Source organism: Gallaecimonas pentaromativorans (assembly GCF_003751625.1).
Lineage (GTDB): Bacteria > Pseudomonadota > Gammaproteobacteria > Enterobacterales > Gallaecimonadaceae > Gallaecimonas > Gallaecimonas pentaromativorans.
Map to the genome: position 1 here is coordinate 1 of NZ_RJUL01000002.1, position 55,411 is coordinate 55,411.

The following is a 55,411-nucleotide window of genomic DNA, read 5'->3' on the forward strand; positions in this document are numbered from 1 at the left end:
GCAGCGGTGTTAGACGATGACGCGGTAATGGCCCGTTGGGAGCTGCTGTTTGCTTTGCCACTGCTCGTCAATCGCTATCGGGCCGGTAAGTTAACTTGTGAGGCTGAGCGGACTGTGGCGCAGTTACATATCGATACGTTGCGGCAGCGGCTCTGTGACCTGTCCTGGTTTATGCGCTGCTTGAACGAGCATATTGCCCGCAAGGCCAATGAAGAAGACAAGTGTAAGGGCCGGTTTTGGGAAGCACGGTTTAAATCCCAAGCCATTTTGGATGAAGCCGGGTTATTGGCTTGTATGGCCTATGTGGACCTCAATCCCCTTCGCGCCAAGATAGTGGATACCCCGGAAGCCTCAGCCGATGTGTCACTCTCAGCAAGGCTTAATACTGAAGACGACACTAAGCCCGCACTATTGCCCTTTGTCACCCAGTTTAAAGACAGCCCAAAAGGCATTCCCTTTGCGCTGGCCGATTACCTGGCATTGGTGGATTGGACAGGCCGGGCACAACGAGAAGACAAGCGCGGCTTCATCACCCCAGACACCCCTGCCATTTTGGAACGCTTAGGCCTCGATGCCGACAGCTTTCTTATCGCCCTTGGCCAACACCAGCTTTCCCGTGGCTCGGTAATTGGCCATAAGCAAGCCCAAAGTGCCTACGCCAAAGCTCACCACCGACGGCACGTGGTCGGCCCACCGATAAAAGCCGCTTAATGCCCTCATAGCCCCGCGCTCACAGACCTTCGGCCCCCGCTGACAATCTCGCTCGCCTCTAATTTGCGTTTTTAACGATGAAACGCGGTATCAGCGCGAAGCAAACACCCTCAAGGCTGATTAATACCGCACTGTCGATGCAATGCGAAAACTGGACTTTGGTTACTCAGAAGATGGATGTCCTTTATTTTTTCGCGAAAACTGGACTTTTAGTTACTCAGAAGATGGATGTCCTTTATTTTTGCACCCGCTGACAATCTCGCTCGCCTCTAATTTGCGTTTTTAACGACAAAACGCGGTATCAGCGCAAAGAAAACACCCTCAAGGTTGATTAATACCGCACTGTCGATGCATCGCGAAAACTGGACTTTTAGTTACTCAGAAGATGGATGTCCTTTATTTTTTTTAGCCAACAACCTAAATTCAAGGTTTATAATCACTTTTTTTGAAATCAAGTTTTTTTATTATTTCCATCATTATTTCATGGGTATTTACAGGGTACGGATCTACACCGACTTTGGAAAAATCTCTGGCAGCAAACAGTCTACCAGCTATTTCAATCTTTATTTTGTGCTGCTCATCTTCTGGTAATGAAGCAATGTAAGGCGCTATTGCCTTTAGATCTAATGAAGTTTGCTGATGCGCATATTGCTGCTCTCTATGTTTTGCAGATTCTCTTGCAAGGTAAGCAGCTGGAATTGATAAAATAAAAGCTAACACTATTCTAAATGTCGATTTTTGCCAGCTAAAATCAGAACTTGTTGTTTCCCAAAACGAATAAGCAACCACAGACACAATTAAAGCCATACACCCTAACGAAGCATATCTTAACCAGTTGGCCATAGATTTTTCATCACTGGCACTTTTCTCGAAATCACCTGCTATTGCCCTACCTGACACATGACCTAATATATCATCAATTTGTGCTCTCTTGATTTCAAGCTCTGCTAAAGAGCTTTGATACAATTCAGACACCTTGCTTAATTCACTCTTTACGTCAGCTTCAAGGTTTTTCGAAAGATTGTTTATATTTTCGATTCTTACTTCGTTCTCGTTTAAAGATTTTTTAACTCTCTGATCATGCCTCTCATACTCATCTGCTAATACTTTTAAATTCCTTTTAATTGATTGAAAATTATGTAGATCAACTGAGCTTTTATCATCATCACTTTTTTCGATTGGTTTATATTCCAGCGGGCTGTCTTCTACCATACTTCGAAATTTATTCGAGGATTCAAGAAGCTCTTTACCAAGGTTTTTAATTTCATCTCCCGCTTCTTTAATTTTTGGAATAGCTTGGCCTATAGATTGACCATAGACAGCTACCATTTTTGCCGTCTGCGCAATCTTCTCTATATCATCAGACTCTGTAGCCTTAGCGTAATCCGCCAAACTTCGGTCGAAGCTTCCTATACCATCTCGAATAGACTTTGATACAGGGCTATCAGCTAATAAATCCTTAAGTTTCCGCACTAAACCATTAATTTGTATAGATGCCTCATCCCACGCTAAAAGTAAATTTTCCATTGTTTCCTCAGATTCGGAAGTTGAAGATTGGCTAACGCCGCCAACACGCGCAGCTTTGTAGTGAAGGCGTAGCCATAACGGAAAAGCTGTCGCCGTGATTGGCCTTGTTAAGTTTCATTGTAGCTTGAAAGGTTTCCAGTCAGATTCTGGTATATCTGCACCACCGATGGGTGGGGTCAAATCCTTTGTGGCCAGCTTAAGTTTGGCCTCAGTTGTGAAGATATGGAAATTTAGCCGAAGCATTCTACTTTCTTTCGCGAGCTTGTGCAGGTAAAGGTCTGGTACCGGAAACGTTAATAGTTTTACCTCACCAGGCTTCAGGACAGCAGGAACCTGTTCTGATTCAAGAACAGGGAATAAGTCGCTTTCTATTTCGGGGGAACTCAGAATTTCGATTTCTCTAAGGACAAGCTCTCTGTTCCCCGTATTTGAAATTGCGATTTCACAGACTTGAGAATTCTCAAAATTTATAGTTCTGGGATTCCACGCTGCGAGGGTGCCAACAAGCGAAATCCGCCTATGGAAAAGGCTGAAATACAACGAAATAAGTGAGACAACCAGCGCACCTCCCGCAATGATAAGCGTGATTATATCTTTTGCCTCCATCGGGGCCTCCATTGATACTTAACGCTCCGTTAACGGGCGCGCGCGGTTTGCGCGTCCGGGCCAGCGCTGTTTGCTGGCGTATTCGTTAAACGGCTTGTTAGTAGTTCTCACTGACTTCCCTCTTGTTTCACTTTCCCGTTTATTCCCAAACTATAAATGCTCCAGAAAAACTCGAACATGGGAAAAAATACAAAACCAGTAAAGAAAATGACTGTCTCGTAACTTACGCCCAATAGTTGTGAAATATTACTAACGGTTAAAACCGTTATACAAAGGTAAACGATGATGGCAACTGACCATTTTTTAAAGTTTATCTTCTGCATCGCATTATTCCTTTGCTCAAGAAGTGCTACTAACGCCCGCGTAATGGGCTGGTTTGGAGCGCTAGCGGAAAACCAGTCCCAATTGACACGTTTGTTACACGTGCATTACTTCGTGACCCAGAAAATATCATCTTCGTATTCTCCCGCTGCGTTCTTCCATGAAATCTTGACCTGATACTTCAATGGGCTCCCCATGTGCATAGCAGCATATAATTTTACTCTTGAATTTGGCTTCATTTCTGGATGCGGAAACTTTTCAGAGAAATCTCCGGTAAGAGGACTATCATCACAATCTATAAGCTCAAAGTTAACACCATATGCCGTACCTTCACCTGTATTAGAAATATAGAAAAAGGATGATTTCCCAAGTTTTGACAGGGTTACGTTGAACTTAGGCTTGGTTCTACTTTCTCGATCTTCTTCTAATGTTTGAATCTGAAGCCTAGACAACTCAGCCGTAACTCGCTCAAGCTCCAATTGCTCTTTGGCGAGTTTTCTGGTCCTAACCAAAGATACAGTGGATATAATTACTGCCGTGACCGATACAAGCAAAGTAAGCGTTTCATAACCACTCATTTGAGTCGGCCTTTAAACGCTTTTTTAAGCATTTTTTCGATTTCTTTTTTTGCCTCTGGAATTACGACTTCACGGGCTTGTTCGATACCAACTTCTCTTAGGTCTGCCAACATAATCTCGAATCCGCATTCATGGCACTTTACAAAATCATCATCTTTTACATCTTGGGGTTGCTCAAATTCGGTATGCCCACATTCTGGACATTGTATTGATATATGATCAGTTTTAATCACGGTATGACCTCTCCATGTACGTGTAACAGTTTTATTAGCGAGCGCGCTCGCTCTCACTCATCTGACCAGTCGGTATTAAAAGCTTAACCAGCTGATCATCCTCTAGATTTTCGTGTGAAAGCCAAGAATGACTCCACAAAACCGAGCGGTCTCGTTTTTATACATGACAAGCGCTCGTTATCATCACATCGGATGAGAAATAACTTCATCCACTTCAATGTATTAGAACTGGTCAAACCGGGAAAAACGAGCGTTCTTTATCGTCATAAATGGCCTGGGTCTGCTGGCCCAACAGATACACTGTCCATCCATACAGCCATTCGGCCCGGCTGGTGAGGAGCATGGACGGTCCGAATAATCCCGGCGATAAAAGCGCACACCGTCAAAGCAGAAACAGCACAAAACCATTTATTATCAAATGGATATGTGAAAAACAAAGGAAACAGAAGACACGCTACCGCCCGTGGAATCAGGTTATCCAAAGTCCCTTTATCATCCTGAGTTGTTACCCATCCTTGGTCTTGCTGCGCGAAGACAAGCTTCTTGCGTTCGCCTGCTAAAAACGGTTCACAGGACCGTTTTTTAACGCGCTCACTCCACCTCGCACGTCCTGTGTTACTCGGGCTATCCTGCCCTCGCCCTTTGGGCCGTCGTCGTTGCACTCCAACGTTCAAATCTTTTCCCGAAAGATTTGTCGCGTAATGCGGCACGAAAGCTGTGCTTCCGCTTCGAGCATTACCCATCCCTGGTGGCTTGCTGCGTAAAAGTCGCGACAAACAGACGGCGACTGATGGTCAGCCTTTATTCAGCTTCCAGACTAAGCTGATGTTTCTGTTAGGTAAAGAGAAAGAAGGCGCCCTTGGGCGCCTTCTTGGTTAGTTCGCTTTGTGCTTGTCGAACCAGGAGAGCACGTAGACCACTTTTCGCATCAGGTTGGAGGGCCGGGCGGTGAGGCCGTGGCCGGCGCCGGGGATGCGCACCATGGCGGTGTCAACCTTTTGCAGCTTCAGGGCCTGGTAGAACTGCTCGGTCTCGGAGATGGGAGTGCGGTAGTCCGACTCGCCGGTAAGCAGCATGGTGGGGGTTTTAACATTGCCCACCTTTGAGAGCGGCGAGCGCTGCCAGTAGCCCATGGGATCTTCCCAGGGCTTTTTGGCAAACCAGTACTGGCTGAAATAGGGGCTGAAATCGGCGGTGAGGGTGAAGCTCAGCCAGTTGATCACTGGCTTGGCCACCACGGCGGCGCGAAAGCGGTCGGTGCTGCCCACTATCCAGGCGGTCAGTACCCCGCCGCCGGAGCCGCCGGTAACAAAGAGGTTGCGGGTATCGACATTGCCTTTGGCGATGGCGTCGTCCACCACCGACATCAAATCGTCATAGTCGTGGCTGGGGTAGTTATGGTGGATGCGGTTGGCAAAGGCCTCGCCGTAGCTGGTTGAGCCCCGGGGGTTGGCGTACACCACGATGTAACCGGCGTTGGCGTAGAGCTGCATTTCGGCGGCAAAGCGGGCGCCATAATCGGCAAAGGGGCCGCCGTGGATCTCAAGGAGCAGCGGGTATTGCTTGGCCGGGTCAAAGTCTGGCGGCAATACCCGCCAGGTTTGGATGGGCAACTCGTCGACCTTGGATCTCACCCAGTATTCCTGCACCTTGCCCAATTGCTTAAAGGCGAACAGGTCGTCGTTGAGGTGGGTGAGCTGGCGCACCTTGCCGCCTTTGGTGAGTACCGCTACGTCGGCCGGGCGGCTGGTACTGGTGCGGGTGTAAGCCAGGGTGTTACCCGCCACCGAGAAGCTGCCGCTGTCGTAAGGGCGGCCAAGCTCGGTGCCGCCCATGTCGTCAGTGAGGGTGGTGACCTTGCCAGCGAGGCTCACATAAGCGAGCTTGGTGTGGCCTTTGTCGTCAAAGCTGACAAAAAGGCCATCGCCGCTTTTGTCCCAAAAAGCGTCTTTGATGGCGCGGTCAAGGCCGGTTGCCAGCACTTTTTTGCCGCTGCCGTCCTTGTTCATCAGGTACAGGGCGCTGTTTTGGTAGCCGAGCTTTTTGTCGTCAAAGCCGGTGTAGGCAATGCGTTTGCCGTTGGGGGAGACTCGGGGGTTGTTGTCGGGGCCGTTACGGTCGGTAAGCGCGGTAATGTCGCCATTAAGGCCAACCCGGTACAGCTCGGTGTTAATGGGCTGGAACTGCCAGTCTTGGTGGCGGTTGGCGCTCAGCACCAGCGAGCGGCTGTCGGCGTCCCAGCTGTAGCTGCCGCCGTGATTGAAGGGATCTTTGGTGAGCTGGCGCACCGCGCCGCCGTCTGCGCCCATTACAAACAGCTGGGTGATGCTGTCGTCCAGATACCCTGCCCCGTCGGCGCGGTAGTAGACCTTGTCAATCACCTTGGCCGGCTCTGCCCAGTGGGCGCCCTTGGGCATGGCCGGCATCTTGGCAAAAGGCGCCGGGGTGTTGGGCACCGCCATGGTAAAGGCTATCCATTTGCCGTCTGGCGAGAAGCTGATGTTGCCGGGGCTTTGAGTGAGGTTGGTGAGCCGCGCGGTTTGGCCGCTGTCCATCCAGCGCAGATAAAGCTGGTTGGAGCCGTCGTCATTGGCGATATAGAGCAGCTTTTTGCCGTCGGGGGACCACACCGGCGAGCGGGCGTTGTGCGGCCCGGAGGTCAGAGGCCGGTCGCTTTTACCGTCGGTGGCGGCCAGCCAAAGGTTACCCAGGCTCCGATCAGATTTGATATCCATAACGGTGCGCACATAGGCCACCGCCTTGCCGTCCGGCGAAAGTTCGGGATCGGTGGCGTATTGCAGGCTGAAAACATCAATGGGTTCAAAAGGCTCGGCAGCAAGTGCCGGCAAGGCGGCCAGCATGGCCAGGGCGAAGGCGCAGGGTTTCATCGGGTTTCCCAATTTTTTTACATTGGCCTTACCCTAATGCAAAGTGCGCTCGCTGGCTGCGCCCGCCGGTCAAGCCGTTGCCTGGGCGCGGCAAAAGCAGCGTAAGGGGCTGTCGCTACCCGGTGGCGTGACCGGGGCAACCTCTGAAAACCCGATTTTTTCCAACAACTTGGCCGAGGCTACATTGTGCTGGCTGGTAATGGCTTTCACTGTGGCAATGCCCTTTTGCCTGGCCAGGGCCAGCACTGCCAGAGCTGCCTCTTCGCCATAGCCCTTGCCCCAATAAGGGCTGGAAAGGGCATAGCCGAGGTCAGGGCAGTCGAGGTAATCGCGCTGGATAAGGCCGCAAAGGCCGATGGGGGTGGCGTCTTGCAGGCACACCAGATAGAGCCCGAAACCGTGGGCGCGGTAAGAGGCAAGGGGCACCTGCTCGATGTAGTTAAGGGCGCCCTTAATATCGCGTACGCCTCGGTCGCCGATGTTTTCAAGCCAGCCAGGCTCGTTTAACAGCCCCAGCAAAAACGCGGCGTCGGTAGGCGCGACCTCTCGCAAGTAAAGGCGGGCGGTGCTTATCAGCGGCATGCGCGCTTATCCTCCAGCCAGTGGCCGGCGGCCTTGGCCTCGGCTTCGTGGCTGGGCTCGCGCCAGGTTTCCGCAAGGGCCGCCTGGTACCACTGCTCCATGGCGGGTAGCGCCAGCATGCGTGCGGCGTAGTCGGCCAGGGGGCCGCTAAGGGCAATGCCGTAGGTTTGGAAGCGAAACACCACAGGTGCAAAGAAGGCATCGACGGCGCTAAAGGCGCTGCCGCCAAGATAGGGGCCGCCAAAACTATCGAGCCCCTGTTGCCAGAGGGCCTTGATACGCGCGATGTCCGCTTCAAGGGCCGCTGGCATGGCAAAGAGTTTTACCCGTATTCCGCAGTTCATGCCGCAAAGGTTGCGAAGGGCCGAGAACCCCGAGTGCATCTCGCTACAAGCGCTGCGGGCAAAGGCGCGGGCCCGGGCATCGGCCGGCCACACACCGCTGTGGCGCTCGGCCAGATATTCGGTGATGGCCAGGCTGTCCCACACCGTGATGTCGCCGTCCACCAGGCACGGCACTTTGCCGGTGGGCGAGAAATGGCGAAAGGCCTCGAAGCTTGAGCCGTCTTCAAAAGGCACCAGCCGTTCCTCAAAACCAATATCCAACGCCTTGGCCAACAGCCAGGGCCGCAGCGACCAAGAGGAGTAGTTCTTGTTGGCAATATAAAGCTGGTACACGGGGCCTCCTTGCGGCGCGGGTTATTCTTCCAGCCAGGGCATCTCGGGCAGGGTGTCCAGGTGCGCGGCGTAGCGTTTGTGGTTAAAGGGCTGGCCGTTTTCCACTACGTCGATTATCTCCAGCGACAAGGCACAGGCGATGTACTCCACCGCCTCTTCGCGGGCCATGCCTTTCATGGTCAGGCGCAGCAGGGTCTCCTTGACCTTCACCGGCTCGTTGTCGGCCAGTTGGTTCTCAACGATTTCAAGGAGTTCTTCTTGATCAAAGGGGTTATCTTGGGTGCTCATGGCAAACCGGGTTGGTAAATGTCAGCCCTATGATGCTTGATAGCCCCAAAGGGCGCTAGCGGTTGAGGCATTTTTCCAAGAGCGTGGCCACCTGCACCTTTTCGGCTTCGCTAAGGGGGCTAAAAACCGTTTCATGCACCTGCCGGCGGGCTTTGATGCAGGCCTCGGCCAATTGCTGGCCCGAGGCGCTCAAACTTAGGCATTGACGGCGGCCGTCGGCCGGGTCAGCGCTTCGCAGGATATGCCCTTCTGCCAGCAAAGGCCCGAGCATGCGGGTGATGGTGGCTTTGTCGCGGCCGGTGCGCTCGGCCAGGGCCTTGGCGCAGATACCGCTGTGGCTGGCCACCAATTGCAGCAGTTGGGTCTGGGGCGGCGACAAGGCAATGCCCTGCTCGCCAAGGCTGCGGTTAAGGGCCTGGCGCATCTGGTTGCGAAGGGCCGAAAGGGTGAGTTCTAACGAGGGGCTGTTAGGCATGGCAGGAATGCTTTAAACTGGTTGACTTAATCAACTATCACCTTGGTGCGCCGCTCCGTCAAGCACCATCGAGAGGAAAGCGCTTTTGAACAACCCCGCCGACCCCAAACTTCACTTCGGCTTTGCCGTGTTGCTGGCCATGACCATGGCCCTGGGGCCCTTTGCCCTTGACACCTACCTGCCCGCCTTCCCGGCCATGGCTAAGGACCTGGGCACAGAGGTGCACCAAATCGCCCTTAGCATCTCGGTTTATGTGTTTACCCTTGCCATCGGCCAACTGGTGGCCGGGCCGCTGTCTGACCGCTTCGGGCGCCGGGCCGTGATGCTGTGCGGCCTGGTGATTTTTGCCGTGGCAAGCTTTGCCATCACCGGCATTAAAAGCATTGAAATGCTGCTCGCCCTTCGCACCGTGCAGGCCTTTGGCGCCGGCTGGGCCATTGTCTGCGTGCCGGCCTTGGTGCGCGACAGCCTCTCGGGCCGGGAGGCGGCCAAATTCTTCAGTCTGATTGGCCTTATCATGGTGGTGGCGCCAGCCATTGCCCCCAGCTTTGGCAGTCTGCTGCTGGGCTTTGGCTGGGAGAGCATCTTTTTATTCCTGGCCATTTACGGCGCGCTGCTCACAGTATTGATGAAGGGCTTTGTGTTTACCGGCGAGGTGGGCAAGGCCAAGCCTCATGCCCATGTCAGCGTCTGGCAGCGCTACGGCGCGGTATTTGCCGTTAAACCGGCGCTGCGTTACATGGGGCTGCAGGCCTTTGCCTTCTCGGTGATGATGCTCTTTATCACCCACTCCTCCTTTATCTACCAGCAGCACTTTGGGGTAAGCCCCGGGGTTTTTGCGCTGCTGTTTGGCGCCAATATCGTGATGATGCTGGTGATGAACCTGTCTAACCGCAAGCTCCTTAACCACTTTGCGCCGCAGCAAATCTTGCGCTGGAGCCTGAGCCTGCAGGCCCTTGGTATCGTCGCGCTGCTGCTGGTGATGAGCTTTGCCCCCCACCTATGGCTGTTTTTGCCGGCGATGATCGTCACCGTTGGCGCCATGGGGGCCATCACCCCCAACATTCAGGCGAGCTACATGGAGTATTTTGCCGAGCACGGCGGCACGGCGGCGGCAGTGCTGGGGGCCATTCAGTTCTCCATTGCCGGGCTTATCTCGGCAGGCTCGGCGCTGTTGCCGGAAAAGGTCATCGCCGTGGTGCTGGCCCAAGGGGTCTGCTCACTGCTGTGCCTGGCCCTTATCTGGACCAGCAAAAACAGCCATAAGGCGTAAAGAGAAAGCGGCCCTCGGGCCGCTTTTTTACTTTGCCAAAAAGGCCTTTAACACCCCGGCCTGGCTGGGGATGGACACCAGCCCGTCCAGGTGGCCCCAGGGGCCGTCTATTTCCTGATACTGGGTGTCTTTACCCAGTTTTTTCAAGGTTTCAAAGGTGCTGCGGGCCATTTTGGGCACCAGCAATCTGTCGTGGCTGGCCGGCATAAAGAGGGTTTTGGCGGTGACCTTTTTCAGGTTGTCCTCCAAGTTGCCCTCATACCCTGCCAGGTAAATTTGCGAGGCGCGCACCAGGTACAAAATGGCGTTGGCATCTTGGTATTTGGCGCGAAGGGCGGCCTGGCTTGCCAGCGCCTTGACCGAAGCAAAGCCGGCGTCGATGTCCACTTTCGGGGCCTGGTCGGTCGGGGCCGGGTAGCGGCGGTTAAAGCCGTCCGGGTAGCTGGCATCATAGATGATGTAGGCCAGCGCCTTATTCAGGCCCTCCCGCGGCTGGCCGCTGGCGTAGTAATCGCCGTGGTGCCAGGCCGGGTCGGCTTTGATGGGGTCGCTCCAGCGCTCAAGGCCGTACACCGTCCAAGGGTCCATTTGGCCGGCGCCAATCACGCTCACCATCCGCTCCACCTCATCGGGATAGGCCACCGCCCAGTCCAGGGCCTGAAACGAGCCCATGGACGCCCCCACCACCGCATGGAGTTTGTGGATGCCAAGGCTATCGAGCAGCGCCTTTTGCACCCGCACAAAGTCGCGGATGGACACCACCGGAAAGCGCAGCCCGTAAGGCTTGCCAGTGGCTGGGTCGATACTGGCCGGGCCGGTGGTGATGACATTGGGGTCAAAGGCGTTGGCGTTGGCCAGGGTGTCAACGCTCAGCACATAGTACTTGTCTGTGTCGATGGCCTTGCCCGGGCCGATGATGGCGTCCCAGTAGCCGGGGGCCGGATCGCTGTCGTGGTATTTACCGGCGGCATGGGAGGTGCCCGAGAAAAAGTGGGTAATGAGGATAACGTTGGATTTATCGGCATTGAGGGTGCCATAGGCCTCCCACCCCACCGACACCTTTTTCAGCACGGCCCCGGATTGGGTGGTAAAGCTCGCGAGGTCAAAACGCTGCTTTTCAACCAGCGGCAGCGCCTGAATACCCAGGCTTGCCAGCAGCAGCCCAAGGGAGAGAAGCCACTTCATGCCCTGCCCTCCGCGACTGCCAGATTGTTACGTAAATGGATACCGGCGCGCGCTAAAGGCTGCCCCGGCAAAAGGCGGTTTATGCTGCACATTTTTGCTGTTCCTTATTATCTTCCTTGCAAAATCAGTCTGATAGACGCAAGCCCTCTTGGCCATAGTACTAAGGTACAGCGTTAACAATTGACGAATAGGCATAGAGTTAACACCGAAATAACAATAGACACGGAGAGTGTTAACCATGTCAGTACGACAAAAAATGCAGCCCAGTTACAACCTCACACCCATCGCCCTGGCGGTCTGCCTGGGCCTTGCCGCCAGTGCCCCGGCGCTGGCCGCCGACGAACCCGCCGCCAAAAGCGACGAGCCCAGCCTGGAAGTGATTGAAGTTACCGCCCGGCGCACGGCAGAAAACCTGCAATCGGTGCCGGTGGCGGTTACCAGCCTCTCGGCCGAGCAGATGAGCCAGCGCGGGGTGGAAGACTTGGCCGACGTGCAGTGGTATTCCCCCAATACCACCTTGCAAGTGAGCCGCGGCACCAACAGCACCCTGACCGCTTATATCCGCGGCATCGGCCAGCAAGACCCGCTTTGGGGCTTTGAGCCTGGGGTAGGGATATACATTGACGATGTCTATGTGGCGCGGCCCCAAGGGGCGGTGATGGACATTCTCGATGTGCAGCGCATCGAAGTGCTGCGCGGCCCCCAAGGCACCCTCTACGGGCGCAACACCATTGGCGGCGCCGTCAAATACGTCACCAAAAAACTGCACGGCGACCCAGAGCTGCACCTCAAAGGCACGGTGGGCTCTTACAACCAGCGGGACTTTACTGTCTCGGGGCAGATGCCGCTCTCTGACACCTTCTGGGCCGGCATTGCCTACGGCACCTTTAACCGCGACGGCTTCGGTAAATTTAAAAACACCGGCGCCGACAACTACGACAAAGACATTCAGGCTGGCCGGGTGTCTTTTGCCTGGTACCCAAGCGACAACCTCAGCGTTAACTTCATGGCCGACCGCACCTGGGACGACTCCCACGCCAAAGGCGGTTACCGTTTGACGCCCTCCCTGGTGACCGGCCAGCAGCCCTACGGCAGCGTTTATGACTCCGACACCTCCATGCCCACCAAAAACAGCGTGGAAACCGGCGGCGAGGCGCTCACCATCACCTACAACATCAACAACGACTGGACCTTTAAATCCATCACCGCCCACCGCGATGGCGACACCGACACCAATATCGATTTTGACTCCACCGCCCAGCCCTCGCTGGATATTCCGGCGCTCTACGACGACCGCCAGTTCACCCAGGAATTCCAGCTCAATTTTGATAACGGCGGTTGGAAGGCCGTAGGCGGGGTTTATTACCTGGACGGCCAGGCCTGCGGCGTGTTTGAGACGGTGCTTGGCCTGCAAGGGGTAACGGTGGAGAACGGCGGCTGCGTTGACACCAAGAGCTACGCGGCCTACGCCCAGGGCTCCTTCCCGCTCACCAAGGATTTGTCCATGACCCTTGGCGGCCGCTACACCCGTGACAAAAAAGACGCCGACGTGTACCGCTACGTCTACCTGGGCATTCGCTACCCGCACGACCCGGCCACTCCGCCCTTTGCGGTGCAGTCAGATTTTGCCGACAGCGCCACCTTTAGCCGCTTCTCGCCAAGGGTGGGCCTGGAATATCAGCTGACCCAAGATCTGATGGTCTACGGCTCCTACACCAACGGCTTTAAGTCCGGCGGCTTTGACATGCGGGCCAATAAATCGGTCAACCCCGACGCTGACAAACCCTACAGCCCGGAAATCGTCGACACCTACGAGGTTGGCGCCAAGGCCGAGTGGTTTAACCATCGCCTGCGCACCAACATCGCCGCTTTCTATTCCAACTACGACGATATGCAAATCACGGTGCAGCGAGCGGTGAACAACAACACCGACGTGGCCTCCCAGGTGCTGAACGCCGGTAAGTCAGAGATCAAAGGCATGGAGCTGGAGGCGACCCTGGCCGCCACCGACGCCCTGCAATTTACCGCCAACCTCGGCTACGTGGACCCTAAATTCAAGCGGGTTGACTACTTTGACCCCAACGCCGGGCAAGTGGTGGATGTGTCAGATCTCTGGAGCTTTGCCAACACCCCCAAATGGACCGGCAGCCTGCTGGCCCAATACAACCTGGAGGCCTTTGGCGGCGACATGGTGGTGTCGGGGGGCGTCAATTACCGCGACAAAACCCAGATCTTTGAAACCCCGTCCATGCTCGATGCCGGCTCGGTCACCCTGTGGAACGCCTCTGTCGCCTGGTACAAAGGCAACTGGGAAGTGCAGCTCACCGGCCGCAACCTTGGGGATAAAGAATACCGCCTGGCAGGCTACAACTTTGCCGCCCCCCGCGATGCCCAAGGTAACGTGACAGGCCCCGGCCTTGGCGGCGAAGACACCATAGTGGGTTACTACGGCGACCCAAGAACGGTAAGCCTGTCGGTGGGCTACCGCTTCTAAGCTGGCGCCAATAAGCGATAAAAAGGAGGCTGATGCCTCCTTTTTTGTGCCTGTTACTTAGCGCTCAATTGCCCCAGCCAGCGGCCAAAATCGCCACACTCCTCGGCGCTTAGCTGATGGTCCATGTCGTAGCGTTTTAGCTGGTGGCGCACCCCAAGTGCCGTCAGCCAGGTGGTGGCTTTCTCGGCCCAGTCGATGGGCAATTTGCCGTCATAGCGGCCGTGGGCCACAAAGCCTTCAAGGGCCGCCAGGCGCTCAGCGCTGGCAAGCTGCGGCGCCAGCTCCGGCAGGATGCGGCCACTTAAGATGCCAAAGCCACTCACCGCCTCTGGCTCGGTAAGGGCAACACTGGCGCTCATGATGCCGCCCTGGCTAAAACCGGCCACCACGCGGGGCGCCGTGGTATCAAGCTGGCTATCCATAAAGGCCAGCAGCTTTTGGCGACTGGCTTCGGCTTGGTCAAGGTTCGGGTTGGGGCCGGCGGCGGTAAAGCTCACCTGAAACCAGGCAAATTGGCCCTGGCCTTGGGTCAAAGGCCCGCGCACAAACCACAGCGCCCAGTGGGGCGGCAAAAACTCGGCCAAGGCGCGCAGGTTACTTTCATTGCCCCCTACCCCGTGCAGCAGCACCAGTTGGCCACGGCATTGGCCGGCGGCAGGGAGTTTTTGGTAATAAAGGCCGGAGGCCGCATCTTGGCTCAGGGCTGTTAACTGACGCTGATTCATTGAGCCTCTCCAAACAAAAAGCTGTCCATGGCCAGCACGCCATGGGTAATACCGCCTTCCAGCACGCCAAAGGCATCGCCCTGGCGGCGGGCGCCAAGAGCCACCAGCAGCGGCAGGTAATGGTCGTTGGTGGGGTGGGCGCGGCGGGCATCCGGGCTTTGGTTATACAGATCCACCAAGGCGGCATCATCGCCGGTGGCAAGCTTTTCACGCACCCAAGCGGCAAAACGCGCCACATAGGCCTCGTCTTCCAGACTGTGCTGGCGAAACTCGTAAAGGTTATGGGTAAGGCTACCCGAGCCCAGCACCAAGACGTTTTGAGCGCGAAGGGGCGCCAGGGCCTTGCCAAGAGCCAGGGCCGCTGTGGCGTCCATGGGGTACGGCATGGACACCGCCACCACCGGCACATCGGCTTTGGGGTAAAGGTGCATCAAGGGCACCCAGGCGCCGTGGTCCAGGCCGCGGTGAGGGTCTGCAACGACGGGCCAGCCGCCCTTTCCAAGAAGCGCCATCACTTCGCTGGCAAGAGCCGGGTCGCCTTTGGCCGGATACGCCAGTTCGTACAGTGCCGGGGCAAAGCCGCCAAAATCGTGAATGGTCTCAAGGTGAGTGCCGGTGGTCACGGCAACGCCGCCGCGGGTCATCCAATGGGGCGAGACAATCACCACCGCCTTGGGTTTAAGGTTGGCCCCCAGGGCTTGTAAGGCAGGGCCCGCCAGGCCCGGCTCCAACGCAAAGCTGGGCGCGCCGTGAGAAACAAAAAGTGCAGGAGCCATGATCCCCTCCGTTCTACTGATGGCCCATTGTGTTACCGCCAAAACTCGTGATAAACCACTAGCATCCAGATTAACTATCCCACCTAGTGAGACAATAAAATGAACCGGGACCTTGAAATGCGGGTGTTCGTGGCGGTGGTGGATGCCGGTAGCTTTGTGGCGGCTAGCGAGGCGTTGCGCATGTCAAAAGCGGCGGTGTCTCGCCATGTTGATGCCCTGGAGCAGCGCCTGGGGGCAAGGCTATTGCACCGTACCACCCGGCGTTTATCCCTGACCGAAGCGGGCCGACGCTTCTACCCCGGCGCCAAGGCGGTGCTGGCCGACATCGGGGAAGTAGAAGCCATGGTCAGCAGCGATACCCTGGCGCCCCAGGGCCGGGTGCGGGTGAATGTGCCGGTGAGTTTTGGTATCTGTCACTTAGCGCCGCTCTGGGGAGAGTTTTTGGCGGCAGCACCCAAGGTGGAGCTGGACATCAGCCTTGCCGACCGGGTAGTGGATCTGGTGGAAGAAGGCTTTGACTTGGCGGTACGCATTGGCCGACTGCCAAGCTCAAGCCTGGTGAGCCGGCGCCTTGCCAGCACCCGCATGCGCCTTTGCGCCGCGCCTGAATATATTGAGCGCCATGGCGCGCCGGCGGCTATTGAGGCGCTGAGTCAGCACCCGGTGTTCGCTTACAGCCATTGGTCCGAGGGGGACGATTGGCGTTTTGAAGGGCCACAAGGCCCGGTGGCGGTGCGCACCCAAAGCCGGGTCTACACCAACAACGGCGACACCTGCCGCGCCATCGCCCTGGCCGGGGGCGGCATCGTGCTGCAGCCCGATTTTATGGTAGGGAGCGACCTTAAAGCCGGGCGCCTGGTGGAGCTTTTGCCTCAGTACCAGGCCCCTACCCTTGGCATTTATGTGGTGTATCCGAGCCGCAAATTGCTGCCAGCCCGGGTAAAAAGCCTGGTGGCCTTTTTGGTGAAGAAATTTTCGCAGGTGAACTGGGGATAACCCCAAGGCGAGACTGAGTTTCCCAACAGGTAGTTGCCCAACGCCGGCAAGCGCGGTTAACTAGCCGTTAGGAGCGTGGCGCTGGAGAAAACGGATGGGTTTTTACGTACTGCTGGTTTTTATTGCCTGTGGGTTTTATGTCCAGCATCGCGGCCAGGTGCAGCACGCCAAGCTGCGCCGCAAATTTACCGACCATGCCAACCTGTTGGCACCCATTAACTGCCTGTTTTATCTCTTCTCCCGCATCGATAACCGCCCTTACATCGACCCTCAGCAGTTCCCTGAACTGGCGGTACTTTCCAAGCACTGGCAAAGCATTCGTGACGAGGCCCTGGCCCTTAACGCGCAAGCGGGCATCAAAGCCTCGGCAGAGCTTGACGACATCGGCTTTAACTCCTTTTTTAAAACCGGCTGGAAGCGCTATTACCTCAAGTGGTACGGGGCCGATCTGCATTCTGCCCGGCAAAGCTGCCCACAAACCCTGGCGCTGCTGCGCACTCTGCCCTCGGTAAAAGGCGCCATGTTTGCCATGCTGCCACCCGGCGCCAAGCTGGTGCGCCACCGCGACCCTTACGCCGGCTCGCTGCGCTACCACCTGGGGCTGGATGTGCCCGAGTCAAACGACTGCTTTATCGAAGTAGACGGCGAGCGTTACAGCTGGCGTAACGGTGAGGCGGTGATGTTTGACGAGACCTATATCCACCACGCCCAAAACGCATCGGCCCAAAACCGTATCGTGCTGTTTTTAGACGTTGAGCGCCCCCTGACCTGGGCGCCGATACGCTGGCTTAACCGCGCCTTTTCGAGCCTGGTGATGGCCGCCTCCGCCACCAAGAACGTGGAGGGCGACAAAGTCGGCCTGCTTAACCGGCTCTTTGCCGGGATCTACAAGGTGCGCTTGCTGGGTAAAGGGATCAAAGCCTTCAACAAACCCCTTTACTACCTGCTGCAATACGCACTGTACGCCGGGCTGATTTACGCCGTTTTCTTTTAAACCTGCGTTTGGCCAAGACGGCGAATGCTATTTAGCACCTCGCCATAGGCCTCGGCCTGAGTAGGGTCTGCCAGCATCAAGCGCAGGCAAGTGGCGGTGGCGGCCAGCTGCAGGGTGTGCAGCGCGCTTTGGTAATTGGCGGCACTAATCTCATTCAAGGTGGCTTGCATCGCCTCACTGGCGCTTCGCACCGCATAGGAAAAATCCCCGGCACTGCCCAGCACAGCCTGAAGGGTTTGGTTCATAGCATCGGTTATCTGCGAGTTTATGCCCCCAAAGCTCGCCGCCTGGACCTTGGCACTGCCAGCCGCAAAAGCCTCATCTGCCAACGGAGCGCTGGTCGCCGCATTCAGGGAAAACATCATCGTTACCGCTTCGGCAGTAGCCGCCTGGGAGATGACAAATTGCTGGGACTGCGCACTAACGGCGTTTTCAAGGGCCAAGCTGGTGGCATGGGCAATAGTTTGGTAAATCGTGGCCATGGCCATAGCCGGCGCTTCGCCAACGACCTTGGTGTTGGCTTGGGTAACAGCGTCGGTGATCATCGGGTTGACCGTGGTGCTTTGGGACATGATGCGCTCCTTGCTTAGAGGGAAATAACCGGGCGGAAGGATAAGCGTAGCTCGTTGACAGGCTTGCGATTAGCTACGCGATATCAGCATCATGCCATATTCGCCTTACAACATAGTCTTGCATTTCGCCCCGGTAAATTGGCCAGGTTGACGCTGCCAGGCTACTGTCCAAGGCTTGAGAACGGCATGGAATGCGCCGTGGCATTGCCACTCAAGCCCCCTGCTTTACTGCCTCAAATATGGCCCACCACGCCCCATGCCCTTCGCCATCAAGGCGTAACACCCTTCGTTGCCAACATTACCTGAGGCAGCTTCGCGCCGTGGTATCCGGGAGCTTCTCAGCCCGACCTTCCTAAAGGAGTCATGATGCACGCGCTGTCGCTTACCTTAGATTCCATCACCTGCCATGGCACATCCGAAACCCGCGGTGGTGGCGATGATGTCTATATCATCTTTCAGGTTGATGCCGGTTTTCCGATCCGTTACCCGGGCATTGGCAAACATCACTCGATGACCGACAACGATAACAAGAACGCCACCTGGAACATCAACAAGACCCTCCATTTTGAACGCGATCTGCTGATCACCCTCTACGACCAAGACCCTAATTACATCAACGCCTTATCTGAATATCTGGTCAGCCATGACTACCAACCCAACTTCACCTCTGGCGCCATTACCCTGACTAACCCCAACGGCGCGAAATACACGCTCAATGTCACCCGCAACAGCACTGGGCAGGAGGGCTGAGCCATGACCTCCAACCATACCCCCTCCCCCTTCTTGCAAGGGCACTTTGCGGCGCTCCATCAGGCCATGGGCGCCGAGCACGGCGATAAATTGCCGCCGCAAAAACCGGCGGTACTCAAGCAACAGCCGCTCTCAGACCCGGCCCGCGCCCTTTGCCAGGAATATGCGGCGGCTTTGGCGCGGTTTTCGGCATCGGCACAGGCCGAAGCGCTGCGCGAGCGGCTCTCTTGCGCCAAAAGCAATGAAGATTTGGCCCGTAGCCTGTTTGACGCCTTTGCCAGCGACGACTTTGCCAGAACCCGCCAACTGGCAGAGGAATACAGCCTGCGAGACGACTTTGGGTTGCAGTCGCTCACCTTGGGCGCGGATGTTGAAGTCGCCTTTTTGTTCGGTATTCAAGGCAATATCAGCATTGGCCTGCCCATTACCACCCTGCGCGATTTCGACACGGTGGTGCTCTGCGTTAGCGGCATGGTGAGCGGCGGCATTGACGAAACTGCTTTTGTCGGCGTCACTGGCGGTGTTTGGTCGGTCACCCCTGAAGGGTTGTCCGGCTGGTCGGTAACCGGCCAGGCCTATGCCGGTTTTGAAGGTGAAGTGGTGGTGCAAGGCGGTTTGTCTATCTCGCTGTTCCCGCCGGACGTGCTGGGTTGGGGGGTACTGTTAAGCCTCGGCGGCGGTGAAGGGGGCGGCGCAGATGTCGGCATATCCTATGGCGTTGTGTTCCCCTGGGATGCGCCCAGGGTCTACCAGCCAAGGGCACGCAACTACATGATAATCAACAGCATCACCTGTAATAAGGCCTCTGAAATGGGTAAGGATGAGGTGTACCTCATGTTTACCATCGACAACGATCTGGTCTATCGCTACCCCACCCATGGCCAGTTCTCCATGGGTGACAACAGTAGCTGGGGAGTAGGACGCAGTATCTATTTCAACGACAACGTCAAAGTGCAGCTCTTTGACAATGACACTGGCAATAACGACTCCCTTGGCCAGACCACCTACCAGGCCAGCAACTTCCAATCGCAGGTAACGGTATCGGGTTCATCCGGTAAGTACACCCTCGACGCGGTATTAGAGCCGATGTACGTCAACTGGGATAACCCCAAACACATCAACAATGTGGACTCCACTATCCAGTCACCGGCCGCCTGCGTCTTTAACGACGCACTCTATGTATTCTGGCGCGGTGCCACCAACAACCGGATTTACTGCAGCCCCTCCACCGACGGCGAACAATGGCCCGATGGCCACACCATCAACAATGTTGACTCCACCGATCTGTCGCCGGCAGCCGTGGCCTTCCAAGGCCAGTTGTTTGTGTTCTGGCAAGGTGGCAACAAAGGCCTGTATTGGAGCGCTTCAAGTGATGGGAAAACCTGGCCGCCCGGTACCCCTATCCGCCAGGAAACCACCCCCTACACCCCCACCCCCTGTGTCTTTGACAACCGCTTGTACGTTTTCTGGGTCGCCAACGACTCAAGCAAACGGCTGATCTACAGCATCTTCGACCCCGGCACCGGCAGCTGGTCGAACAATGCCCCCGTCAACAGCACCGACGAGGCCATCTCCAGTGTGTCGGCCTGTGTATTCAAAGACGAGCTGTACCTGTTTCACGTTAATACCAGCAACCAGACCCGCTTTACCGCCTCGGCGAGCAACAGCTGGCCCGGTTCGTCCCCCACCGGCGCGACCATCCTAGCCACCCTTGTCAGCGCCTGCACGGCGCAAGGCGGTATCGTGCTTGGCCAGAACGACCCTCAATATTGGCCCATGGGCTATTCACCAGTGCTCTGCACCGTTTCGCGTATCGATAAGTGGGGGGCGTCGGCTGCGGTTGGCAATGTGAAAATGTTGATGCAGTCGGGCCCTGCCTTGGTCACATACCAAAAAACGCCTTATCTCTTTTACGCCGACACCAATGAGCGCTTGCTGTTTTGTAAAGCAAAACCTTGATAGCCAACATAAAAAACCGGCGCTAAAGCGCCGGTTTTTTATGGCCGATGATTGCCTGTCACAGTGCAGGGCTAACCGCCAGGCATTGCCCCGGGGCCCTTAACCCACCACCCGCAAGCCCAGCTCCAGGCCGTCGGTTTCCACGATGTCTTCGCTGGAGATATCGACAATCAGGCTGGAGGACGGCACCGTACCGGACATGGTGGCAGATTCGGTGAAGCGGTACTTCTCGACCATTTTGCCATTGATGTTTTCATAGAAAACGATGTCATAGGTGAATGGCACATCTTTGAGCGTCGCTTCCAGCACCTGAATAGACGCCGTGGTCCTTTTCCGCGCGGGGCAGGGAATATTGACGTTCCACGTGTGCGCGTAGGATTTGCTGTCAGTCTCTTGCACACCATAGGCGTACTGGTAACTGAACTGAAAGGTGAAGGTTTGGGTGGCTGAGATCTCCCCCATTTTAAAGCTGGCTTTGGCACCGATGACGTAGCTGTACCCCATCATTGCATTGACGGTATGGGTGCGGGTAATGGTCTGGGAATGGGTCTCGGAGGTGGTATCCGAGTAGGCTGCGGAGGTACTCTCGTCCGAGTTGTTTTCAAAGGTGATGGAGTTGATCGACTTGAGCGAACCTTTTTTCAGCTGGGCGATAAGGGCCGGCTCATCAACCTCGACATTTTCTATCCGCACGGGATAACCAAAGTCAAAGCGCAACTTATCGATACGACCACCGCTTCGGCCCCGAATTTGGCGAAGCACCAGCCCTCTTTGATTCATCGAAGGTGAAGGGGCTGCCGCCACCACCGAAAAGCTCGGAGGAGATCACCTGGCTGCCGTCTGCCGTTTTGGCGACAAAACGCAATTGGTCCACCCGTTCCCCGGCGCGCCCCTCGATCCGGTAGATGTCATACCCTCTTGGAATGGCAAAAGGCGTTCTTGGCGACCCTTTGCTGCCGCCATGATGTTTGCCGGGAACATCGCCGTAATAGACAAGAATATTGTCTATCTCAGCGCCGGAACGTACTTCAATTTTTGAAATAGCGCCGGATTTAAGTACATGGATATCCTCGGCAAAATCGCTCCCACCGTTAGTGCCAACGGTATGAGTGACCACGCTTTCGAGAATGGCATCTTCAACTGTTTTCGGTTTGTCTGACATGTCGCTCTCCTTTTCATTAAGATTCAGGACCAGATTGCCAGCTCTATAAATAAAAACAGCCTGTGCTTTTCACGATCTATTACTTTCAACCAGAAAAATTTAAAATCAGTTTTTTTGATTTTTACCGAGACAAATAAGCCTCGGCTAATGTAGAAAAAAACACCTCATACCAGATGATGGCGTCGAATTAAAGCCAGGCCAGCACCTGCCCACTCGAAATTAATTAACAGGTTGATTGCTTATAAGCCAATTGACGAAAATAGAATAAAAAACGGCGCTAGTGCGCCGTTTTTTTATATATAGCTTTTTCACATTATCGCCAGAACACCCTTCATGGTCTCTTGAGGCCATTCGCCTTTATCTTCAGGTGCTGTGGCTCGACTTGCCCCCACTTTTTTGCTATGGCAACGATCTTCACTGTGCTATCAAAGGGCGATTGTTCATATGAATAGCCACTACAAAAACCAACAGCCTACTAGAGAAAAGAAAAGTAGCAGCATCAATCCCACTGACCATACGAAACCCGCTTTAACTTTTCCTATCCTCTGTAGGCAGTCATCATCGCAATAATCAAAGCCCTCTTGTTTGAACAAAAAGCTAATTAGCTTTGAAGGTGACATAACACGAGAATCAAGCCCAACATCAGGGCAACCCAGTGCTTGATAGTGCCCAACATGGTGTACTTTCAGATGCGCGATCAAGGCTCTCAACCGGGAAAGGTAGATAAGCGAAGCAACACCAGCACCTATCAGACCAACGAAAAAAGCCAGTATTACGAGAAATTTAATAACAACCATAGTTTCGGTTTACCGATAAAGGCGGCATGACAAGATAAAGGATAAAAATGGCACCCATCTGTTTAATTTATTGGCAGGTGGAGCCGTTATCCACCACCCGATAGGCGGCAAAGGTATTTTTAGAGGGGCGGTCAGCAATTGTTATACCCAGCATCTTGTTGGCATTTTCTTTGGCTCGCTCAGAAATTTGGATTCTTTCCAGCTCAAACCTATTGCTCGCTTCATCAGCCCAATGGCAGCGGCTGTCTTTGCTGGCAGCGGAAGACGCCAGATGTTTTATGGTCTGGGCTATCTCAGCATCGCCTTTAAAGACATCGGCAAAAGCAAACGCCACTTTTCAGCCATGGAACCAGGCTCGGCGCCGTTAAGCAGGTGAAGGTAGGTATCGCGGTAACGGGCCTTATGAGCATCCACAAAGGCCAAGGCATCGTCGTCCAACCCAGATCCTTGCTCATAAACGCCATAAAGGCCGTAGAGTTCCAACTGCTTAAACGGCGCCATAAAGGCGCCTACCGAAGCAATACCAACCAGCACAAGGGCGATGGCCAGTTGCTTTTTCTTCATGGTTTACCTCATCTAACTGGCATTGCCACAATGCAGCGGCGAAAAGTAAAAAAGGACATATATGCCCTCTTTAGATTTCTCAACTCACCAAATGAGTAATAATGCAGAAGAACATAATTATGTCTGATGATAAAACCCAAAATAATAGGAAAAAGAGAAAACACAAAAAACAGCTAAAATTGCAGCAACAGAGATAAGCAACCATCTAATCCCTTGCCGTCTAAATAACAAACCATCCTCTTTATATATTCTTTTTACAAGAAATAAAAATGGAACTACTCTAACTAAGGTTTTATATTCATCCTTGACCCTAAGCATACCGGAATTAATAAAATGGATTGCATGCAAAGCAGAAAAAATAAACAACACTACCAAAACAAACGCAATTATCTTGAGAACCCAAATTACCATCCTACACTCCCAGGACAAACAGGATCATTACACTCGGCATTTATAGCGTACCACTCCCTCCCCTTCATACAGCCCTGCGCAGTGCGCTGCTGGCTTGGAGCGCACGGCCTGCTGCTGCCACAGTAAACGTCCTGTCCCCCCCTAACTCACTGAAATTGTGAGAAACTGAAGATGGGTGTCCCCTGTTATTTGAAGATGGGTATCCTTTATTTTCCTGGTGATAAATGGACCGAGAAAGAGCCTTAATTAATTTACAGAACACCACAGTCACTTGTTAGCTTTCAACATGAATAACCTTCATGTTAGGGATGTTCGAAAATTTGCAGAGATTTGTTAAAGCATCTCGTTTAATTCGAGTTGCCAAGCCTAAAATCATCAGCTTTTCACCTTCTTCTAGTTGGTTTGGCACTAACAATGAATATGAAGTACTGTGTAACAGAGAGCTAGTATAATCGTATATAAAATTGTACATCTCTAATAGCCCAACGCCTTCAGCTTTAACCTTCCAGCTCCGAGTATCTTTAAGTTCTTTCTCAACCCGACTCAGCTGCCCCCTAAAATCGAATAAGCTCGTGGCTTCGCCATCTTCGAGAAGGGACTTCTTCACTTCTAGCCACTCATTGGCTATTTGCTCTTCCCTCTCTTGATGCTGAGAGAGGAATGAATTGATATACGTTTTGTGAAATCCAGCACCGTTAAACTCAGCCATATCTAAGAATATTGAAATTTCCTTATCAAGATCATCATAAAGTTTATCTATGGCAATCTTCGTTTCCATAAACTGATCTGGGCTTGATGCTTGCTGCTCAAGTGCGACCTCCTCAGCTGACAACTTTTCGAGTCTGCGCAAATCTTTCAGTGCGTATTCTTCGAGGCTCTTTGATTTTTCAAGTTGGTGTTTGTAAATCGAGTATCTTAACTTGTACTTAAATGACTCTTCGGCAACAAGAATTCTTGTTGTTATACAGGTTTCAAATAGAAATCTAAGATTCGAGATCATTAAAAGTGTTGAATTATGCTGACTCTCTATTTCATTGAAGCAGCGACTTAGTGAATCTAAGATACTAAGGGTTAACTCTTTTACTAGAGGTTTATTATTAAACAACCCTGCAAGCGTTCTTATTTGCTCAATAGTCTCTTGGTTTCCGTCGACTACCTTTTTTCGCCTTTGCTCAACATATCGATCTAGTCCGGGCGCATAATTAAACACTGTACTTTCCTTGGATAGCTAACGCCCAAATCAGCCGCGCGCTTTTTGCGTCGGCTGGATTTGCTTGTTATACCACTTCATGCTCCGCACCGAACGAAGCAACTCTTTTATCAATTGATTCTTGAGGTTCATTCGGAAACCCACCTGTTTTTGCCATTTTTTCTAAGTCATTCATTTCTGGGATTGGGAAATCGTTTTCAATACAATGTTCTATCAACCAAGCATACAATGACGATACAAGCTTTTCATTTTCATTTGTTGCGTATCGATCTTCGACATCGAGACTTGCCAATATGAATTGCGCTGATATGCGACGCATCATATCTAAGAGATATTGCTCAGAAGTTGGGGCAATATTTTCTAGGACGTGCTCTACAACCAAATAGATATAAAACAGCAAATACGGAAGACGACTATAAAAATAATTCCACTGAGAAGATAAGCCTTTAACCCCTGAAAATATAAAGTTTATATTTAAGTCTTCTGTTTTTATGGAGTGGTGGCTTGTAAATAGATGCATAGCTTTGTTGCATACTCCATCAAAGCTATCATCGGATCTCTTATCATACCGAAGCTGTGCGATATATTTCGCATCGAGAACCCCATTAAAACCAAGTGAGTCTAAAACTTCAGATATTCTTTTTTCGTGCCCATCTATTCCACCTGTAATTTTAGGCTGGAGGCGTGACATATCATTCTCAAGATTACTTACAAAAGCACCTTTATCTAACTGCATTTCTTCAAGAACAAATAAGCTTTCTTGAATTGGCTTTCTAATGAGCATATAAGCAACTGCCATTTTACCTTTATACGCAGATGAAAGTGCCTCATAAATGCAATGCATCATATCTGAAAGAATCGCGGGAAGAACAGTTGCCGATATGATTTTATTTTTATCTTCAATTCTGTCGTTTTTCTTCAGCCAATCAATTATATGCTCTTCATCAGAAATTGATCTTTTTTCTTCTTCACTAAGATTAACCTCTACGGTGAAAGCATTTGCTTTTTCTCCAGACACAATTATCTGAGTCATTATGTCATGCAATATAAAGCATAGATTATGTGCGTTTTGATATTTTTCTGGAATAGCAACCATTACTCAAAGCACCCTGACGTGGTATAACAGTTTTATTAGCGAGCGCGCTCGCTTTCACTCATCTGATCAGTTGCTATTTGTTATGCTAACCAACTGACATCCCTATTTATTCTGCACTCATACAGTTTCTTTGACTCGATGAAACCGAGCGGTCTCGTTTTTATGCGAGACATGCGCTCGTTATCATCACATCGGATGAGTTAAATTATATTACTTTTTAGCAACTTACTACTGGTCGTTCCAGTAAAAGCGAGCCTAGCGCATTGTCACAATAGCCCTGTTGAGATAGGCGCAACAGATACACTGTATATAAAAACAGTAAACATGAGAGCACGCCTTTTAAACGCCCACAACACCAAAACCCATAACGAAGCCACCCGCTCTTTTGCCCGTTAGGTGCAGCGCCTCGCGTGAAGGAATGAGCTGACTAAAGGCAGGGATGCCGGCGGCCAGCTTGGTAAAGAGCGAAAGACGCGTCGGGGCGAAGCTTGCACAGTGAAGCACCGCTTCGCTGCTGCTGAGCGCGAGCACAGGACGTGCGAGCCGGAAGGAGCCACCATGGAAGGCTGATAACGCAATATCTCGCTGAGATAACCGGTAAATAAAGGCGTTTTCAAGCCATTGCGGAGTCATTGAAAACCCACGCTACCGCCCGTAGGTTACAGCCCCCAAATGCTGATATCCCTATCATCGCTGTCCCAAAGAGCTTCCCCGCTCTTTGCAAAACCCCTTTGCTTACATCCACATAAACGCAACTTAAACCACCATAACCATATCGATGCTGCGGGTAAACCGTGAGGCATAAAAAAGACAAAAAGATCCAGGTATGCCTGATCCGGGGCTGATGATGACTTCGACTTGGGGGCTGACGCCGGTAGAATGGCAATACTCAGGCTCAATTGAGCATTTCAGGGAGGATATTCGGTGGTCGAGTTGTTACTGCTTGGGGGATTTGGAGTGGCCATGATTGGCATTGGCTACTGCGGGATCATGGCTTACGCCCGTTCCTTCTTTAATGACCCTAAAGCCACTATGTCGGCGGATCTGTTGATAGCCCTGATAAAAGGCCCAGGCGCTGTGATTGTGGTGATTTGTGCCATCGCCATGTTCAACGGTTTCTGGCTGGTGTTGGCGCCGCTTTGGGTGTTAGCGGTTGAGCTACACGCTTACCTATTCCTTTGACGCTTAATAAAGAAAAACCGCCATCAGGCGGTTTTTCTTTATTCGGGATCGTACCCCAATATCGGCGCCAACCACCTTTCGGCCTGCTCAATAGTCCAGCCCTTACGCCGCGCATAATCTTGCACCTGGTCACGGTCGATATCCGATACCCCAAAGTAGCGGGACTCGGGGTTGGCAAAGTACCAGCCAGAAACCGCCGCAGTGGGGAACATGGCAAAGCTCTCGGTGATGTTAAGGCCGATACGCTGATCGGGTTTTAAGATATCCCACAATAGGCCCTTCTCGGTGTGGTCCGGGCAGGCGGGGTAGCCGGGGGCTGGGCGTATGCCTTTGTAGCGCTCACGGATAAGATCTTCGTTATCAAGGGCTTCATCGGCGGCGTAGCCCCAGAACTCTTTGCGCACCCGCTCGTGCATGCGTTCGGCAAAGGCTTCGGCCAGGCGGTCGGCCAGGGCCTTGAGCATAATGGCCGAATAATCGTCCCCGGCTTTTTCGAACGCCTCTACATAAGGGTCGATGCCGATACCGGCGGTTACCGCAAAGCCGCCCATGTAGTCTTGCACCGTGCCTTTGGGGGCCACGAAGTCTGACAGGGCAAAGTTGTGGTTACCGGCCCGCTCCATCTGCTGGCGAAGGTGGTGCAGGCGCACCGTGCCGTCGTCGGTTTCGATATCGATATCGTCAAAATCGACGCTGTTGGCCGGGAAAAGACCAATCACGGCGCGGGCGGTGAGCCATTTCTCGTTGAGGATTTTTTCGAGCATCGCCTGGGCGTTGTCGAACAGCTCTTGGGCCTCGGCGCCGACGGTGGGGTTTTTGAAGATGTCCGGGTAGCGGCCGTGCAGCTCCCAGGAGCGGAAAAACGGCGTCCAGTCGATACGCGCAATCAAATCTTCAAGGGGGTAGTCGTCAAACACCTGGATGCCCAGCTTGTTGGGTTTAAAGGGCTGGTAGTTGGCCCAGTCGGTGCTGGCGCGGTTTTCGCGGGCAGCGGCCAGGCTCACCAGCGCTTTGCGGCGGCCTTGGCTGAGGCGCTTTTCGCGCATGATGTCGTACTCTTTGTACTCCTGGGCCACCAGGGCGTCGCGGCCGGTACCGATGAGTTTACTGACCACCGGCACGGTGCGCGAGGCATCCGCTACGTACAGAGCGCCGTGCTCGTAGTGGGGGGCGATTTTCACGGCGGTGTGGATTTTCGAGGTGGTGGCGCCACCGATGATCACCGGCAGGCTGATGCCGGCCTTTTTAAAGGCTTTGACGTTGTGGATCATCTCGTCCAGCGACGGGGTAATGAGCCCCGACATGCCAATCACGTCGGCGTTGTGGGTTTTGGCGGCATCGATGATTTTTTCAACCGATACCATCACTCCAAGGTCAATCACCTCAAAGCCGTTACATTGCAGCACCACGCCAACGATGTTCTTGCCGATGTCGTGCACGTCGCCTTTAACGGTGGCCATCACCACCCGGCCGTTGGACTTGCCCTCTTCTTTCTCGGCCTCAATATAAGGGGTGAGGTAGGCCACCGCCTTTTTCATGACCCGCGCCGATTTTACCACCTGGGGCAGGAACATCTTGCCGGCACCAAAGAGGTCCCCTACCACGTTCATGCCGTCCATCAGCGGCCCTTCGATGACATCCAGCGGGCGGGTGGCGGCGGCGCGGGCCAGTTCGGTGTCTTGGTCGATAAAGTCGGTAATGCCTTTAACCAAGGCGTATTCCAGGCGTTTATTGACCGGCAGTTCGCGCCAGGCCTGGGTTTGAGCTTCTTTTTCGGTGCCATCGCCCCGGTAGTCGTCGGCAATGGCCAGCAGCCGCTCGGTGGAATCCTCGCGGCGGTTCATCACCACGTCTTCTACCGCTTCGCGCAGTTTGTCGTCGATATCGTCATAAATGGCCAGTTGGCCGGCGTTGACGATACCCATCGAAAGCCCCGCCTTGATGGCGTGGTAGAGGAACACGGCGTGGATGGCTTCGCGCACCGGGTTGTTGCCGCGGAACGAGAAGCTGACGTTACTAACGCCGCCGGAGATGCGGGCATGAGGAAGCGTGTCGCGAATGGTGCGGCAGGCCTCGATAAAGGCAACGCCGTAGTCGTTGTGTTCTTCAATGCCGGTGGCCACGGCGAAGATGTTGGGGTCGAAGATGATGTCTTCGGGGGGGAAATCCACCTCGTCTACCAGGATGCGGTAGGCGCGGGTGCAAATGTCCACCTTGCGCTGGTAGGTGTCGGCCTGGCCGTCTTCGTCAAAGGCCATTACCACCATGGCGGCGCCGTAGCGGCGAATGAGCTTGGCCTGGGCTTTGAAGTTCTCCACCCCTTCTTTCATGGAGATGGAGTTAACAATGCCTTTGCCTTGAATGCATTTAAGGCCCGCTTCGATGGCGTGCCATTTACTGGAATCAATCATGATCGGCACCCGGCTGATGTCGGGCTCCGAGGCAATGAGGTTCAAAAAGCGCACCATGGCCGCTTCGGCATCGAGCATGCCTTCGTCCATGTTAATGTCGATAATTTGCGCCCCGGCTTCCACCTGCTGGCGCGCCACTTCAAGGGCGGTCTCGTAATCGCCGGATTTAATCAGTTTTAAAAACCGCGCCGAGCCGGTGACGTTGGTACGCTCACCCACGTTCACAAACAGGCTATCGGCAAAGATGTTGCAAGGCTCAAGGCCGGAAAGCCGCGTGGCGACCGGGATGTCCGGCAGCGCCCGGGGTTTGAGGCCCTTGACCGCTTCGGCCATGGCCTTGATGTGGGCAGGGGTGGTGCCGCAGCAGCCGCCCACCAGGTTCAGCCAGCCGTCTTTGGCCCACTGGCCGATAAATTCGACCATTTGCTCGGGGGTTTCGTCGTAGCCGCCGAATTCGTTCGGCAGGCCGGCGTTGGGGTGCACCGACACATAGCATTCGGCAATGCGGGATAGCTCTTCAATATAGGGCGCCAGCTCTTTAGGGCCCAGGGCGCAGTTAAGGCCCATGGACAGCGGCCGCACGTGGCGCAGCGAGTTGTAAAAGGCTTCTGTGGTTTGGCCGGTAAGGGTGCGGCCCGAGGCGTCGGTAATGGTGCCGGAGATCATCACCGGCAGCTTGATGCCCTTGGCGTCCATTAAGGCGTCTACCGCAAAGAGCGCTGCCTTGGCGTTCAAGGTATCGAAGATGGTCTCTACCAAGATAATGTCGGCGCCGCCGTCAATCAGCGCTTCTGTGGACTCGGTGTAGGCCGCGACCAGTTGGTCGAAGCTGACGTTGCGATAGCCGGGATCGTTGACATCGGGGCTGATGGAGCAGGTGCGGTTGGTGGGGCCCAATACCCCGGCAACGAAGCGGGGAATGCCGGTTTCACTTGCCACTTCATCGGCGGCCTGGCGAGCCAGGCGAGCGGCTTCCAGGTTTATCTCTTTGGACAGCGCCTCCATGCCGTAGTCGGCCATGGCGATGGGGGTGGCGTTAAAGCTGTTGGTCTCGATGATATCGGCCCCCGCCAGCAGGTACTGGCGGTGGATGTCTTTGATGACCTTGGGCTGGGTAAGCACCAATAAGTCATTGTTACCCTTGAGATCGCTCGGCCAATCGGCGAACCTGTCGCCGCGAAAGTCGTTCTCCTCCAACTGGCGGTTCTGGATCATGGTGCCCATGCCGCCGTCGATAACGAGGATGCGGTCTTTGAGAGCGGCAAGGAGTTGTTCGGACATCGGACACCATTGGACGTTTATACGTTTGGACGGCCATAATACGCAAATTGGCAAAAAACAGGTAGCCCTAATGTCTCACCAAGCGCGCCAACAGCGACTCAAAGAAAAGGTCGACGCCCGTATCGAGGCCGCCACCATCGAGACCGGCATCTTGCTGGTATTAACCGGCAACGGCAAAGGCAAGTCCACCGCCGCTTTTGGCACAGTGTGCCGGGCTGTGGGCCATGGCCAAACGGCGGCCGTGGCGCAGTTTATAAAAGGTAGCTGGGCCTGCGGCGAGCGCGACCTGTTACAAAGCCACGGCGTACCTTTTGCGGTAATGGCCACCGGCTTTACCTGGGACACCCAAAGCCGCGAGCTGGACATGGCCGCCGCCCAAAAGGTGTGGGAAGAGGCCAAGGCCTGGCTTAAAGAGCCGGCCATTAACCTGGTGGTGCTGGACGAGCTGACCTACATGCTGAGCTATGACTACCTGAATATCGACGAGGTGCTCGATGCCATTGCCAACCGCCCTGCCCTGCAACATGTGGTGGTGACCGGCCGCGGCGCTCACCGCCGCCTGCTGGAGATGGCCGATACGGTGTCAGAAATCCGCCCGGTCAAACACGCCTTTGACGCTGGCATCAAGGCCCAGCTTGGCCTTGATTACTGACAGCAAAAAGCCCCGCAAGAGCGGGGCTTTTTGTTAGTGGTGGTAACCGTCGCCGAGGCGAACCTTACCTCTAAACACGTAGTAGGACCACGCCGTATAGCCGAGGATAACCGGCAAGATCAGCAGCGCCCCCACCAGCGCAAACCCCTGGCTTTGCGGCGGTGAAGAGGCCTGTTCAAGGGTTATGCCGGGCGGAATAACGTGCGGCCAAATGCTGATGATAAGGCCGCTGTATCCCAAAAAGACCAGCACTAGGGTCAGCACAAAGGGCGCCATATGGGGCTTGCCGCTCACCGACCGCACCAAAGCCCAACAGGCAAGCAGGGTTAGTACCGGTACCGGCAGGAAGAAGTACAGGTTCGGCAGGCTAAACCAGCGGGCAAAGACCGCTGGCGATTGCAGCGGTGTCCACAGACTCACCGCCAGCATGAACACCAGCAGCAAGGCCACCAGTTGGCGACTAAGCTGGCACACTTGGGCATAAAGCCGCCCTTCTGTCTTTAGCACCAGCCAGGTGCTGCCCAGCAGGGCATAAGTTACCACCAGCCCCAGGCCGCAAAAGAGGCTAAAGGGGCTGAGCCAGTCAAAAATGCCACCGGCGTAGGCGTTATCCACCACCTTGATGCCCTGCACAAAACTGCCCAGCACCACCCCCTGGCTGAAGGTGGCCAGCAACGAGCCACTGAAGAAGGCTTTGTCCCAAAAGGGCCGGTGGGATTCGTCGGATTTAAAGCGGAACTCAAAGGCTACCCCGCGCCAAATCAGGCCAATCAACATGGCCAGCAGCGGCAAGTAAAGGGCGCTTAAGATCACCGAATAGGCCAGAGGGAAGGCGGCCATCAGGCCTGCACCACCCAGCACCAGCCAGGTTTCGTTGCCGTCCCACACCGGGGCCACGGTGTTCACCATCAAATCCCGTTCCTGGCGGTCTTTTATCAAAGGGAAGAGAATGCCAATGCCAAGATCAAAGCCGTCCATGACGATGTAAAGCATCACCCCAAGGGCGATGATCACCGCCCAGATCACCGGTAAGTCGATACCCATCAGTGTGTCTCCTCGTCGTACAGACCTTCTTCTGCGGCGCTTAACGGCCGTGCCGGGCTATGGTTGGGGTCGGGGTTTACGGGCGATGCCTGCTGTGGGCCCTTGGCTGCCAGGCGCAGCAGGTAATACACCCCGGTGCCAAACACCAGCAGGTAAACCACGATGATGGTGATAAGGGTGCCCGCCATGGCGGCAGCCGCGTGGTTGGATACCGCGTCTTTGGTGCGCATCAGGCCATACACCACCCAGGGTTGGCGGCCAATTTCGGTGGTCATCCACCCCGCCAAAAGCGCAACCAGCCCGCTTGGCCCCATCAGTAGCGCAAAGCGCAAGAAACCGCCGTGGTTGTAGAGCCGGCCTTTTGTTCTTAGCCAAAGCCCCCAAAACGCTAAGGCCAGCATCAACATGCCAAGCAGCACCATCACCCGGAAGGTCCAAAACACCACCGGCACATTGGGCCGGTCTTCCTTGGGGAAGTCTTTGAGGGCCGGAATTTGGCCGCTGAAGCTATGGGTAAGGATCAGGCTGCCAAGATGAGGCACCTCAAGGGCGAAGTGGTTGGTCTCGTCGTCGTTGCTTGGCAGAGCAAACAGCACTAAAGGCACTGCCTCACCTGGGCGGTTTTGCCAGTGCGCCTCAATTGCCGCAAGCTTGGCCGGTTGGTGCTCCAGGGTGTTAATGCCATGGGCATCCCCCACCAACAGCTGTAGCGGCATGGCGCCAAGCAGCATCCACATGGCCATGGACAGCATCTTTTTCACCGCGCCGTTGCCGTTGCCCTTTAGCAGATGCCAGGCCGCCGTTGCCGCCACGAACAGCGCGGTGCTGAGGTAGGCCGCCAGCACCATGTGCGGCAGGCGGTAGAAAAAGGACGGGTTGAAGATGATGCGAAACCAGTCAACCGGTATCACCTTGCCATCTACGACCTCAAAGCCCTGCGGGGTTTGCATCCAGCTGTTGGAAGCGAGGATCCAGGTGGCGGAGATCAAGGTGCCCAGCGCCACCATCAAGGTGGCGAAATAGTGCATGCGCGGGCTAACCCGGTCCCAGCCGAACAGCTGTACGCCAAGAAAACCGGCCTCAAGGAAAAAGGCGGTCAGCACCTCGTAACTGAGCAGCGGTCCGGTCACGGAGCCTGCAAAGGTGGAGAAATAACTCCAGTTGGTGCCGAACTGGTAGGCCATCACGATGCCGGAGACCACACCCATGGCGAAGTTAACGGCAAAGATCTTGGACCAGAAAAAATACAAGTCTTTGTAAACGTGTTCTTTTTTCCAAAGCCATAGGCCTTCCAGCACAGCCAGGAAGGACGCCAGGCCAATGGTGATGGCCGGAAAGATAATGTGAAAAGACACGGTAAACCCGAACTGGAGTCGGGCCAGGTGCAAAGCATCAAAGAAGCCCATAAAAAGCCCCTCCGTGCCGGTAGCAATAACGAAGCAGTGTTTGGATTGTCATGGTATGCCCCTTGGTTTGGCGAGCGGGGCTAGCCTAGGGCGCGCATACAATTGAGAACAGACACTGTTTTTTTAATTTTTATAGGAACAGATTACACTGAAGCCCCAATTTAGCCGGAGCCAAGCCCGTGGCCTTTCGTTACCAGCGCCTGACCAGAGCCTTATTAGACGACATTCAAAAAGGCCGTTGGCAGGCCGGAGACATGCTGCCGTCGGTGCGGCAGCTCATGCAGCGTTTGCAGCTGTCTCGGGCAACAGTGCTGCACGCACTTGGCGAACTGGAAGCCCAAGGCTGGGTGGAAGCGCAGCCAAGGCGCGGTTACTTTGTGAACCCGCGCCCGGCAAAGGCGCCCACCGCTACCCCCTCAAGCCTTGAGGCCGCCCCACGGCTGCTGAGCATTGATGATGTGGTGCATGATGTGATGCTTAAAGGCGCCGCCTTCGATCTGCTGCCCGCCGAGAGCCGCTTTGACGCCAAGCCCCCCGCCATTGAGCTGCTGCACCGGGCCATCAGCCGGGCCATGCGCCATACCAAGGGCGCGCAGCATCAGCATTATGAAGACCCAGCCGGCCTGCCTGAGCTTCGCGACACCCTGGCCCACAGGCTTCGCCAGCAAGGCTGCACGTCGCAGGCCGCCGACATTGTGGTAACCCACGGTTGCCAGCACGCCCTGTTGCTGGCGCTGAAAAGCTGCACCCAGCCTGGGGATGTGGTGGCGGTGGAAAGCCCAGGGTATTTCGGTACCTTGCAGCTACTGCAAGAGCTTGGCCTTAAAGTGCTGGAACTACCTTGCGACCCGGCTACCGGCCTTAACCCCGCCGATGTCGCCAAGGCCCTGACCCAATGGCCAATCACGGCGCTGGTATTAACCCCCAGTTTTGCCACCCCTACCGGCGCCCTTATGCCGCTTGAGGCGCGCCTTGCACTGGCGGCCTTGGCAAAGCAGCACCGGCTGACCCTGATAGAAGATCACATCTACGCCGAGCTTTCGTTCAGCAGCGCCCCCTTGCCGCCAATGCTGGCGCTTGCCCCCGAGCACACCTTGCTGTGCAGCTCGTTTTCAAAGAGTTTGTCGCGGGATTTACGCCTGGGCTATGTAGCAGGCCCCGCCTTTACCAAGCGCCTGGCCCAGCTAAAACAGATAACCTCCCTTGCCAGTAACCGCCTTATCGAGCAGGGCCTGGACGAGTTTATCCGCCGAGGCGATTACGACCGCCACCTACGCCGGGAGCAGCAAAGCCTGCGGGTGCAGCGCAATGCACTGCTCGACTTGCTGGCCCAGCACTTTAGCGATTGCCACCACAGGGTGCCCGATGGCGGCTTGTGCCTTTGGCTGAACCTGGAGCCAGAGCTTGATACCCTGGCGCTTTATCAGCGCGCCCGGCAAGAGGGCATCATGATCACACCTGGGCCCATGTTCACCAGCCAGCAGGGGCTTTACCGCCACTGCCTGCGGCTGAGCTTTGCCCACCCCTGGAGCGGGCCAAGGCGCCAGGCCCTGGCACGGCTTCGTGTTTTGGTTGACGGGCTTAAGCGGGGCGGTAAATCTGAAATTTAAGCGCTTCGCTGATGGTGAAGTAATCGGCCGGGCCGCCGCCGCGAAGGGCTGGCTGGGCGGCGATGGTGTCAAAGACGCCGTCTTTTAAAAGACCCTTGTCGATATGCACCCCTACCACTTCCCCCAACACCAGCCAGGTATTTACCGCATCGCCACTGGCGGTGGTGAGCTGAATGCATTGGCTGAGCTTGCACTCAAAGGCCACTGGGGTCTGTGCCACATGAGGCACGGCAACCACACTTGAGGCCTTGGGGGTCAACCCCGCCAGTTGGAATTCGTCCACCTGCGGGCCAACAGCGGCGCAGGTTTGGTTCATTTTTTCTGCCAGCGGTTTGGTCACCAGGTTCCAGCAAAATTCGCCGGTCTCTTGGATGTTTTTGAGGCTGTCTTTGGCGCCGATGCTGGCAAAGCCGATGATGGGCGGCACGTAGTTAAAGGCGTTAAAAAAACTGTAGGGCGCAAGGTTTAGCACGCCGTCGCCGCTTTGACTGGAGATCCAGCCGATGGGCCGAGGCGCGATGATGCTGTTAAAGGGGTCGTGGGCCAGGCCGTGGCCCAGGGATGGCTGGTAAAAATGCATCTGTGACATAGACATCTCGTTTTACTGAACCGGCGCTTAGAGCAGCCGGGTGCCAAGGGGCACGGGTTTGTCCGGTACGCAAAGGGCGACGGCGCCGTTTTGGTCGTGAAAGCCGGTCACCAGGCACTCGGACATCAAAGGCCCAATCTGCTTTTTCGGAAAATTCACCACCGCCACCACCTGGCGACCCACCAGTTCTTCTGGTGTGTAGTGGTGGGTAATTTGCGCCGAAGATTTTCGCACACCGAGCCCCGGGCCAAAATCCACCTGCAACACATAGGCGGGCTTTCGGGCCTCTTTAAACACCTCGGCGGCGATGACCTGCCCTACCCGCAGCTCCACTTTTAAAAAGTCGTCAAAACCGATGTGTTCCATGGGTGTTGCTCCTTGTGGGTCGGGCCTTGGGCCAGCGCCAGCTCCAGCGCTTTTGTGGCTTTCAATGCTGATTGAAATTTCACTATACGCATCAATAGCTTGGTTTTAAAAGTGAGAGGCCTGCCACCTTTATGAAAATTGATCACAAAGTGAGTGGTTAAATTTCATCCTGTTGCCAGAAATAGGCTATAGCTTGTAGGTGCGTATTTTTCATTCTCAGGGAAGTGGCTTTCATATGGACACCAGCGCCTTTCCTGCCGATACGCCCGGATACCCCCAACATCCCCCAACTTCGTTAAGGAAGCCCCCATGAAGACCTTTAAAGTCGAAGACTTCGTCGACCCCAATCTGGCCAAGGCTCTGGCCGAGTGGAAGGACTTTTACAACCACTCCATGAGCAAGGCCATTGATCTGTCCAGCGCTTATACCCCTGTCAAGGACGCCATGCAGGCAGGAGAATCCTTCATGGACACCCTCAAGCAGGCCAAGTGGCAGCAACCTGACATGGACAGCCTGATGAAGACCCCAAGCGTTGATCCGGCGGCCTATAGCGAGCTTTCCGAGCTGCACACCAGCACCGTCAACAAGCTCTGGGAGCACTACACCCAATCGCTGAAAACCACCCAAAGCTACGGCGAGAAACTGGCCGACATGGCCAAAGAGCCCAAGTCTCCCCAGACCATGATGGCCACCTATTTGAGCTCCACCCTGGACGCCTTCAAGCAATACCAGGACGGCATCAACGCGCAACTCGCCACCCTTGGCGAGATGCAAAGCGCTTACAAAGGCTGGTTTGAGAAAAACTGCCTGGACAAAACCGCCATGGCCCCTGCCAAGGCGCCGGTAAAAGCAGCCGCCAAGAAGGAACCGGCTGCTGCCTGAGCCCCGGCTCCTTTAAAAAGCGCCCCTTGCGGGCGCTTTTTTTGAGGGGAAGGGGTTCCCGCATCCCAAAAGCCCGCGGGCGTTTAGGCTTAAACCGCCCCAATCCAGGGAAGGAGAACCCAGATGAAACGGCTTTTATGTGCACTTGTTTTAACCTTCACTGGCGCCGCGCAAGCCGCCGCGCCTGCCCTGCCCGGCCTTGGCGCCGAGCTTGATAAAACCTCGGTGTCGGGGCTGTCTTCCGGCGCCTTTATGACCTCGCAGTTTTTCGTGGCCTATTCCGACATCATGGTCGGGGCCGGAGTCATTGCCGGTGGCCCATATCTTTGCGCCATGTCCTACCCCAGCAATACCTTTTTGCAAAACGCCACCACCACCTGCATGAACCCGCTGACCGCCAGCACCGCGCCCCCGGCCGAGCATCTGCTCACCCTGGCCAAGGGCTATGCCAGCAAAGGCGAGATTGCCGACCTTGGCAACCTCAAAAACGACCGGCTCTATGTGTTCAGCGGCAAAAGCGACAAAGTGGTCAGCACCCTGGTGGTTAACCAGACCGTGGCCTTTTACAAGGCTGCCGGGGTGCCGGATGATGCCATCCGCTATGATACCTCGGTCAATGCCGGCCACGCCATCGTCACCGATGCCCCCAAAGACACCAGCTGCGATGTCACGGCGCCGCCTTTTATCAACGACTGCGACTTTGAGCAGTCCACCCGCATCATTGAGCAAATTTATCCTGGCAGCAAAGGGCCGGCCGCCACCGAGCCCAAGGCGGTGGCCTTTGACCAACGGGAGTTCATTAAAAGCAGCAACACCAGCATGAGCGACACCGCCTATTACTACGCCCCCAAGGCCTGCCTTGAAGGCAAGCACTGCCCGGTGCACGTGGTGCTCCATGGCTGCTTGCAGGGGGATAAGGTGATAGGGGACAAGTACTACAACGGTACCGGTTATAACCAGATGGCCGACGCCAACGACATCATCATGCTCTACCCCCAGGTGCAGCCGTCACAGCTGTCGCCGTTCAATCCCCAGGGCTGTTGGGATTTTTGGGGCTATTCTTCACCGGATAGCACCACGCCGGATTTTTATTCTCGCAATGCACCGCAGATAAAGGCCATTTACCAGATGGTAGAGCGCCTGGCCTCTGCCCCCACCAATACATCGGAGGTAGGACAATGAGTATGGCAAACGGCGGCTTCATCGAGCCGGGCCTGAGCAAAGCCATTGAACAGTGGCAGGCATATTTCAAAGAAAGCATGGAGAGTTCACTGGGGCTGATGAGCGCCGTGAACCCGCTCAAGGACGCCGCCGAGGTCACGCAGAAGGTGTCCCAGGCCATGGTGGAGAACCTTTCTAGCGGCAAGATTGCGCCGCCGCCGGCAGAAGCCTTAAAGGAGCTGAGCGAGCTGCAAAGCGCCGGGGCTCAGCGGCTTTGGGAAGGTTGCACGCAAACCATTAAAGACAGCCGCAGCGCCACTGAAAAGCTGCTGTCCTTTGACGGTGTGCCCAGCACCCCCCAGGGCCTGCTCACCCACCTGCTGCAAACCAACCTGGCGGCGGTCAAGCAATACCAAGCCGACGCCAGCGCCATGGCCAGCACCATGAGCGAGATGCAGTCGGCCTACAACGCCTGGCTGGATAAGTACTTCCTCAAGGTCCAGTAAAAAAGGCGCCGAAAGGCGCCTTTTTCATCCCTCCACCGGGTTCGCCGGGGTCGGCAACAACAGCTGATAAAACGCCAAATCGAGCCAGCGCCCAAACTTGAAGGCGGCGTGGTTGATGGTGCCGGCGTGCACAAAGCCCAACTTTTCATGCAAGGCGATGCTGCCTTGGTTGTCGGTGTCGATACAGCCCACCAGCAAGTGGTAATCCTGCGCTATGGCCTGCTCGATAAGGGCCTGGAGCAGCACCTTGCCAAGGCCCTTGCCCCGGTGCGCCGGATGCACGTAAATGGCGTGCTCAACGGCATATTTATTGGCCGGACGCGGCCGAAAAGGGCCGTAGCTTGCAAAGCCCATCAAAGTGCCGGCCTCATCAACAGCGCCAATCACCGGATAATGGCCGGCAGCCTTGCCAGCAAACCACTGGTGCATATCGTCCATGGTGCGGGCCTTGTAGTCATAAAGGGCCGTGGAATGGAGGATGGCGTCGTTGAAGATATCAAGAATGGCCTGGCCGTGAGCTGCCAGCTGGCAGGTGATGAGGGTCATGAAGGCGTCCGAGTTGGGCTGTTGGCTAGAGTCTGCCATTATCCGGCCATGGCTGCCCACTCGCTGGCCGCATTTAGGACGCCGTTGATGACATCTCCAAGCCCTGTCACCGTATTTTTCATGGACACCGATCAGTGCTGGTTGCTGACCGGGGTGGATAACCAAAGCCGCCACCCACTCTCCCTTGGCCTTGATACCCTGGCGCCGCCCCTGGCAACGCCTTACCAGTTGGAGCTTGCCATTGAAGCGGCGGAAGCCCAGCTGATGCCCCTGGCCGCCACATTGCCGCCCCAAAGCCTGCTGGTGCTGACCGGCCCCGGCGCCGAATGCCTGGCCGCCCTTGCCCACAGCGCCAGCATTAACCTTGATTGGGTAGAATTGCACTTTGGCGAGCTGGCCCTGGCGGCCGAGCGCCAGCACCCACGCTTTGATGGTGCCACCCGCGCCGCATTGCTGCTGGTAAGGGAACTGATGCATCACCTGGGCTTTGACAGCGCCCAATTGCCGGTCAGCCACGGTTAAAAACAAGGCCCCGGATGGGGCCTTGTAGCGCGTTAGCGGCGTTGGTGCTCCACGTAGTGGGCAAAGTTATCCAAGATGGCCTGCCAGCCTTGCTGCTGCATCTCGGGCGGGTGCTCGTCTTCGGCGTCAAAGGTTTCAGTCACCTTGATGCCGCCGGCTACCGGCTCGAACAGCACGGTGACACAGCGGCCGTTGTCCATCACGTATTCCAGGCACTGGTGCTCCACCACTTTGGTGAAGGTGCCTTCAAAATCAAACCCCATCGAGCCGTCTTTGGCCTCCATGCGGCTTAAGAAGCGGCCGCCAAGGCGCACGTCCTGGGTGCTGCGGGTGGTATGCCAGTCATCAGAGGCGGCATTCCAATGCACAATGTGTTCCGGGGTTATCCAGCACTGCCACACCGATGCCAGATCGCTCTTTACCAGGGTTTGGACCTGCAACTGCATTGATTGCCTCCTTTCTTGCGGTGTTTTACCACTATAGGGCACCTAACCTGCCACCACGCAGTTGCGCCCTTGTTTTTTCGCCTTGTACAGGGCCTTGTCTGCAGCCTTGATGATCTGCTCGGGCAGCTCCTGGCCTTTGTCTTTTTCAGAGACCCCGATACTGACGGTGATCTGCACCGTTTTAGTGCCTTTGCCGCCCTTGCCCCGCTGCTCGGCGGTGCCCTGCTTACGCTTGGTTTTATCGCGGATCACAAAGGGAGTGGTGGCGATAAGCTCGCGCACATCGTTAAGGTGCGTTTGGGCATCGCTCGCGCCCATGCCGGGGAAAATAAGGGTAAATTCCTCGCCGCCGTAGCGAAATACCTCACCGCCGCCTTTTACCTGGGCGATCTTACTGGCCACCATGGCCAATACGTCGTCCCCCACGTCGTGGCCGTAGGTGTCGTTAAAGCTCTTGAAGTGGTCGATATCCAGCATCGCCAGGCTGTAGTGGCGCGACATCCCCGCCAGGCGTTCAAAGAGCTTACGCCGGCCGTTAAGGCCGGTCAGGGCGTCGCGATAGGCAAGGTCGTGGGAGTCTTTAATGCCGGTCAGCAGCGCTATCACCAGCGCGGCGATGGCAAAAATGCTGGAGATAAAGGGCACGTCCAGAAAATACAGCGGCAGCAGGTTGGCCAGCACCACGCAAAAAAGCCCGGCGGCAATGATGCCCTTTTGAAAAAAGAAGGTGATAAAGCTTGCCAGCAGCAACAGCAGCGACAGCACCAGGCCGTTGGTGCTGATCACCATGCCGTCGTAGCCGCGCGGGGCAAAGTAGGCATCAAGAGAGGCCACCAGCGCCTGGCCCTGCATCAGGTAGCTCACCACCGCCACCAGAAACCCCAGTACCACCAGGCTGTAGAGGGTCATGGCATTGGGGTGGCTCAAGCCGCGCTCCATGGCCAGTTGGTTAAGCAGCAGCGCCAGCGGCAACGCCAAAATAAGCAAGGTATAGACATAACGCACCAGCGGCTCGCTGATGGGCCGCTGCAAGAAAGATTGCACCAGCAGGTAGCCGGCCAGGGTGAGCACCACGCTCAGCAGCAATTGGCGTTTGGAAAACTGAATGGCCAGCCACAGCCCCACCGCCGCCAGGGCATAGGGCAGCCAGGAAATGGCCATGGCCCAGTCGCCGCTGATCCTGGCGCTAAAGGCGCAGGCCAGCCCTGCCAGAAGGAGGATAAAACCGGAGGGAAGCAGGGGTGTAAATCGTTGTCGTTGAAGCATTTACCTTTCCAATACCGCTGGAGCCTTTCTAACACCTAAAGGCGACCAAAGCGGGGCAACAATGAACCTGTTGCGATGGATAGCCGGCGGGCCGCTGTAAAACGGCCCGCCAAGGCTCAGGCGCTCGCCAGCACCAACACCAGGGCCAGCGCTGCCGGCAGGGCCTGGATGTAGAGGATTTTCTTACTGGCGGTGGCCGCCCCGAAGATGCCAGCCACCAGCACGCACAGCAGGAAAAAGAGCTTGATGCAGTGGCCAAAGGCCGGCTCGGCCACCAGCCCCCATAGCAGGCCCGCCGCCAAAAAGCCGTTATACAGCCCTTGGTTGGCAGCCATCACTTTGGTGATCTGCGCCTTTTCCGGAGTCAGGCCAAAGGCCTTCATGCCTTTGGGTTTGTCCCACAAGAACATCTCCAGCACCAGAAAGTACAGGTGCAGTAAGGCCACCAGGGCCACGACGATATTGGCAATAAGGCTCATAGGATTTTCTGCTCGTTGTTATTGATCAATGCTGGCCACCCTGCCCGCTCGCCTCGGCCTGGCGGTGCGCGCTAAGTTCGGCCTGCATTTCTTGGGCGATCTGCTGGAACCTGCCCATGGTGTTTTGCGCTGCCTGCTGCATAAAGCCCATGGATTCTTGCATCATCTGCGGCATTTTGGCGATCACCGCTTTACCGGTATCGGAGCGGTAAAAAGCCAGCATGTCGTTGAGCTGCTGGTCGGTAAAGTTGCGCTCGTAAATGGTGATGATGTTGGGCTCCATCACCTTCCAGCCCATGGTTTCCTTGGCCGCGTCCAGCATGCGCTTGTGGTATTTGTCGAAAATCGCTTGCTCCGAGGGCTTGATATCGAGCTTGGCCGACATGCCCTTCATCATGTTGTCCATCTGGGCGTACATGGAGTCCATCAACGAGTCCATGTTCATCAATTGGATGAGTTCGACCACCTTGTCGTGGCGGGTTTTGTCGTTGTTATCGGCATAGGCGTTTACCGACAAGGCCACCAGTAATACACACAACAGCTTCTTCATCTTTTACATCCTGTTTGTAAGGGGAGCTACCACTGAGCTTCCTGCCCGGCCAGCTTACCATCAAAGAGTGATTTTTCAGCCACTTGCCTTGTAACGGCGAGTTTCAGCCTGGCGCCGTTGGCGCTTTTTCAAAGCCCATCTTACCGCCCCCGGCGCCGGGCCCGGCGGGTACCCGCTTGCGATAAAAAACCGCAGCACCCGTTCATCAATCACTCTCTTTTTGAACAACAAGGTAGGCATGGGGTTCGGGGTATTGGTCAAACTCCAGGTGCTTGATTTGGCAACCCAGCGCCAGCATCAGGCTAACAAAGCCGTTGGTTCCCAGGGTGGAGTAATACACCTCTGGGCCCATATGCCGGTTTTGCATCTCCCCGGGCGCGTCGGTGCCGCCAAAGGAGAAGATAAAGACGCCGCCTTTTTCAAGGCCGGCAACGATTTTGCGCAGCACCGGCTCTTGGCTCGCCAACGGCAGGTGCCAGATGCTGTCCCAGGCGCTGATAAAGGCGTAGCGCTTTTCAAAGGCAAAGGTGCAGATATCGGCATGATAAAAAGGCACCTCGGGGTGGCGCGCTTTGGCAAGGCGCAGCATCTGGCTGGAAACATCCAGTCCCTCGGCACTAAAGCCGTGCTGGCCCAGCAGCGAGATAAAACGGCCGGTGCAGCCGCAGCCAATATCAAGGGCAAAGCCCGCTTTGCTTGCAAAAGCCAGGGCCCGTTGGTGCTGGGCGATGCCATTGCTGCGGTCAAAGCCGGGGCGCTGCCAGAGGTGGGTGATTTGGTCGTAGGCTTTGCCGATATCCGACGGGTCCATACAGGATTCCTGACAATACGCGGTAAGGTGGTTAGTTGATAAAAAAGTCCACCAGCTCGCTCAAGGCCGACTTGTGGCTTCGGTAAAACTCGGTGTAGCCACACTCAATGCAGCTAACGGCAATGAAACGGCCAGGCTCCCGGCTAACCAGCCTGTCGGTGGTGGTATAGAGGCGGCTTGCTTCATAGGCGCCACAATCGCACTTGCAGCAGCGGTAATTGCCCTTTTGCTTGGCTGCGATGGCGTCTTTAATGGTTTGAAAACGCTCGGGAAAGCGCTCGCGGTTGATACTGGCGTAGGCTTCAAACAGCTCTTCAAGCTGGTAGCTGGCGTAGTCTGGCTCTGGGGTTTTCATGTACGGCTCCCTTGTACTTCGCTCATACCAGTCGCTTAGCGATGGGATGCTCGGGGTTTAACTGCAACAGATCCCACAGGTTGCCGTAGAGATCTTCAAATACCGCCACTGTGCCGTAGTCCTGCTCCTTGGGCTCACGCACAAAACGAATGCCAAGAGACAGCATGCGCCGGTAGTCGCGCCAAAAGTCGTCGGTATTTAAAAACAGAAACACCCGCCCCGCCGTTTGATTGCCCACCACCGCCAACTGCTCGGGTTTGGAAGCTTTGGCCAGCAGCAGCGTCACCCCATTGGAGCCTGGCGGCGCCACCACCACCCAGCGTTTATCCTGCTCGGGCTGGTAGGTGTCATCCAGCAGCTCGAAATTGAGCTTGTTGACGTAAAAATCGATGGCCTCGTCGTAGTCCTTCACCACCAACGAGATATAAGCAATGGCCTGTTTCATCGGGTACCCCATAGCCTCGGCAAAGCCTGGGATTGTACTGCGCTAAAGTCCCTGGCGAAATAAAGCGGCAAGCGCGCAAAAAATGGCCAGAAACCAGAGACACCGCGTACTCTCAATAGGTTGAGATGGTTAAAAGGAGTCATTTATGGCAAATCAGATTCACCTTGTGAGTGTGGTATCGGCGTTAGATACCTCACTCAACCTTTGATAAGCCCGGCTTTAATAGGGGCTCAGCGCCGAATCTAAGCGCTTGCACTTGCCAGCGGCTTAAGCCGAAAACCGAGACGCTCCACGCTTTAGCCAATAGCCCGCATAGGCGCCAATACCAGCCCAGTAGCACCCCACCAGCAATCCCACAAAACCACAAAACCGGCCAAGCTCGGCACCATCATAGGGCGTAGCAGAAAACCCATACCAGGCGCCAACTACGCCAATAGCCGTACCCAAAGCAGCCAGCAAAAGCCCGGCCAAAAATCCCATTTTCTGTTTCATAACACCTCCGTGTTGGTTTATCTCTGACGTTGCCAAAATGACTCAGCGCCCTGATGTTCGCTTTTAAGCCATCCACGCACCACCATTAATGCAAAGCCCAGTAAGTTAATGCCCTGCGATTTTCTGGTTCGGGAGTTCATTGTCATCCTGAACACCATGGTTAAAAGCGGCGAGAAATGGACTGAAAAAGGGGCTTAATTCATTGACAGAACGCCACGTCACTTGTTAGTTGCTATTTATGGCCTTGATAGAGCAATAACCTACGATTCTATTCACCTCACAAATATGCCAAGAAAATCCTGGAATAAATTTTCCAACATCTTGCTTGGGGACGATGAATCCTAATCTAGCCTCACAGCTATCACCTGGTTTAAGCCAATCACGATCAAGGAAATCTATTTGACCTATGAATGTATAAGAGCGTCCTGGGAGCCAGTGATTGGGGCGAATACCGCTGCCATACCCATCTCTCCCTCGCATACACTCCTTGTGCAATCCGACCTCAATTATTGCTTCAAGAGATACTGTTTCCACCTGACTCTCCGCGGCAACTAACGCCGCCAGCAGAGGCGCAGCTATGCTGCGTCCATTTGCCTGGCCTTGTTAGCATTTTTGGTTAAGTAAGCGAAGGTTCGATCCCCTCTTACAAAAGCTTCTGTAGAAAATCCATGCTTTCTAGAAAGGTTTTCTATAGTGGGCCTATCTATAATTCCGTAATACGAAGACCCTCGGCTGCCTTTGTACAAGAAGCCATGAAGGTGTGGCATACCCGTTTCGAATTTTTTAAAATAGCTACTACGATGCTGGTTTACAATCAAGGCTTTCCCAGAATCAGATAGCAGGCGGTAAATAATTGACATTGTAGAATTTAGCGTTTCTTCACAAGGGATAGCGGAAAGAACGTTGGAGCAAAAAATAAAGTCAAACTGATCTTTAACTTCTTGAATATCTTCAATCGCTACACACCTGCTTAAAGGGTAGTTCTTCGCCACATACTCTTGAACAGAACAGCGAATGCCTTTTATTACCTGCATTCGCTCTAGCTGAACTCTTGAATCAACAAAGAGAATATTTTGAGATAATCCAAAAAGGAAGTCGCTATAGCGCAATTTCCCACAACCAAAGTCTAGTATTTGCCCAGTCACTACTATCTCTTCTAGTTCTTCTATAACTTGGCTTGAGCCTTGAGTATGTGGCTTCGCAGCATTATGGCTTTTTATGCAATGCCCTTTAATTTTGTAGTGCATCAAACTGTTCCTTTATCTCTCTTTTTCTAGGAGCAGATTCTAGAATTACTTCCACCTCTTGAATTGTGTATTTTGAACATGATCCTTGAAGTACCTTCGAAAAGACGATAAGCCCAAGTCCAAAGTAGAAAACAACCAAGGCGTGTTCAAAAGCTTCCAAATACAAAAGAATGCAGAAAACACCAAACACGATGAATGATGATTCAATAATCATCCAGTACCAAGTCAGCTGATCTAGAACCATTTCTATTAAGTGTTTATCAACAACGGGATGTTCATCTCGACTCGAAGCGTATTTATAGAAAACTTTGGACATCAAACGACCTCGATTTGACATTACCACCTTCTTGTCTAGATCAGATTCGACAGCATTCTTTATTGGTTTTAGAACATACTCCCAGTCATAAAACGCACGAAGCCGAAAAGCGTCAGAAATTCTGTCATGTAACTTTATAATCCGAAATAAAATTGCCATTACCAGCGGCGGAACCAGAAATCCTACGGGTATTTTGAAACCTAAAACCGAGACATCGAGAGAGAAGCGAGATGCAATTTCATTTAGGGAGACAGATTGAGCACTAATAAAGTAAAACGCAATTAACCCAACAAAGAAGTTGGCGGTCGCAAGTTTATTCAGCATTGCTCCATACGTGTTTACTGTTTTAAAAAAATTTGTAAGCACTCAACCTCCCTTTCGTAATGCTAACAGTTTTATTAGCGAGCGCGCTCGCTTTCACTCATATGACCAGTTGGTATTACAAGCTTAACCTACTGATCCTCCTTTAGATCCTCTTATATAAGCCAAGAATGGCTCCACAAAACCGAGCGGTCTCGTTTTTATGCGAGACATGCGCTCGTTATCATCACATCGGATGAGAAATAACTTCCTCTACTTCAATGCATTAGAACTGGTCAAACCGGGAAAAACGAGCGTTCTTTATCGTCATAAATGGCCTGAAGCAGCTGGCCCAACAGATACACTGTGCATCCACACAGTTATTCGACCCGGCAGGTGAGGAGCATGGACGACCCGAATAACCCTTGCGATAAAAGAGCACACCGTCAAAGCAGAAACAGCACAAAACCATTTATTATCAAATGGATATGTGAAAAACAAAGGAAACAGAAGACACGCTACCGCCCGTGGAATCAGGTTATCCAAAGTCCCTTTATCGTTCTGAGTGATTACCCATCCTTGGTGGCTTGCTGCGCGAAGACCAGCTTCTTGCGTTCGCCTGCTTAAAACGGTTCACCGGGCCGTTTTCTTAATGCGCTCACTCCACCTCGCACGTCCTGTGTTACTCGGGCTATCCTGCCCTCGCCCTGCGGGCCGCCGTCACTGCCTTCCGACGTTCAAACCTTTTCCCGAAAGATTTGTCGCGTAATGCTGCGTAAAAGCAGTGCATGCCGAGCCCCGCAAAGACCTGGCCCCAAGCTGACACCAATATAAACAACATAACCCGTTGTTTCGTTATAAAAAAGCCCCTTTTCAGGGGCTTCGGTTACTCGACGCGAAGGACAGGGTAGCGAAGGTAGGCCTTGTCAAAGTAGGGGCTGCGCTCGTAGAACCAGCGAAGGCGAGCATCGGGGTCTTTGGCAAAAGTCGGGTCGGTAAGGGCTTTATCAAAGGCGGCTTTGATGGCCGGGTCGGTGAGCATTTTCTCGGCCATGGGCGCTATCACGTAGGGCTCCATGTATTCGGTGCGGCTAAAGACGGTGTTGAAAAAGCCCCACTGCAGGAAGCTGTCCGGCGCCTGGGGTTCGAGCAGCACCATGGCGAGGTTGCCTAAGGGCTGGTCGGTACTGATGCGCACCGAGCCTTTAGGGAGGGTGAGCGTGGCATCTTGCCAATGGCCCTGGGTGGTAACCCGAAAGTGGCCCTCGTAAGGCGCTTTGGCAAAATCGAAGCTGTCGATTTGGTATTGGCGGGCGCTGACCTCGGTGGCCTTGCTAAGGCGGGTCATCTCGATACCCTGCTGCTCAAGGCGCTTGATGACATCCTGCCACTGGGCCGGGATAAGGTAAGCGGCCGGGCGACTGGCGCTTACCACCGGTTTGTCCATGGGCCAGATGGGCACCTTTTTCCAGGTCATGGGCTCGCCGAGCCAGCGCACTTCTTCAGCGCCGGAGGCGGGGCTTTGGAAATGGCGGTATTTCACTCCGGGAATGTCGGTGGGCACCGCTTTGTCGCCCCGGCCAAAGGCGAGCGGCACAGAGGCGGGCCGGGCGGCGGCGTCTTCGCGGATGGCCGCCGCCAGGGCGTCGCCGTTTTCAGCCAGCAGCGACAAAGAACGCTCAATCAGCACATAGGTGCTCAGCACCCGGCGCTGATAGTTTTTCAGGCTGTGGTTTTCCACCAGCACCGTGGGCAAACCGCGAAGGGGGCCATAACCGTTGGAATAACGGGGTTCTGCCTGCCAGAGAATGGCGCCTTTTTGCGGGTGTTTACCATCTTGCAAAAAGAGAAAATTGCCGGGCTGGTGGCCGTATTGTTCCAGGGTTTTATAGAGCGCCGGCCGGTAATAGCCGGTCAGCCACTGGCTGATGTGAGGCGAATAGGTGGTGTTGATGGCCACCAGGCTGTCGTATTGCCAGTCTTCGCCGTCGGTGACATGCACGTCGATATAGAGGCTGGGCTTGACCTTGGCAATCAAGGCCACCATGGCCTGCATCTCGGGGGTGTCGAGCTTGGTGTAATCGCGATTGAGGTTGAGGTTACGGGCGTTAGTGCGCCAGCCCATGTTTTGGGGGCCGCGCTGATTGGGCCTGTTGTAGGGGCTGGCTCGCTCGTGGCCGTCGGCATTGAAGATAGGTACAAACACCAGATTGACCTTGTCCAGCAGCTCGCGGTGCTGGCCGTCGGCCCAGTCGCGAAGGAACATCAGCCCAGCGTCTTTGCCGTCAATCTCGCCGGCGTGAATGCCAGCTTGCACCAATAGCGTGGGTTTGCCATTGCCCGGTTTTCCCAGCGTTACCACCCAAAGCTCCCTGCCCTGCCCGGTTTTGCCGAAGGTCTTTAAAGACAGCTCCGGGTTATTGGCCGCCAGATCTTTTAGATAACTGACGGTTTGAGCGTAATTGGGGGTGGTTTTGAAATCGGCTTCTTCGACCGGGGTGGGGTCGGCCTTATTGATAAGGGCCAGGCTTTTGCCGTCAAAGGGCAAGTCCGGTGGCAAGGGCGCCGTCACCAAGGCGCTAAGCAGCAAGGGCAGTAGCATGATTTTTCTCCTTTCTTATCGCTTCTACCCAGTTTTCAACGGTACTGCAAGGCGGTCACGTTGGTTAGCCACCCCAATACCGCCAATAGTCTGTAAATCAGTGTGCCGAGATCTCAATGCGGTTGCTGGTCAAGCAATTTACCTTGTTGCCGGCTTTCCCCCGCTGACATAACTGTGCAGTAAGGTTGAGCTTACCTGTAGGATGGCCGTGAAAGGCCAGCAGTTCAGCAATAGAAAACACTTTCCCAACCACCCCCATAGGGGCCAACTGAACATGACTATCGAGGTCGCACCCTTCATTGAGCAGCACTTGAAAGGGATAACGGTGCCCCTCTGCGCTAGTGATATCAAAAGACAGCCCACCGACCGCCCCTCGACAAAAGTTCCGATTGAGCTCCGTGGTTTCAGGATTGTTGTTGAGCACCAGTACAAGTAACTGCGCAGCATCCAGCCGCAGAAGTTTGACCTCAACAATCGCTTGGCTGTGCACCTGGAAAGCGCACAACGCCAGCAGCACCACCAGACAGGCTTTTTTCATCCCTGCTAACCCATTGTTAAGTAAGCCTAAGTGGATAGCATACTTACTCAACCATGAAAACCAACCTGGCCCTAAGACCCATAAAAAAGGCCGGCTCAGGGCCGGCCAAACACGCACGAGTGTTTTTATAGCGCGGGCTTTTCCAAAGCCACTTTCATGGCTTTAAGGAAACGGGCGGCTTCGCCACCGGTGCAGGCCTGGTGATCCATGGTCAGCGACAGTGGCAGCATTTTGCGGGCCTGGGGCTCGCCGTTTTTCAGTACCAAAATTTCGTAGCTGCGCCCGGCACCGACAATGGCCACCTGGGGCGGCGTGATGATGGGGTTGGCGTAGCGCCCGGCAATGGCACCGAAGTTGGACAGGGTAATGGTGGCGCCTTTGAGCTCGTCCTGGGGTACCCGGCGGGCTTTAACGTCGCCAATCATGCGGTCAAGGCCACTGCGAATATCCGCCGGGCTGCGCTCGGCCACGTTTTTGAGCACCGGTACGTACAGGCCATGGGGGCTGTCTACCGCGATACCGATGTTTATCTCGCTAAAGAGGCGGCGACTGTAGCTCTTGGCATGGAAATGGGCGTTAAGGGCAGGCTCGGCCTGGCAGGCTTCGCTCATGGCCATGATAAGGCGCACCGTTGGGTCTTGGTCTTTGCCCCAAGCGGAGATGTCGGCGTCGTCCATCAAGGTAACCGGCACCACGGTTTCAAAGGCGTGGCGCATGGCATCGCTCATGGCGCGGCGGGCACCTTTGATTATCTCGTTGCGCCCGGCGCTGCTATCAGCCTCAAAGGCCTGCTGCACATCGGCATCAGTAATAAGCTCGCCGCTGCCCAGTAGCTCGATATCCACTCCCAATTGCTTGGCCAGCAAGCGGGTGGAAGGCAGCGCCTGTACCTTGGAATGGCCCACCCGGGTTTGGGTGTTGCCAGCAAAGAAGTGGTCGTCGCCACCCACGGCGGCGCTGTGGGAGACTTTGCCCACCACGGTGCCGGCGTCTTCTTCTTCGCCTTCAAAGCCCACCAGCGGCGAGCCGGTGTGGATGATGTCGCCCACTTCGCCAAACAACTTGGCCAGGGTGCCTTTGATGGGGGATGGCACATCCACCACCGCCTTGGCGGTTTCCATGGAGGCCAGCACCTGATCGACTTCCACTTCGTCGCCGACCTTTACATGCCATTCGACGATCTCCGCCTCGGGCAGCCCTTCGCCCAGATCCGGCAATTTGAAGTATTTCATGCACTGCGCTCCATGATTTTTTTCACTTCCAAGACCACGTCATCGGTGTGAATTTGGTAGTACTGTTCATTCTGGTAATACGGCATGGTTACGTCGTAACCCGCCACCCGGCCGATAGGCGCCTTGAGCTCGTAGAAGCATTGCTCCTGCACCTGAGTGGCTATTTCCGCCCCCACCCCAAAGCTCTTGGCCGCTTCATGGACGATGCAAAGCCGGCCGGTTTTGCGCACCGAGTTAACGATGGTGTCGATATCCAGCGGCTTGATGGTGGCCAAGTCAATCACCTCGGCATTGATGCCTTCGTCAGCAAGGCGGTCGGCCGCCAGCAGGGTCTCGTTCACCGACGCGCCCCAGCTCACCAGGGTGATGTCGCTGCCTTCTCGCAGGATAAAGGCCACGTCCAAAGGCAATGCCTGGCCGTCGTCCGCCACTTCATGGCGGTTGGTGCGGTAGATGCGCTTGGGTTCAAAAAACATCACCGGGTCGTTGCTGCGAATGGCGGCAAGCAGCAGCCCATAGGCCCGGGCCGGGCTGGAGGGGATCACCACCCTAAGGCCCGGGATATGGGCAAACAGGGCCTCGACGCTCTCGCTATGATGCTCCGGGGCATGAATAAAGCCGCCAAAAGGCGCGCGGTACACCAGCGGCAGGGTAATGCGGCCCCGGGTGCGTGAGCGCATGCGGGCGGCCTGGCAGATGATTTGCTCCATGGCCGGGAAGATAAAGCCCTGGAACTGAAACTCGGCCACCGGGCGCAGGCCCTGGGAGGCCATGCCGATGGTCAGGCCGCCAATCAGGCCTTCGGCAAGGGGGGTGTCCATTACCCGGCGAAAACCGAACTTGTCTTTAAGGCCCACGGTGGCGCGAAACACCCCGCCGTTGGTGCCGATGTCTTCGCCCAGGCAAACCACGTTTTCGTCGGCCGCCATTTCATGGTGCAGGGCCATATTGACTGCTTCGAGCAGGGTAACCTTAGCCATGCTCTCCTCCTGCCATACGCATGGCCTTTTCAATCAGCTGTTCGCGCTGGGACGCCAGCGGCTCGCTTAACGATTCAAAGTGATAATCGAACATGGCTTCCGGCGGCTCCTTGGCAGTGGCCAGGTATTGCTCTACCGCGGCCTGCACCTGCTGGTTGCATTCGCTTTGCCAGGCCAGCTCCTTGTCTTCGTTCCACACCCCCTGGTGATGCAGGTATTGGCGCAGCCGTTTAACCGGCTCACGCTTCCAGGCATCGTTCACCTCTTCGGCCGGGCGATAACGGGTGGCGTCGTCGGCGGTGGTGTGGTCAGAGAGGCGATAGGACACCGCTTCAATCAAGGTGGCGCCCTTGCCGCTGCGGGCCCGCTCCAAGGCCTTTTTCATCACGTCGAACACGGCAATGATGTCGTTGCCGTCCACCTGCACGCCGGGAATACCGGCGCCCACGGCTTTTTGAGCCAAGGTAGGGGCGCCGCACTGGATGGCGCGGGGCACCGAGATGGCCCACTGGTTGTTGTTGATGACAAAGACGCAAGGCAATTGCCAGGCACCGGCGCAGTTGATGGCTTCAAGGAAATCGCCTTTGGAGGTACCGCCATCACCGATGGAGGTCACCGCCACCCGCCGCTCACCGCGCAGCTTAAAGGCCGCGGCAATGCCGGCGGCATGGGTGCACTGGGTCGCGATGGGTACGCAGATAGGAAAATCTTCAGAAAGCGCGCCATCCGGGCGGTTGAAATAGCTGCCCCGCTCGCTGCCGCCCCAATAGAGCAGGTTATGGGCCATGGAGGCGCCCCGCATCATCATGGTGGGCATGTCGCGGTAATAAGGTACGTAGACATCGTCAACGGCCATGGCAGAGCCTACGCCGATGCCGACGGCCTCCGCCCCCAGGTGGGACGGATAGGTGCCCATCTGCCCGGTACGCTGCAGGGCGATGGCTTTTTTATCGTAGGTGCGCACCAGCACCATGTTCTTGTAGAAGTTGATGAGCAGATCCAAGTCATCCGCCCAAGCGGGCAGCGGCTGAACCACATTGCCTTCGTCATCCAGGTATTGGACCTGGGTAACGGCCGACTTTGATGTAAAGGTCATACAAAAACCTTCTGTTTTTTTTGATCCGGGGTATCCGGATCTCCCCCAATCGGATTTATGCGCAGACTTTACCTTTACGTAAACGTCGTTTCAACACGCCTGGCCGCAAAAATCCCATTCCATAAAAAAGCCCCGTGTAGACGGGGCTTTACAGTTCAGTCCAGTTGCGTCCTGGCCACCAGCAGGCAGGCCCTCTGCCCCACTGCCACCTTGGCATTGGGGAAGATCACCGCCTCGGCGTCCAGCTCGACCCTGTGTTCAATAGCACCGTCGGTTGCCAGCAGGTGGCCTTTGGGATAGCTGGTGAAATTCTCCACGTCTTCGCCAAAGGTAAAGGCAAAGCTGTCGCTTTGCTTGTTGATCACCCGGCTGATCCGGTACAGGTTAAGCCGACTTTCGTCATAGGCTGGCAGGACCAGCTCGCGCTGGCTGACCAACTTGGCCAGGGTGTCGGCAGTGGCTTTAAAACGGCTCATGTCGTTCTGGCCAAAGGGGCGCACCTTGCCAAGCTCCACGGTAAAGCCGTGAGCGGCAAATTCGTTGGTGGAGAAATAGCTAAAGGTGGTGGTGGGGTCGTCCGACAGCAGCACCGTGTCCACCCCGCACTCGGCCAGGAACATCACCTGCTCTTTGCTGCGCGGTTTGCCGTGCAAGAAGGGGTAAACCACAAACTTCTCGTGCTGTGAGCCACGAATGGCGGTGTGCAGATCGTAATGGAGGCGCAGGGCTTCCTGGCGGCCTGCATCAGGGCGCTCGTGATAAAAACGGGCCACGGCCGCTTCCAGGGCCTTGGCTCTTTCCCGCTCGGCGTTCTGGCCATCCCCCTTACTGTGGGCGCCGCTAAAGAGGCGGTTGAGGTTTTCTTCGATTTCGCGCTTGCCGGCATTAATGGCCGGCGGGTTGCCAATCAGCAGCAGCAGGCGATGGGCGAGCGGCAGGCTGCCGTCCAGCACCGCTTTGGCCAAGTCGCGCACAATCTCGATAGGGGCGGTTTCATTGCCGTGTACCCCGCACGACAGCACGATGTCTTTATTGCCGGGGTTGGCTGGGGTCAGACAGAGGATGCCGGTGTCCCACAGCGCTACCTCAATGCCGGTATCGGTGGTAAAGGCGGCAGGGGCGGCGCCATGGGGGTTGGCCAGGGTAAAGGCCAGAAAGTCGTTGTCTTTAAACATGCTGACTCCCAAAAAACACTTAGAGAATAAGAAAAAAGCGCCCTGGGGCGCTTTTTTGATTAAGGGCGTGGCCCTTTTTATCACGCATCTGCCAGCCAGTTGGCTAATAGCACTTGTGCATCCTTAATGATGCTTTCAAGGTGCGCCTGGCTCTTAAAGCTCTCGGCATAGACCTTGTAGATAGGCTCGGTGCCAGAGGGGCGCGCGGCAAACCAGCCGTTGGCGGTGACCACCTTGATACCACCGATGGCGGCATCGTTACCCGGAGCGCGGATAAAGGCGTCGGTGATGTCGTCACCGGCGAGGGTGCCGCTGGCCACATCGGCGCTCAGCCGGGCAAAACCGGCCTTGAGCTCTTCTGTTACCGGGGCATCGATGCGCTGGTACCAGGTGGGGCCGAAGCGCGCTTCCACCAGCTCTTTGTAGTACTGGCTGGGGCTCTTGCCGGTGACCGCCTGAATCTCCGCCGCCAGCAGGCACATGATGATGCCGTCTTTGTCGGTGCTCCAGGGTTTGCCGTCTTTGGTGACAAAGGTGCCGCCAGCGGACTCTTCACCGCCGAAGATAAGCTTGCCGTTAAAGAGGCCATCGACAAACCATTTCACCCCCACCGGGGTTTCCATGAAATGGCGGCCGGCAGCGCGGGTGACCCGGCCCACCTGGGCACTGGTAACCACTGTGGTGCCCACGCCCAGGGTTTTGGGCAGCTCGGGGCGGTGGTTAATCAGGTAATCCACCACCACCGCCAGATAACGGTTGCAGTTAAGGAGGCCTGCATCGGGGGTGACAATGCCGTGGCGGTCGCCGTCGGTGTCGTTACCCAGCGCCAGATCAAACTGGTCTTTCACGGCAATCAGCCCGGCCATGGCGTAGGGGCTGGAGCAGTCCATACGGATTTTGCCGTCGTGGTCGCAAGGGATAAAGCCAAAGCGGCTGTCGACTTGCTCTTCGACCAGGGTGATATCCAGGCCCCAGTGCTCACGGATGGCGCGCCAATAATCGATGGCGGCGCCGCCCATGGGGTGCACGCCAAGGCGCAGCCCGGCTTTTTTGATGGCTTCAATGTCTACCAC

General features: G+C 55.3%; 58 protein-coding genes (1 of these 58 cut by a window edge). 14 read left to right on the top strand and 44 right to left on the bottom strand.

Annotated elements, in window-relative coordinates:
• Positions 1–711, top strand: a 711-nt coding sequence (locus EDC28_RS02780) for a transposase (protein WP_123420595.1), incomplete at its 5' end; no start/stop codon positions are given.
• A 423-nt stretch (positions 712–1,134) separates the two neighbouring features.
• Here EDC28_RS02780 and EDC28_RS19935 read toward each other — a convergent pair.
• The 9 genes from EDC28_RS19935 to EDC28_RS02830 all read right to left on the bottom strand — a co-directional run bounded on the left by EDC28_RS19935 (position 1,135) and on the right by EDC28_RS02830 (position 8,886).
• A complete protein-coding gene (locus tag EDC28_RS19935; RefSeq protein ID WP_148049790.1) occupies positions 1,135–2,238 on the bottom strand; it encodes a hypothetical protein in 1,104 nt (367 codons plus the stop codon).
• Positions 2,239–2,352: 114 nt separating this feature from the next.
• Positions 2,353–2,844: a hypothetical protein gene (locus tag EDC28_RS02790; protein ID WP_123420597.1), complete on the bottom strand. Its 492-nt coding sequence runs from the start codon at positions 2,842–2,844 to the stop codon at positions 2,353–2,355.
• Positions 2,845–3,272: 428 nt separating this feature from the next.
• Positions 3,273–3,743 carry a hypothetical protein gene (locus EDC28_RS02800; RefSeq protein WP_123420599.1) on the bottom strand — a complete coding sequence of 157 codons (471 nt, stop codon included), beginning with the start codon at positions 3,741–3,743 and terminating at the stop codon, positions 3,273–3,275.
• The gene (locus EDC28_RS02805) at positions 3,740–3,976 is read right to left on the bottom strand and encodes an ECs_2282 family putative zinc-binding protein (protein ID WP_123420600.1); all 237 of its coding nucleotides are present in this window, start codon (positions 3,974–3,976) and stop codon (positions 3,740–3,742) included. Before EDC28_RS02805 ends, EDC28_RS02800 begins: the two co-directional genes overlap by 4 nt.
• An 875-nt stretch (positions 3,977–4,851) precedes the next feature.
• On the bottom strand, positions 4,852–6,864 hold the full coding sequence (locus EDC28_RS02810) for a S9 family peptidase (protein ID WP_123420601.1): 2,013 nt from the start codon (positions 6,862–6,864) through the stop codon (positions 4,852–4,854).
• Positions 6,865–6,933: 69 nt separating this feature from the next.
• Positions 6,934–7,446: a GNAT family N-acetyltransferase gene (locus EDC28_RS02815; RefSeq protein ID WP_123420602.1), complete on the bottom strand. Its 513-nt coding sequence runs from the start codon at positions 7,444–7,446 to the stop codon at positions 6,934–6,936.
• On the bottom strand, positions 7,437–8,123 hold the full coding sequence (locus tag EDC28_RS02820; protein ID WP_123420603.1) for a glutathione S-transferase family protein: 687 nt from the start codon (positions 8,121–8,123) through the stop codon (positions 7,437–7,439). The genes EDC28_RS02815 and EDC28_RS02820 overlap by 10 nt, the downstream gene beginning before the upstream one ends.
• 21 nt (positions 8,124–8,144) lie before the next feature.
• A complete protein-coding gene (locus tag EDC28_RS02825) occupies positions 8,145–8,411 on the bottom strand; it encodes a hypothetical protein (protein WP_050657994.1) in 267 nt (88 codons plus the stop codon).
• A 55-nt stretch (positions 8,412–8,466) separates the two neighbouring features.
• Positions 8,467–8,886, bottom strand: coding sequence for a MarR family winged helix-turn-helix transcriptional regulator (locus EDC28_RS02830; RefSeq protein WP_123420604.1), 420 nt, complete (start codon positions 8,884–8,886; stop codon positions 8,467–8,469).
• Positions 8,887–8,971: 85 nt separating this feature from the next.
• On the opposite strand from EDC28_RS02830, the gene EDC28_RS02835 reads away from it, so the two are divergent.
• Positions 8,972–10,159 (top strand): multidrug effflux MFS transporter, encoded by a 1,188-nt coding sequence (locus tag EDC28_RS02835; RefSeq protein WP_244946531.1) that lies wholly within the window; start codon positions 8,972–8,974, stop codon positions 10,157–10,159.
• A 27-nt stretch (positions 10,160–10,186) separates the two neighbouring features.
• Here EDC28_RS02835 and EDC28_RS02840 read toward each other — a convergent pair whose 3' ends face one another.
• A complete protein-coding gene (locus tag EDC28_RS02840; RefSeq protein ID WP_050657992.1) occupies positions 10,187–11,344 on the bottom strand; it encodes an E22 family MetX-like putative esterase in 1,158 nt (385 codons plus the stop codon).
• Between the two features lie 238 nt (positions 11,345–11,582).
• Between EDC28_RS02840 and EDC28_RS02845 the strand changes: the two genes are divergently transcribed.
• Positions 11,583–13,838, top strand: coding sequence for a TonB-dependent receptor (locus EDC28_RS02845; RefSeq protein ID WP_123420606.1), 2,256 nt, complete (start codon positions 11,583–11,585; stop codon positions 13,836–13,838).
• A 53-nt stretch (positions 13,839–13,891) separates the two neighbouring features.
• Here the strand turns inward: EDC28_RS02845 and EDC28_RS02850 are convergent, their stop codons facing one another.
• Positions 13,892–14,563, bottom strand: coding sequence for an alpha/beta hydrolase (locus EDC28_RS02850; protein WP_123420607.1), 672 nt, complete (start codon positions 14,561–14,563; stop codon positions 13,892–13,894).
• Entirely contained in the window at positions 14,560–15,339 is a 780-nt protein-coding gene (locus EDC28_RS02855; RefSeq protein WP_123420608.1) for a dioxygenase family protein, read from the bottom strand. The genes EDC28_RS02850 and EDC28_RS02855 overlap by 4 nt, the downstream gene beginning before the upstream one ends.
• Before the next feature lie 99 nt (positions 15,340–15,438).
• Here EDC28_RS02855 and EDC28_RS02860 point away from each other — a divergent pair, with 99 nt between their 5' ends.
• Together EDC28_RS02860 and EDC28_RS02865 are read left to right on the top strand one after the other, a co-directional pair.
• Complete coding sequence (locus EDC28_RS02860) at positions 15,439–16,335, top strand: LysR family transcriptional regulator (RefSeq protein ID WP_123420609.1); 897 nt, start codon at positions 15,439–15,441, stop codon at positions 16,333–16,335.
• A gap of 94 nt (positions 16,336–16,429) precedes the next feature.
• Complete coding sequence (locus EDC28_RS02865) at positions 16,430–17,329, top strand: aspartyl/asparaginyl beta-hydroxylase domain-containing protein (protein ID WP_123420610.1); 900 nt, start codon at positions 16,430–16,432, stop codon at positions 17,327–17,329.
• Here EDC28_RS02865 and EDC28_RS02870 read toward each other — a convergent pair.
• The gene (locus tag EDC28_RS02870; protein ID WP_123420611.1) at positions 17,326–17,901 is read right to left on the bottom strand and encodes a RebB family R body protein; all 576 of its coding nucleotides are present in this window, start codon (positions 17,899–17,901) and stop codon (positions 17,326–17,328) included. The genes EDC28_RS02865 and EDC28_RS02870 overlap by 4 nt on opposite strands.
• A gap of 363 nt (positions 17,902–18,264) precedes the next feature.
• On the opposite strand from EDC28_RS02870, the gene EDC28_RS02875 reads away from it, so the two are divergent.
• Both EDC28_RS02875 and EDC28_RS02880 read left to right on the top strand, forming a co-directional pair.
• Positions 18,265–18,651 carry a hypothetical protein gene (locus tag EDC28_RS02875; protein WP_148049791.1) on the top strand — a complete coding sequence of 129 codons (387 nt, stop codon included), beginning with the start codon at positions 18,265–18,267 and terminating at the stop codon, positions 18,649–18,651.
• A gap of 3 nt (positions 18,652–18,654) precedes the next feature.
• Complete coding sequence (locus tag EDC28_RS02880; RefSeq protein ID WP_123420612.1) at positions 18,655–20,610, top strand: DUF6242 domain-containing protein; 1,956 nt, start codon at positions 18,655–18,657, stop codon at positions 20,608–20,610.
• 99 nt (positions 20,611–20,709) lie between these two features.
• On the opposite strand, the gene EDC28_RS02885 is transcribed toward EDC28_RS02880, so the two are convergent.
• The 8 genes from EDC28_RS02885 to EDC28_RS19945 all read right to left on the bottom strand — a co-directional run bounded on the left by EDC28_RS02885 (position 20,710) and on the right by EDC28_RS19945 (position 26,483).
• The gene (locus EDC28_RS02885; protein WP_170164009.1) at positions 20,710–21,372 is read right to left on the bottom strand and encodes a hypothetical protein; all 663 of its coding nucleotides are present in this window, start codon (positions 21,370–21,372) and stop codon (positions 20,710–20,712) included.
• Positions 21,329–21,772, bottom strand: coding sequence for a jacalin-like lectin (locus EDC28_RS02890; protein WP_123420614.1), 444 nt, complete (start codon positions 21,770–21,772; stop codon positions 21,329–21,331). The genes EDC28_RS02885 and EDC28_RS02890 overlap by 44 nt, the downstream gene beginning before the upstream one ends.
• 864 nt (positions 21,773–22,636) lie before the next feature.
• Positions 22,637–22,903, bottom strand: a complete 267-nt coding sequence (locus EDC28_RS02895; protein ID WP_123420615.1) for a hypothetical protein — start codon at positions 22,901–22,903, stop codon at positions 22,637–22,639.
• Positions 22,858–23,133 (bottom strand): hypothetical protein, encoded by a 276-nt coding sequence (locus tag EDC28_RS02900; protein WP_123420616.1) that lies wholly within the window; start codon positions 23,131–23,133, stop codon positions 22,858–22,860. Before EDC28_RS02900 ends, EDC28_RS02895 begins: the two co-directional genes overlap by 46 nt.
• Before the next feature lie 117 nt (positions 23,134–23,250).
• Positions 23,251–23,544, bottom strand: coding sequence for a hypothetical protein (locus EDC28_RS19940; RefSeq protein WP_148049792.1), 294 nt, complete (start codon positions 23,542–23,544; stop codon positions 23,251–23,253).
• A 274-nt stretch (positions 23,545–23,818) separates the two neighbouring features.
• Positions 23,819–24,754 carry a hypothetical protein gene (locus tag EDC28_RS02905; RefSeq protein WP_123420617.1) on the bottom strand — a complete coding sequence of 312 codons (936 nt, stop codon included), beginning with the start codon at positions 24,752–24,754 and terminating at the stop codon, positions 23,819–23,821.
• A gap of 67 nt (positions 24,755–24,821) precedes the next feature.
• Entirely contained in the window at positions 24,822–25,850 is a 1,029-nt protein-coding gene (locus EDC28_RS02910; protein ID WP_123420618.1) for a hypothetical protein, read from the bottom strand.
• Between the two features lie 339 nt (positions 25,851–26,189).
• Positions 26,190–26,483: a hypothetical protein gene (locus EDC28_RS19945; RefSeq protein ID WP_148049793.1), complete on the bottom strand. Its 294-nt coding sequence runs from the start codon at positions 26,481–26,483 to the stop codon at positions 26,190–26,192.
• Positions 26,484–26,774: 291 nt separating this feature from the next.
• Here EDC28_RS19945 and EDC28_RS02915 point away from each other — a divergent pair, with 291 nt between their 5' ends.
• Positions 26,775–27,032, top strand: a complete 258-nt coding sequence (locus tag EDC28_RS02915) for a hypothetical protein (RefSeq protein ID WP_148049794.1) — start codon at positions 26,775–26,777, stop codon at positions 27,030–27,032.
• Positions 27,033–27,070: 38 nt separating this feature from the next.
• Here the strand turns inward: EDC28_RS02915 and metH are convergent, their stop codons facing one another.
• On the bottom strand, positions 27,071–30,724 hold the full coding sequence (gene metH / locus EDC28_RS02920) for a methionine synthase (RefSeq protein ID WP_123420619.1): 3,654 nt from the start codon (positions 30,722–30,724) through the stop codon (positions 27,071–27,073).
• Positions 30,725–30,794: 70 nt separating this feature from the next.
• Here metH and cobO point away from each other — a divergent pair, with 70 nt between their 5' ends.
• Complete coding sequence (gene cobO, locus EDC28_RS02925; protein WP_123420620.1) at positions 30,795–31,376, top strand: cob(I)yrinic acid a,c-diamide adenosyltransferase; 582 nt, start codon at positions 30,795–30,797, stop codon at positions 31,374–31,376.
• A gap of 33 nt (positions 31,377–31,409) precedes the next feature.
• Here the strand turns inward: cobO and cydB are convergent, their stop codons facing one another.
• Both cydB and EDC28_RS02935 read right to left on the bottom strand, forming a co-directional pair.
• Complete coding sequence (gene cydB, locus EDC28_RS02930) at positions 31,410–32,420, bottom strand: cytochrome d ubiquinol oxidase subunit II (RefSeq protein WP_123420621.1); 1,011 nt, start codon at positions 32,418–32,420, stop codon at positions 31,410–31,412.
• Positions 32,420–33,826, bottom strand: coding sequence for a cytochrome ubiquinol oxidase subunit I (locus tag EDC28_RS02935; protein ID WP_050660436.1), 1,407 nt, complete (start codon positions 33,824–33,826; stop codon positions 32,420–32,422). Before EDC28_RS02935 ends, cydB begins: the two co-directional genes overlap by 1 nt.
• 179 nt (positions 33,827–34,005) lie before the next feature.
• Between EDC28_RS02935 and EDC28_RS02940 the strand changes: the two genes are divergently transcribed.
• Positions 34,006–35,436 (top strand): aminotransferase-like domain-containing protein, encoded by a 1,431-nt coding sequence (locus tag EDC28_RS02940; RefSeq protein WP_123420622.1) that lies wholly within the window; start codon positions 34,006–34,008, stop codon positions 35,434–35,436.
• Here EDC28_RS02940 and EDC28_RS02945 read toward each other — a convergent pair.
• Positions 35,408–36,016 carry a flavin reductase family protein gene (locus EDC28_RS02945; protein WP_336391500.1) on the bottom strand — a complete coding sequence of 203 codons (609 nt, stop codon included), beginning with the start codon at positions 36,014–36,016 and terminating at the stop codon, positions 35,408–35,410. The two genes, EDC28_RS02940 and EDC28_RS02945, sit on opposite strands and share 29 nt — an antisense overlap.
• Before the next feature lie 36 nt (positions 36,017–36,052).
• On the bottom strand, positions 36,053–36,391 hold the full coding sequence (locus EDC28_RS02950) for a tRNA-binding protein (RefSeq protein ID WP_123420624.1): 339 nt from the start codon (positions 36,389–36,391) through the stop codon (positions 36,053–36,055).
• Between the two features lie 309 nt (positions 36,392–36,700).
• Between EDC28_RS02950 and EDC28_RS02955 the strand changes: the two genes are divergently transcribed.
• The 3 genes from EDC28_RS02955 (at position 36,701) to EDC28_RS02965 (ending at position 38,940) form a co-directional block, all read left to right on the top strand.
• Positions 36,701–37,273, top strand: a complete 573-nt coding sequence (locus EDC28_RS02955) for a hypothetical protein (protein ID WP_123420625.1) — start codon at positions 36,701–36,703, stop codon at positions 37,271–37,273.
• Between the two features lie 123 nt (positions 37,274–37,396).
• The gene (locus EDC28_RS02960; RefSeq protein ID WP_050660431.1) at positions 37,397–38,455 is read left to right on the top strand and encodes an extracellular catalytic domain type 2 short-chain-length polyhydroxyalkanoate depolymerase; all 1,059 of its coding nucleotides are present in this window, start codon (positions 37,397–37,399) and stop codon (positions 38,453–38,455) included.
• Positions 38,452–38,940: a hypothetical protein gene (locus EDC28_RS02965; RefSeq protein ID WP_148049795.1), complete on the top strand. Its 489-nt coding sequence runs from the start codon at positions 38,452–38,454 to the stop codon at positions 38,938–38,940. Before EDC28_RS02960 ends, EDC28_RS02965 begins: the two co-directional genes overlap by 4 nt.
• Before the next feature lie 24 nt (positions 38,941–38,964).
• Here the strand turns inward: EDC28_RS02965 and EDC28_RS02970 are convergent, their stop codons facing one another.
• Positions 38,965–39,525: a GNAT family N-acetyltransferase gene (locus EDC28_RS02970; RefSeq protein WP_336391489.1), complete on the bottom strand. Its 561-nt coding sequence runs from the start codon at positions 39,523–39,525 to the stop codon at positions 38,965–38,967.
• A gap of 48 nt (positions 39,526–39,573) precedes the next feature.
• Here EDC28_RS02970 and EDC28_RS02975 point away from each other — a divergent pair, with 48 nt between their 5' ends.
• Entirely contained in the window at positions 39,574–40,008 is a 435-nt protein-coding gene (locus EDC28_RS02975) for a hypothetical protein (protein ID WP_123420626.1), read from the top strand.
• Positions 40,009–40,040: 32 nt separating this feature from the next.
• Here EDC28_RS02975 and EDC28_RS02980 read toward each other — a convergent pair whose 3' ends face one another.
• The 17 genes from EDC28_RS02980 to pgm form a co-directional block, all read right to left on the bottom strand.
• Positions 40,041–40,454: an SRPBCC family protein gene (locus EDC28_RS02980; RefSeq protein ID WP_123420627.1), complete on the bottom strand. Its 414-nt coding sequence runs from the start codon at positions 40,452–40,454 to the stop codon at positions 40,041–40,043.
• Between the two features lie 42 nt (positions 40,455–40,496).
• Positions 40,497–41,720, bottom strand: coding sequence for a GGDEF domain-containing protein (locus EDC28_RS02985; RefSeq protein WP_123420628.1), 1,224 nt, complete (start codon positions 41,718–41,720; stop codon positions 40,497–40,499).
• Between the two features lie 116 nt (positions 41,721–41,836).
• Positions 41,837–42,199, bottom strand: coding sequence for a DUF1304 domain-containing protein (locus tag EDC28_RS02990; RefSeq protein WP_050660426.1), 363 nt, complete (start codon positions 42,197–42,199; stop codon positions 41,837–41,839).
• Positions 42,200–42,224: 25 nt separating this feature from the next.
• Complete coding sequence (locus tag EDC28_RS02995; RefSeq protein WP_123420629.1) at positions 42,225–42,749, bottom strand: DUF2059 domain-containing protein; 525 nt, start codon at positions 42,747–42,749, stop codon at positions 42,225–42,227.
• A 205-nt stretch (positions 42,750–42,954) separates the two neighbouring features.
• The gene (locus tag EDC28_RS03000) at positions 42,955–43,560 is read right to left on the bottom strand and encodes a class I SAM-dependent DNA methyltransferase (RefSeq protein WP_123420630.1); all 606 of its coding nucleotides are present in this window, start codon (positions 43,558–43,560) and stop codon (positions 42,955–42,957) included.
• Between the two features lie 31 nt (positions 43,561–43,591).
• Positions 43,592–43,915 (bottom strand): zinc ribbon domain-containing protein, encoded by a 324-nt coding sequence (locus EDC28_RS03005; RefSeq protein WP_050660423.1) that lies wholly within the window; start codon positions 43,913–43,915, stop codon positions 43,592–43,594.
• Between the two features lie 22 nt (positions 43,916–43,937).
• A complete protein-coding gene (locus EDC28_RS03010) occupies positions 43,938–44,360 on the bottom strand; it encodes a VOC family protein (protein WP_050660422.1) in 423 nt (140 codons plus the stop codon).
• A 267-nt stretch (positions 44,361–44,627) separates the two neighbouring features.
• Positions 44,628–44,852: a hypothetical protein gene (locus EDC28_RS03015; protein ID WP_123420631.1), complete on the bottom strand. Its 225-nt coding sequence runs from the start codon at positions 44,850–44,852 to the stop codon at positions 44,628–44,630.
• Positions 44,853–45,427: 575 nt separating this feature from the next.
• Complete coding sequence (locus tag EDC28_RS03020) at positions 45,428–46,099, bottom strand: methyltransferase domain-containing protein (RefSeq protein ID WP_123420632.1); 672 nt, start codon at positions 46,097–46,099, stop codon at positions 45,428–45,430.
• Entirely contained in the window at positions 46,083–46,739 is a 657-nt protein-coding gene (locus tag EDC28_RS03025; RefSeq protein ID WP_123420633.1) for a hypothetical protein, read from the bottom strand. Before EDC28_RS03025 ends, EDC28_RS03020 begins: the two co-directional genes overlap by 17 nt.
• A gap of 862 nt (positions 46,740–47,601) precedes the next feature.
• On the bottom strand, positions 47,602–49,317 hold the full coding sequence (locus EDC28_RS03030) for a M14 family metallopeptidase (RefSeq protein ID WP_123420634.1): 1,716 nt from the start codon (positions 49,315–49,317) through the stop codon (positions 47,602–47,604).
• Between the two features lie 97 nt (positions 49,318–49,414).
• Positions 49,415–49,855: a hypothetical protein gene (locus EDC28_RS03035; protein ID WP_123420635.1), complete on the bottom strand. Its 441-nt coding sequence runs from the start codon at positions 49,853–49,855 to the stop codon at positions 49,415–49,417.
• Positions 49,856–49,980: 125 nt separating this feature from the next.
• Positions 49,981–51,087 carry a dihydrolipoamide acetyltransferase family protein gene (locus tag EDC28_RS03040; protein WP_123420636.1) on the bottom strand — a complete coding sequence of 369 codons (1,107 nt, stop codon included), beginning with the start codon at positions 51,085–51,087 and terminating at the stop codon, positions 49,981–49,983.
• A complete protein-coding gene (locus tag EDC28_RS03045; RefSeq protein ID WP_050660414.1) occupies positions 51,084–52,067 on the bottom strand; it encodes an alpha-ketoacid dehydrogenase subunit beta in 984 nt (327 codons plus the stop codon). The genes EDC28_RS03040 and EDC28_RS03045 overlap by 4 nt, the downstream gene beginning before the upstream one ends.
• Positions 52,060–53,163, bottom strand: a complete 1,104-nt coding sequence (gene pdhA / locus EDC28_RS03050; protein ID WP_050660413.1) for a pyruvate dehydrogenase (acetyl-transferring) E1 component subunit alpha — start codon at positions 53,161–53,163, stop codon at positions 52,060–52,062. Before pdhA ends, EDC28_RS03045 begins: the two co-directional genes overlap by 8 nt.
• Before the next feature lie 155 nt (positions 53,164–53,318).
• Positions 53,319–54,338 (bottom strand): succinylglutamate desuccinylase, encoded by a 1,020-nt coding sequence (astE, locus tag EDC28_RS03055; RefSeq protein ID WP_123420637.1) that lies wholly within the window; start codon positions 54,336–54,338, stop codon positions 53,319–53,321.
• A gap of 80 nt (positions 54,339–54,418) precedes the next feature.
• Positions 54,419–55,411: the 3' portion of a phosphoglucomutase (alpha-D-glucose-1,6-bisphosphate-dependent) gene (gene pgm, locus EDC28_RS03060; RefSeq protein ID WP_123420638.1), read on the bottom strand. Its footprint extends 636 nt past the window's final position; 993 of the gene's 1,629 nt are visible here — the last part of the coding sequence; its start codon lies off the right edge, out of view; it ends in the stop codon at positions 54,419–54,421.

What these genes read in the sequence shown, in the direction of transcription:
- EDC28_RS02880 (WP_123420612.1), top strand. Translation starts at nt 18,655, where the DNA reads ATGACCTCCAACCATACCCCCTCCCCCTTCTTGCAAGGGCACTTTGCG.
- EDC28_RS02935 (WP_050660436.1), bottom strand. Translation starts at nt 33,826, where the DNA reads ATGGGCTTCTTTGATGCTTTGCACCTGGCCCGACTCCAGTTCGGGTTT.
- EDC28_RS02890 (WP_123420614.1), bottom strand. Translation starts at nt 21,772, where the DNA reads ATGTCAGACAAACCGAAAACAGTTGAAGATGCCATTCTCGAAAGCGTG.
- EDC28_RS02960 (WP_050660431.1), top strand. Translation starts at nt 37,397, where the DNA reads ATGAAACGGCTTTTATGTGCACTTGTTTTAACCTTCACTGGCGCCGCG.
- EDC28_RS02840 (WP_050657992.1), bottom strand. Translation starts at nt 11,344, where the DNA reads ATGAAGTGGCTTCTCTCCCTTGGGCTGCTGCTGGCAAGCCTGGGTATT.
- EDC28_RS02990 (WP_050660426.1), bottom strand. Translation starts at nt 42,199, where the DNA reads ATGAGCCTTATTGCCAATATCGTCGTGGCCCTGGTGGCCTTACTGCAC.
- EDC28_RS19940 (WP_148049792.1), bottom strand. Translation starts at nt 23,544, where the DNA reads ATGGTAATTTGGGTTCTCAAGATAATTGCGTTTGTTTTGGTAGTGTTG.
- EDC28_RS02850 (WP_123420607.1), bottom strand. Translation starts at nt 14,563, where the DNA reads ATGAATCAGCGTCAGTTAACAGCCCTGAGCCAAGATGCGGCCTCCGGC.
- metH (WP_123420619.1), bottom strand. Translation starts at nt 30,724, where the DNA reads ATGTCCGAACAACTCCTTGCCGCTCTCAAAGACCGCATCCTCGTTATC.
- EDC28_RS02910 (WP_123420618.1), bottom strand. Translation starts at nt 25,850, where the DNA reads ATGGTTGCTATTCCAGAAAAATATCAAAACGCACATAATCTATGCTTT.
- EDC28_RS03035 (WP_123420635.1), bottom strand. Translation starts at nt 49,855, where the DNA reads ATGAAAAAAGCCTGTCTGGTGGTGCTGCTGGCGTTGTGCGCTTTCCAG.
- EDC28_RS02825 (WP_050657994.1), bottom strand. Translation starts at nt 8,411, where the DNA reads ATGAGCACCCAAGATAACCCCTTTGATCAAGAAGAACTCCTTGAAATC.
- EDC28_RS03040 (WP_123420636.1), bottom strand. Translation starts at nt 51,087, where the DNA reads ATGAAATACTTCAAATTGCCGGATCTGGGCGAAGGGCTGCCCGAGGCG.
- EDC28_RS02985 (WP_123420628.1), bottom strand. Translation starts at nt 41,720, where the DNA reads ATGCTTCAACGACAACGATTTACACCCCTGCTTCCCTCCGGTTTTATC.
- EDC28_RS02860 (WP_123420609.1), top strand. Translation starts at nt 15,439, where the DNA reads ATGAACCGGGACCTTGAAATGCGGGTGTTCGTGGCGGTGGTGGATGCC.
- EDC28_RS02975 (WP_123420626.1), top strand. Translation starts at nt 39,574, where the DNA reads ATGACATCTCCAAGCCCTGTCACCGTATTTTTCATGGACACCGATCAG.
- EDC28_RS02970 (WP_336391489.1), bottom strand. Translation starts at nt 39,525, where the DNA reads ATGGCAGACTCTAGCCAACAGCCCAACTCGGACGCCTTCATGACCCTC.
- EDC28_RS03010 (WP_050660422.1), bottom strand. Translation starts at nt 44,360, where the DNA reads ATGAAACAGGCCATTGCTTATATCTCGTTGGTGGTGAAGGACTACGAC.
- EDC28_RS02830 (WP_123420604.1), bottom strand. Translation starts at nt 8,886, where the DNA reads ATGCCTAACAGCCCCTCGTTAGAACTCACCCTTTCGGCCCTTCGCAAC.
- EDC28_RS02855 (WP_123420608.1), bottom strand. Translation starts at nt 15,339, where the DNA reads ATGGCTCCTGCACTTTTTGTTTCTCACGGCGCGCCCAGCTTTGCGTTG.
- EDC28_RS02950 (WP_123420624.1), bottom strand. Translation starts at nt 36,391, where the DNA reads ATGGAACACATCGGTTTTGACGACTTTTTAAAAGTGGAGCTGCGGGTA.
- EDC28_RS02815 (WP_123420602.1), bottom strand. Translation starts at nt 7,446, where the DNA reads ATGCCGCTGATAAGCACCGCCCGCCTTTACTTGCGAGAGGTCGCGCCT.
- EDC28_RS02900 (WP_123420616.1), bottom strand. Translation starts at nt 23,133, where the DNA reads ATGAAGAAAAAGCAACTGGCCATCGCCCTTGTGCTGGTTGGTATTGCT.
- EDC28_RS03000 (WP_123420630.1), bottom strand. Translation starts at nt 43,560, where the DNA reads ATGGACCCGTCGGATATCGGCAAAGCCTACGACCAAATCACCCACCTC.
- EDC28_RS02790 (WP_123420597.1), bottom strand. Translation starts at nt 2,844, where the DNA reads ATGGAGGCAAAAGATATAATCACGCTTATCATTGCGGGAGGTGCGCTG.
- EDC28_RS02845 (WP_123420606.1), top strand. Translation starts at nt 11,583, where the DNA reads ATGTCAGTACGACAAAAAATGCAGCCCAGTTACAACCTCACACCCATC.
- EDC28_RS02965 (WP_148049795.1), top strand. Translation starts at nt 38,452, where the DNA reads ATGAGTATGGCAAACGGCGGCTTCATCGAGCCGGGCCTGAGCAAAGCC.
- astE (WP_123420637.1), bottom strand. Translation starts at nt 54,338, where the DNA reads ATGTTTAAAGACAACGACTTTCTGGCCTTTACCCTGGCCAACCCCCAT.
- EDC28_RS02875 (WP_148049791.1), top strand. Translation starts at nt 18,265, where the DNA reads ATGATGCACGCGCTGTCGCTTACCTTAGATTCCATCACCTGCCATGGC.
- EDC28_RS03005 (WP_050660423.1), bottom strand. Translation starts at nt 43,915, where the DNA reads ATGAAAACCCCAGAGCCAGACTACGCCAGCTACCAGCTTGAAGAGCTG.
- cydB (WP_123420621.1), bottom strand. Translation starts at nt 32,420, where the DNA reads ATGGGTATCGACTTACCGGTGATCTGGGCGGTGATCATCGCCCTTGGG.
- EDC28_RS02980 (WP_123420627.1), bottom strand. Translation starts at nt 40,454, where the DNA reads ATGCAGTTGCAGGTCCAAACCCTGGTAAAGAGCGATCTGGCATCGGTG.
- EDC28_RS02945 (WP_336391500.1), bottom strand. Translation starts at nt 36,016, where the DNA reads ATGCATTTTTACCAGCCATCCCTGGGCCACGGCCTGGCCCACGACCCC.
- EDC28_RS03045 (WP_050660414.1), bottom strand. Translation starts at nt 52,067, where the DNA reads ATGGCTAAGGTTACCCTGCTCGAAGCAGTCAATATGGCCCTGCACCAT.
- EDC28_RS02800 (WP_123420599.1), bottom strand. Translation starts at nt 3,743, where the DNA reads ATGAGTGGTTATGAAACGCTTACTTTGCTTGTATCGGTCACGGCAGTA.
- EDC28_RS19945 (WP_148049793.1), bottom strand. Translation starts at nt 26,483, where the DNA reads ATGACTCCGCAATGGCTTGAAAACGCCTTTATTTACCGGTTATCTCAG.
- EDC28_RS03015 (WP_123420631.1), bottom strand. Translation starts at nt 44,852, where the DNA reads ATGAAACAGAAAATGGGATTTTTGGCCGGGCTTTTGCTGGCTGCTTTG.
- EDC28_RS02870 (WP_123420611.1), bottom strand. Translation starts at nt 17,901, where the DNA reads ATGTCCCAAAGCACCACGGTCAACCCGATGATCACCGACGCTGTTACC.
- EDC28_RS19935 (WP_148049790.1), bottom strand. Translation starts at nt 2,238, where the DNA reads ATGGAAAATTTACTTTTAGCGTGGGATGAGGCATCTATACAAATTAAT.
- cobO (WP_123420620.1), top strand. Translation starts at nt 30,795, where the DNA reads ATGTCTCACCAAGCGCGCCAACAGCGACTCAAAGAAAAGGTCGACGCC.
- EDC28_RS02995 (WP_123420629.1), bottom strand. Translation starts at nt 42,749, where the DNA reads ATGAAGAAGCTGTTGTGTGTATTACTGGTGGCCTTGTCGGTAAACGCC.
- EDC28_RS02865 (WP_123420610.1), top strand. Translation starts at nt 16,430, where the DNA reads ATGGGTTTTTACGTACTGCTGGTTTTTATTGCCTGTGGGTTTTATGTC.
- EDC28_RS03030 (WP_123420634.1), bottom strand. Translation starts at nt 49,317, where the DNA reads ATGCTACTGCCCTTGCTGCTTAGCGCCTTGGTGACGGCGCCCTTGCCA.
- pdhA (WP_050660413.1), bottom strand. Translation starts at nt 53,163, where the DNA reads ATGACCTTTACATCAAAGTCGGCCGTTACCCAGGTCCAATACCTGGAT.
- EDC28_RS03025 (WP_123420633.1), bottom strand. Translation starts at nt 46,739, where the DNA reads ATGCTGAATAAACTTGCGACCGCCAACTTCTTTGTTGGGTTAATTGCG.
- EDC28_RS03020 (WP_123420632.1), bottom strand. Translation starts at nt 46,099, where the DNA reads ATGCACTACAAAATTAAAGGGCATTGCATAAAAAGCCATAATGCTGCG.
- EDC28_RS02810 (WP_123420601.1), bottom strand. Translation starts at nt 6,864, where the DNA reads ATGAAACCCTGCGCCTTCGCCCTGGCCATGCTGGCCGCCTTGCCGGCA.
- EDC28_RS02955 (WP_123420625.1), top strand. Translation starts at nt 36,701, where the DNA reads ATGAAGACCTTTAAAGTCGAAGACTTCGTCGACCCCAATCTGGCCAAG.